The following is a 57,671-nucleotide window of genomic DNA, read 5'->3' as shown; positions in this document are numbered from 1 at the left end:
GCCGTGGTCGTCGCCACCGGCTACAACCACACGCCCCGGGTGCCCGACTGGCCCGGCCGCGCGTCGTACACCGGCGAGTTCCTGCACGCCCACGCGTACCGCAACCCGGTGCCCTTCGCGGGCCGGGACGTGCTCGTCGCGGGCGTCGGCAACACCGGGGCGGAGATCGCCGTCGACCTGGTGGAGGGCGGGGCCGCGCGGGTGCGGCTGTCCGTGCGCACGGTGCCGCACATCGTGCGCCGCTCGACGGCGGGCTGGCCCGCCCAGTACTCGGGCGTGCTGGTGCGGCGGCTGCCGGTCGGCCTGGTCGACCGGCTGAGCCGGGCGCAGGCCCGGGTGGCCCTGCCGGACCTGTCGGCGCACGGGCTGCCCCGGCCGGACACCGGCCTCTACAGCCGGGTGCTGGAGGGCGCCATCCCCGTGCAGGACGTGGGTCTGATCGACGCGGTGCGCAAGGGCCGGGTGGAGATCGTGGCCGCGGTGGAGGGGTTCGCGGACGGCGCGGTGCTGCTCGCCGACGGTTCGCGTGTCGAGCCCGACGCGGTGATCGCGGCCACCGGTTACGTCCGCGCGCTGGAGGGGCTCGTCGGCCACCTGGGCGTGCTCGACGAGCGCGGCAGGCCGGTGGCGCACGGCGGCCGCTCCCCCGCCGACGCGCCCGGCCTGTACTTCACCGGCTTCACCAACCCCATCAGCGGCAACCTCCGCGAGATGGCCCTCGACGCGGAACGGATCGCGCGGGCGGTCGCGCGCCGCGGGGCGCCGGGCGTGTCCCGCCTGCCGGCCTGACGGGCCTCCCGGGGCACCCGCCCTACGGCGTCACCACCGCCCCCGCGGGCGGGGCAGGGCGGCGGCGGATCACCAGGGCCATCAGGGCCGCCGCCGCGCACAGGGCGCCCGAGGCGTACCAGACCACGTCGTAGGAGCCGAACACGTCCCGGGCGACGCCGCCGAGGAAGGCGACGACGGCCGCGCCGACCTGGTGCGAGGCGAGCACCCAGCCGAAGACGATCGCGCTGTCGTCCCCGTAGTGCTCGCGGCACAGGGCGAGCGTGGGCGGGACGGTGGCCACCCAGTCGAGGCCGTAGAAGACGATGAAGAAGACCATCGGGGGCTGCACCGTGGGCGCGAGCAGCATCGGCAGGAACAGCAGGGAGACGCCGCGCAGCGCGTAGTAGACGGCGAGCAGGCGGCGGGCCTCGAAGCGGTCGGTGAACCAGCCGGAGGCCACCGTGCCGACCACGTCGAAGACGCCGATGACGGCGAGCAGGGAGGCGGCGGCCGTGATGGGCATGCCGTGGTCGTGGGAGGCGGGCACGAAGTGGGTCTGGATCAGGCCGTTGGTCGAGGCGCCGCAGATCGCGAAGGAGCCCGCGAGCAGCCAGAAGGGGCCGGTGCGGGCCGCCCGGAGCAGCACCGTGACCGCGCGCCGCGCCGCCCCGGGCACGGGCGCCGGCTTCGGCACGAACTCCTTCGCCCCGTAGGGCTTCAGCCCGACGTCGGCCGGGTGGTCGTGCAGCAGGAGCCAGACGAACGGCACGACCGCGAGGGCGGCGAGTGCCGTGGTGACGGCCGCCGGACGCCAGTCGTGCGTGGCGACGATCCAGGACAGCACCGGCAGGAAGATCAGCTGCCCGGAGGCGGACGCGGCGGTGAGGATGCCGGTGACCAGGCCGCGCCGCTCGGTGAACCAGCGGTTGGTGACGGTCGCGGCGAACGCCAGCGCCATGGAGCCGGAGCCCAGCCCCACCAACAGGCCCCAGCACAGCATCAGTTGCCAGGCGGCCGTCATCCACACCGTCAGGCCCGAGCCGAGGGCGATGACGGTCAGGGCCGCGACCACCACCCGGCGGATGCCGTAGCGGTCCATCAGCGCCGCCGCGAAGGGGGCGGTGAGGCCGTACAGCGCGAGGTTCACCGACACGGCGGCGCCGATGGTGCCGCGGGACCAGCCGAATTCCTCGTGGAGCGGGTCGATGAACAGGCCCGGGACGGACCGGAAGGCCGCCGCGCCGATGATCGTCACGAAGGTCACGGCGGCGACGAACCAGGCCCGGTGCACGCGCCGTCCCGCCGGCCCCCCTGCACGCCGCCCGCCGCCTGGCCCCCCTGTACTCCGTCCGCCGCCCGGCCGTCGGCCGGTGGCTGTGCGCGGTCCCGCTTGCGGTTCCTGTTCCGGCCCGGGCCGCTTGCCGGCGGCGGCCGTCCCCCTGATGTGTGTCACGCCCAAGAGCTTCGGTGACCGACGTCCGCGCACCGAGTGGCCCGGGGGACAGCATTCGCTAGGATCGGGCCATGGATTCGGCCGCGCCCCCTCCGGTACCCGACGGCTTCCGGCCGCACCGGGTCGTCGTCCTCGCGCTCGACGGGCTGCTGCCCTTCGAGACGGGCATCCCGCACCGCATCTTCGGCGGCCCCCGGGACGCCCGGGGACGGCGGCTGTACGAGGTGGTCACCTGCTCCGTCCGGCCGCCGGGGCCGGTGGAGACCGACGCCGACTTCACCCTGCACGTCGCCCACGGACCCGAGGCCCTCGCCACCGCCGACACGGTGGTCGTCCCGGCCTCCTACGAGCTGGGCCCGGTGTACGAGCGCGGCGAGCTGACACCGGAACTCGCGGCGGCGCTCGCCCTGGTCCGGCCCGGCACCCGGATCGCGTCCATCTGCACGGGGGTCTACGTCCTCGCCGCCGCCGGACGCCTCGACGGCCGGCCGGCCACCACCCACTGGGCGGACGCCGAGCGCTTCCAGCGCCTCTTCCCGCGCGTCCGGGTCGACCCGGACGTGCTGTTCATCGACGACGGCGACATCCTGACCTCGGCGGGCGTCGCGGCCGGCATCGACCTCTGCCTGCACATGGTGCGCCGCGACCACGGCGCCGCCGTCGCCAACGACGTGGCCCGCCGCACCGTCGTGCCGCCACACCGCGACGGCGGGCAGGCGCAGTACATCGAGCGGTCGGTCCCGGATCCGCAGCAGGCGTCCACCACGCGGGCCCGCGCGTGGGCGCTGGAGCGGCTGCACGAGCCGATCCAGCTGCGGGACCTGGCGGCACGGGAGTCGATGTCGGTGCGGACCTTCACCCGCCGGTTCCGGGAGGAGGCCGGGGTGAGTCCCGGTCAGTGGCTGACCCGGCAGCGGGTGGAGCGGGCGCGGCATCTGCTGGAGACGACCGACCGATCCGTGGACCAGGTGGCCCACGACTGCGGTTTCGGCACGGCGCAGTCGATGCGGCAGCACCTCCAGGCGGCGCTGGGGGTGACCCCGACCGCCTACCGGCGCACGTTCCGCACCGGCACCGAGCGCGGCGGGGGCCTCGGGGCGGGCCACGAGGCGGGCGACGGGACGAGCCGCGGGGCGGGCCACGGGGCGGGTCACCGGGCGGGCCATGGAGCGGGCCCTGGGGTGAGCCCTGGGGTGGGACGGACGCCCGCGGAACGGGTCACGCCGGTCCCGGCGGCCGAGCCGGCGGCGGTCACCGCGCCCCTGGGGGACACCGGCCCCGAGCCCGTTCCCGGCCCGGACACCGGCCACACCCGCGCCCCCGCCCCCGCCTCGGTGACCGTCGCGGGCTCCTGAGCGGCCCGGGTACCGGCGCCGGGGCCGGGCCGCCCCGCATGAGGGCCGCATCCCGAAAAGTTGTCCACAGCCTGTGGAGGAATCCGGCCGCCCTCGACACCGGTCGCCCCCGAGCCCGCTCGCCCCGACACCGCTCGCGCCACACCCCTCGTGGCAATCCGCCGCGGCCGGCCGTGACGACGTCGGCGGCGGTGCGGTGCGGGCCGCCCCGAACACGGCCTCTCCGCACCGCCGTTCCGACTCGGCGCTCCCGCCCGGGCTCCCCCGGGAAACCGCCCCCGCCCCGAAGTCCGGTGGGCCGTTCCCGCCCGGGACCTCACGGAGGGCCGCTCCCGCCCGGTTCCCTCCGGAGACTCCGACGCCGCGCCACGACCCGCACTCGCCGAGGACCTCCCCCCTTCGAGTCCCTCGCCGTCCCCTCGCGGCGGATCGCTGGGCACCAGAGTGGTGAGCCGGTCACATCACGTCAACACCGATTGCTGCCCATTCGTCCGGTTCGCCCCTGATGTTCCGTTCGCCGGTCGGCGCGCACGGAAGCACGCCCGGCGCACCTCACGCGACCCCGCCGCACGCGGCTCGGCGCCCGTGCGCCCGTGCCCCCGCACCGGCCACCCCCCGACACCGACGCACCGGGAACCGACTCGCCAGGGACCAACACACCCGGGCCCCACACCCTCGACCCACCTCGCCCACTCGACGACAGGCGCCTACACCGCCTCGTAGGCCAGCCCGTCGTAGGTCACCGTGCCGCCACCGCACGCGGGGGTGGCGCCCCCGGGCTCGGCGCAGCGGTCGAGTTCGCACCAGATGCGCTTGCCGGTGCCCTCGGAGCTCCAGCCCCAGCGGTCGGCCAGGCCGTCGACCAGGGCGAGCCCGCGCCCGCCGGTCGCGTCACCGTCCACGCACCGCGGCACCGGCGCCCGGCCGCTGCGGTCGGCCACCTCCAGCCGGACGGTGGCGCCCTTGCCCGTCCCGTCCGTGCCGCCCGTCCCGTCCGGCAGGGACAGACACAGCACGGCCGGACACCCGGTGTGCACCACGGCGTTGGTGACCAGTTCCGAGACGAGCAGGATCAGGGTCTCGGCGATCGGCTCGTCGGGCCCTATGCCGGAGCAGGCCAGTCGCGAGCGGGCCCACCGCCGGGCTCGCCCCACCTCGGCGGGGTCGGGCCGGATATCCAGCTGCACTCGAAGCACCTGCACCGCTCACACCATCCGAACCGGCGGACACTTAGGCTCGCGCCTCACGTAGGCCACGATCGTAGCCATTTTCTGCATGGCCAGAACAACGGCCGGGGAAGGGATCACGGACCGTGAATCCCTTGTGGCACAGCATGGTTGACGTTCCGTCACCCCAACAAGCGCTTCGGGCATATTCCAGCGCGAAGGAGTACCCGTGGGGCATACTGTGCGACGCCCGTCCCGGGGAGTCGAACAGGCGGCGGCAACAGGCCCGGCCGCCCGGCGAGAAGGCGCAGCCACCAGCGGATCCGGCGCGGCCCCGAGGGCAACTCCGGTGCGGTGCGTGCTCATAACCACTCGCATCCCACACAAGGTACCGGAGCGGACGCCCGGCGACAGGCCGTGACGAGTCACCCGCGGGACACAACCCGGCATCAACGCTCCGTGACTCCCCGATGCCACGATCCGTGACATCACCCTCCGGCCGCCCGGCCGCCGGGACGAAAGCGCAGACGGGGCGCGGCCCCGCGACCGTCGGCACGCGCACCCACGGCCAACGCATCGTCACCCTCCGTGACTTGGTCGGCGCCGCCCCGGTCCCGCTCGGGGCGCGCCGTGGCATGCCGGGAGCTTCCGGGTTCCCGGATGCGCCCGTGCCGCCGTTCACCTGGGGAAGTCCGGCATCGGCACAGAGCCTTCGGTCCGCGGGTCGCGGCCTGGGGGTGACGCCGAGGGGCCGGTGGTGAGGCCGGGGTACGTGAGGACGGCGGGGCGCCGGGTGGCGGCGGCCACGACGGGGGCGGCCACCGTGCGGCGGCGCCCGGACAGCGGTGACGGCGGCCGGGCAGGCGGGCCGTTCCGGGGGTCTGCCGAGACGCCGGGGCAACGGGTGGGCCGCCGGGCGGAAGACGTGTGCGGGCCGCCCGAAGTGTTCGCGGGTCCGGGCGTGTTGCACCGGCCGCGCCCGCCGGGCACGCGGCCCCTGGCGAGCGCCTGCCGGACGCCGGTGCGGTGCCCGGGTGCCCCGGGAGCCCCGAAACCCCTTCGCAGCGGCTCGAAGCGGCTCGAAGGGGCCCAGTGGGTACTCGGAACGGCCCTCGGACGGCCCTCGGACGGGACCGGACAGGACCCGGACGAGACCCGGACGGCGCCTGCGGAGCACTGCGAGGGATGACGGATGCGTCGGGCTGCCGGGAGAACGGCGCCCCGCACGGGCGCAGGGCGCCGACGGTGCGGGGCGCCGACGGTGCGGGGCGCCGCGGGAGTTACTCGGGGACGGTGAAGTAGCGGGCGAAGGACCGCACGATCTCGTCCTCGCCGATCCGGTCGTCGCCGTCCGTGTCCAGCGTGGCCGCGGCGGTGCGGGCCAGGTCGTCCTCGACGCCGAGCGCCACGAGGACGCGGGCGGTCTCCTCGACGGTGGCCGCGCCGTCACCGTCGCCGTCCGCCACGGCGAGGGCCGCCTGCAGGAAGGGTCGCGCGATCTCGCCGAACCGGTCCGGGTTGTCGCGCAGTCGCTTCAGCGCACCGTTGACGAACTCGTCACGGGTGATGCGCTGGTCGCCGTCGCGGTCCGCGATCCCGGCCATGCCCTGCCAGAACGCCTCCGCCCCGCCGTACAGGGACTGCCCCCGGTCGGAACGGGCCGCGACGTCGAACTCCGCCAGCAGCGTCTTGGCCGCGTGGAAGAAGTCCTCGCGGTCGATGTAGCCGTTGCCGTTCTGGTCGAACGAGGCGAAGCGGTCCGCGATCCTGCGGTCGTGCTCGCTGGTGACCATGTCTTTTTCAGGCCGCCTTAGGTGTCAGTGGGTTCTTCTCGCTCGGAGCGTACGTCGTGGGGGACGGTCCCGGGGACCGGAATCGGCACCTGTGCCGGGACCGGGCACGTTCCGCGACACCCCTGTTGCTCCCTTCGGGGTGCGCGATGCCCGGGGGCCGCGGGTGGGGGGCGCACGGCCGGACAGGGCGAACCGGACCAATCCGACCAGCCGTACTGACCGAACCGGCCGGCCTTCCGCCCCGGACGTGCCGAACCCCTCTTCGGGCAGGCCCCGGTGGGCGTCCGCGCACGGGGCTCCGACGTGCCCGCGTCCCCGTCGTCGCCGTCGTCCGCGTGCGCGGTCAGGCCGACAGCGGGCGGGCGTCCTCGTCCACGGCGGAGGGCACGTCGGGGTGGATGTCGAAGAGTCGGCGCACGCCGAGTGCGCCCAGCACTTTGTTCACGTGACTGCCGTCGGCGGCGCCCCGGGCCGGGAGGATCAGGCGCAGTTCACCCCCGCAGGAGCGCAGCAGGCGCCGGGCGCCTATGAGCACGCCGACCCCGCTGGAGTCGCAGAACCACACGTCGGACAGGTCGAGGACGAGACTGTGCCGGCCGTCCGCCACGGCGTCGTGCACCCGTTGGCGCAGCACCGGGGACGTCATCAGGTCCAGCTCGCCCGACACCCGGAGCACGGCCCATGCGCCCTGCTCCCCGTCGGTCACTGTGAAGGTCACCACCACGCCCTTCGCTCGCCGAAACGGAAGCAGTCCCTACGCTTCCTTGCAGCGCGGCTGCCCACCGGCCGTTTCCCTGAAACGCGAGATCAGAAACGGTTACCGAACAGAAAAGGCTTGATTCAGTCGACTTCGATCCTATTCGATCGGTTCTGATCGACTGCAGGGGGGTAGGGCGTCCTACCGGAGTCCGGCTGCGCCGTCTACCACGGACGACCGCGCGGGGGGCGCACATTGCCACAAAGGGGCGTGCGTCCCTGGTGACGCCGACTACATTCGGAGGACGAGGCGACAGGGGGGTGAGGGGGCCGCATGGCGAAACGGAACGGACCGCCCCGGTGGGACCGCACGATGCAGCAGAGGCTGGTGCGCGGCGAGGCCGCCGCCCTGGGCGAGCTCTACGACCGCTTCGCCTCGCTGGTGCACGGTCTCGCCCACCGGGTCCTCGGTGACGAGCGCGCCGCCGACGCGGTCACCCGGGACGTCTTCTCGCACGTCTGGGAGCACCCGGACACCTACGACCCCCGGCAGGGCAACCTGCGCGGCTGGCTCGCCGGGCTGGCGCACCGGCTGGCGGTGCAGCGGCTGCGCGTGACGGAGACCGCCGCCCTCGCCCGGGGCGGTCCCGGCACACCGGAGGAACTCGAGCACAAGGTGCGCCACGCCTCGGTGGCCGCCCGCGCCGACTACATCGTCCAGTCCATGCCGGTGCCGCTGCGGGCGGCGCTGGAGCTGGCGTACTTCCAGCGGCGCGACTACCGGCAGACCGCCGCCGACCTCGGCGTCACCGAGGACGAGGCCCGCCGCCGGCTGCGGCTGGGCCTCCAGTTGCTCGCCACGGCCCACGACACCGACGCCTCGGGCGGCCCGCCGGGCATCGGGGGTGCCGCATGAGCGACGACCGCTTCGCCTCCGACCACGGCGACAGCGACGGGGGCGGCGAGGACGGCGGACACGGCGGCGGCCCCCCGGGGCACCCGGACCACCACCCGGGCCCGGGCACGCCCCCGGCATACGGGGCGGACGGTACGCCGGCCGGCGCGTCCGACGCCGCCCCGCGCGTCCCGCTCCCCCGCACGACCGGGGAGGACGGCGCGCCGCCCCGGCCCGCGACCGCCGGGGGCGGGGGCGTCGTCCCCCGGGCCGAACCGGCGGTCCTGGACCACCGGGTGCTGACGTCCCTGCTGGGCGCCTGGGCGCTGGCCGCCTGCGCCCCGGAGGAGGCGGCGGCGGTCGAGGACCACCTGGGCGAGTGCGGGTCCTGCGCCGACGAGGCCCTGCGGCTGCGGGAGGCGGTGGGCCTGCTCCAGCGGCCCGAGAGCCTCGACCTGGACCCCGGTCTGCGTACCCGCGTCCTGGACTCCTGCCTGGAACGCCGCCCGCCCCGCATCCCGGTGCCCGACTGGGCCGCCGCGTACGACGCGGAGACCGCGCGGCTGGACGCACTGCTCCAGGACTTCGGCGACGCCGAATGGCACGCCCCGGTCCGGCTGCGCTGGTACCGGGCCGACGAGGCGACCGCCCGCCGGACCACGGTCGCCGGGGTGATCGCGCACCTGCTGACCGTCGACGGGCTGGTCGCCGTCGCGCTCGGCCTGGACGATCCGCTCGGCGAGGTCACGGCCGAGCGGGACACCCCGGCCGCGCGCACCGAGGCGTACTGGCGGGCCGCCCACGTCCCGCACACCCGCGCGGTCCGGGCGCCCTGGCGGGAGCAGACCCACAACCTGGTGCGCACCGTGTCCTTCACCGGCGGCCGGACCGGTGGCCTGCCGGTGCCCTACGGCGACTTCGAGCTGCCGCTGCACGACGCCATGCTGGACCGGGCCTTCGAGTGCTGGGTGCACGCGGAGGACATCGCGGAGGCCGTCGACTACCCGTACGAGCCGCCCTCGGGACGGCATCTGCACCGCATGGTCGACCTGGCGGCCCGGATGCTGCCCAGCGTGCTGGAGGCGCGCCGGCGGTCCGGACTGGCCGCGCCCGTCGAGCGGCACCTGGTGGCGGCCGGTGAGCCGGGGCGGAGCCTGCGGCTGGAGATCGAGGGCTCCGGCGGGGGCGAGTGGCTGATCCCGCTGGACTCGCCGGCCGCGAAGGGGTCCGCCGAGCACGAGGTGGCCCACGTCGCCCTGGACGGGGCGGAGTTCTGCCGCCTGGCCGCCGGGCACGTCACCCCGCAGGAGGCGGCGGCCGGGCAGGTCGGGGACCGGGAGGCGATCCGCGACGTGCTGTACGCGGCGGCGAGCCTGAGCCGGATGTGACCGGCCCGGTCCGCCGGCAGCGGGCACCAGGTCGGCCTGTGTCGGGCTCCGGGCCGGCCGACAGCGGGCGCCGGGCCGGACGGCGCCGACCGGGGTCGGGCGCCGGGCCGTCAGGTGCCTAGGCGAAGACGACCGTGCGCCGCCCGTTCAGCAGGATCCGGCGCTCGGCGTGCCACTTCACGGCGCGGGCCAGCGCCTGGCACTCGACGTCGCGGCCGATGGCGACGAGCTGCTCGGGGGTGACGTCGTGGCCCACCCGCTCGACCTCCTGCTCGATGATCGGGCCCTCGTCGAGGTCGGCGGTGACGTAGTGCGCGGTGGCGCCGATCAGCTTCACGCCCCGGGCGTGCGCCTGGTGGTAGGGCTTGGCGCCCTTGAAGCTGGGGAGGAAGGAGTGGTGGATGTTGATGATCCGCCCGGAGAGCTGCTTGCACAGGTCGTCGGAGAGCACCTGCATGTAGCGGGCGAGGACGACCAGTTCGACCCGCTCCTCGTGGACGATGTCCAGCAGCTTCGCCTCGGCCTCGGGCTTGGTGTCCTTCGTCACCGGGATGTGGTGGAAGGGGATGTTGTACGAGGCCACGAGTTCGGCGAAGTCGGTGTGGTTGGAGACCACTCCGGCGATCTCCACCGGCAGCGCCCCGGTGCGGGCGCGGAACAGCAGGTCGTTCAGGCAGTGCCCGAAGCGGCTCACCATCAGCAGGATGCGCATCTTCTCGTCGGCCCGGTCGATGTGCCAGTCCATCTGGAAGGCGTCGCCGATCGCCGCGAAGCTGGCCCGCAGCTTGTCCACCGTGACCGGGGCCTCGGCGGAGAAGTGCACCCGCATGAAGAACAGGCCCGTGTCGTGGTCGCCGAACTGCTGGCTGTCCTCGATGTTGCAACCGGTCATGAACAGGTAGCTCGACACGGCGTGCACGATGCCCTGCTTGTCGGGGCAGAACAGGGTGAGGACGTACTGGTCGGCCGGGGCCGCGACTCGGGTGGACTGCTCGCTCATGCGGGCAAGGGTCCCACATCGGGGCCGGCGGCCGACGGGCCGTTCCGCTACGCGGACCGCGTCAGGATCCGCAGCACGTCCAGGGTGCGCGGCGGGGCGTCGGGGTCCTCGCCGTCGCTCGCCGCCATCCGCACGTGCGCGTCCCGCGCCGCCCGGACCGCCTCCGGCCAGCCCTGGTGCTCCAGGTAGGCGGTGACGGGCGCGTCCGGGCCGACCTGGTGCATGATCCGCAGCACCCGCAGCACCGCGGTGTCGACCAGCGCGGCCTCCTGCGAGTCGCGGAAGATCGTGCCCACGTACTTCTCGGCGGACCAGTTGTCCAGCCAGGTGTCCTCGACCAGGCGGTAGACCGCGTCAGTGACGTCCCCGTAGCCGTCCACCCCGGCCAGCCAGACGTCCCGCTGGAACCCGGGGTCGGAGAGCATGTGCAGCGCGGAGCGCACATTGCTGCGCCAGCGCCACCACGGCATGTCGTTGAGTGGCATGCCGCCCATGGTGGACGAGCGACGACCGCGACGGGAAGTGTTCTCCGAACCCTGCACGGTCGTCGATCGTACGTTTCCGCTGTCCGGCTCCGGCACCGGACCCCGTAATTCACCCCGCTGTCACCGGACGTTGACCAAGGGTCACTCCGGGGTTGGCCGTGTGACGGAATCGTGCGGGGCCATGACCGGCAGGCGACCCTTCCGCAGCACCGTCCTCCCCCGTCCGCTCTCCCGCTTCCGCACCCGGCGCCGCAGAGCCGGCGCGCCGACCGCGGTCGCGCTCGCGGCGTGCGTGTCGCTCACCGCGGGCTGCGGGGTCGTCCCCGGTGCCACGGGGGGCTCCGGGGACGACGGCCCGATCACCGTCATGACCTGGGCGCCGGAGAAGACCGCCGCCACCAACAAGCCCGGCATGCCCGCCTTCGCCCGGGCCTACGCCCGCTGGATCAACGAGCGCGGCGGCCTCGACGGCCGCGAGCTGAGGGTCCTGACCTGCAACGAGCGCAACGACAGCGTCACCGCCGCGCGGTGTGCGCGGCGGGCGGTCGAGGAGGGCGTGGTCGCCGTGGTCGGCTCCTACAGCCAGCACGCCGACTCCTTCCTGCGCACCCTGGAGGGGGCGGGCATCGCGTACATCGGCGGCTACGGCATGACCGAGGAGGAGTTCACCAGTCCGCTGTCCTACCCCGTCAACGGCGGTCAGCCCGCGCTGCTGGCCGGGCTCGGCCGCACCCTCGCCGACCGGTGCGGGCCGGTCGCCCTGGTCCGGCCGGACAGCATCGTCGGGGACCAGCTGCCGAAGCTGCTCGACTCGGGACTGGTGGCGGGCGGCCACGCCCCGACCGGCGACCAGCGCGCCCCCGAGGAGGCCACCGCGTACGACGGCGAGGTGCGGCGGGCGCTGGAGCGGGCCACCGCCGACCCGCAGCGGCCCGGCTGCGTGGTGCCGGCGCTCGGGGACCGTACGAGCACCTTCATGGACTCCTTCCGGCGGGCCCGGCAGAAGTTCCCCGACGTGCGCACCGGCACGGTGCTCGGCAGCGTCGACCAGAGCACCGTCGACGCGTCCGGCGGGGCGTCCGGCCCCTACGAGGGGTCGTTCGTCACCGGCTGGTACCCGCACGCCGGTGACGCGCGCTGGAAGCCGATGAAGCAGGTGATCGAGGAGGCGGCGTTCGGCGACAACCGGATCGACCCGGGCGACGCGGGCGTGCAGACCACCTGGATCGCGTACACGGTCCTGCGGCAGGCGGTCGAGTCGCTCGACGGCGGGGAGGTGACCGCCCGGTCCGTGGCGCGCGCCCTGCGCAGCGGGCTGAAGGTCTCCACCGGCGGGCTCACCCCGACGCTGCGCTGGTCGTTCCGGGACAAGCTGGCCGCGGTCGGCTATCCGCGGATGGTGAACGCGCAGGTGACGCTCCAGGTGGTGCGGGACGGTCGGCTGGTGTCGGCCCGGGACGGCTTCACCGACGTGACGGAGACCCTGCTGGACGCCGACCTGTGAGGTGACGCCCGGCGGGCGCGGGCGGGAGGCCGCCACCCCGGGTCACCACGGGGCGGGGCCGGCGGGGGTGTCCTCCCGTCGGCCCCGCCCTCGTCGCGGCTCGGGGTCACAGCTGGGTCGGCTGGCGCTCCGTGAGGCCGTACTGCTTGGCGATGGCGTTCCACAGCCGGGCGGCCTTGCCCTTCTCCGCGGTCGCGGTGCCGCTGGCCCGGTTGCCGGCCTGCGTCTGGCCGGTGGTGCGCGCCTGGCCCTTGCGGCAGCCCCGCTTGCCGGCGGTCTGGTCGGCCCAGGCGGCGTAGTGGTTGTCCGCCGCGGCGGACGCCTTCCACGCCTTGGTGAGGGCGGTGGTGAGCGCCTGGTGGTCGGGCAGCTTGTCCACGGAGAGCGCGGAGAGGTCGGTGACCAGCTGGTTGCGCTGCCCGGCCGCGTCCCGCAGGTCCTTGGCCGCCTTGGCCAGGTCCTTGCACTGCTTCACGTCCGCGACCGCGTTGATCACCGCGGTCCGGCTCTCGCCGCTGTGGGCGAGCAGCTTGTCCAGTTCTACGGCCTGCTGCCGGGCCGGGTCGACGGTGGGGGTGGGCGAGGGCTGCGTGCTGGCCGGGGCGGAGGCGGACACCGGCTGGTTCCGGTCGCCCCCCTCGTCGTCGCCGCCCCCGCCGCCGAGCAGCGCGCCCGCCCCGACGCCGAGGACGGCGATGCCGACGCCCACGGCGGCGAGCAGGGGCACCCGGGAGCCGGTGCGTCCGCCGCCCCGGCCGGCGGGCCCGGAGGCGCGTCGGCTGCCGCCACCGCCCGGACCGGACGGCGGGGCCGCGGCCCGGCCGGGCGCCGGGTCCTCGATGCGCGGCATCTGCTGGGTGGCGCCGGCCGGGCCCTCGTCGCTGCGGAAGAGGTTGTCGAACTCGGCGGGCGGCTGCCGGTGGTCGTCACCGGCGGGGGCGCCGTAGGGCGCGGGGCCCTGGTCGGTGACCGGGGCGATGTACTGGGTGGCCTCGGCGTCCGGGTCGCCGGCGGGCGGGAACGGGCCGTGACCGGCCGGGCCGTGCGGGTGGTGCCCCGCAGGGGAGGCGGGGTGCGGGCCGGCGGACATCTCGGGCGGCAGGGCGCCCGGACCCGCCGCGGGTATCGGGGGTATGTACTGCGTCGGCCCCTCGTCGACGGGGGCGGCGGGCACCGGCGGCAGGAACTGGGTGGCCCCCTCAGCCCCGTCGGGCGCTCCTCCCCCGGGTCCCCCGGGTCCGGCGGGGACGGGCGGCAGGTACTGGGTCGCGCCCTCGGGCGACACCTGCGGCTGCGCGGCGGCGCCGTGACCGGGGTGGGGCGTGTGGGGGCCGTGACCGTGAGGCGCGTGAGGCGCGTGGGAGGCGTACGGGTCGTGCGGGGCCTGCGGGGCGTAGGGGTCCTGGGGGCCGTACGGGTCGTGGGCTCCGTAGGGGTCCCGCGGAGCCGGCGCCCCGCCGTGACCGCCCTGCGGGCCGTGACCGCCCTGCGGTGCTCCGTAGGCGTCGGCCGTGTGGGCGGGTGCTCCGTAGTCGGCGTCCGGCCCCTGCGGGTGGCCGCCGTGGGCGGGCGGGCCGCCGTGCGACGCGGGCAGGGCGCCCTCGGGCGGCAGCGGGCCCGGGCCGCGCATGCGGCCCTGCCCGCCCCAGCCGGACTCGGCGGGCCCGCCCCACTGCTGCGGGCCGGGAGTCGGTGACGCGGGCGCCGAGGGCTGCCAGTCCTGGCCGGTCACCGGGGCGGACGCCTGCTGCCCGGGACCCCACGGCTCGCCCCACGTCGGGCCGCCGGACGGGGCCGAGGGCACCTGCCCGCCGTCGGTGCCCGGGGCGCCCGGCACGGGGCCGGCGGGCGGGGCCGACCTGCCCGGAACCAGGGGCTCACCGCCGTCGGAGGGCAGCACGATGCCTTCGCGCGCGGGGCGCGCCGAGGGCTCCTCGCCCTGTCCACTCTGCGTCACCGGTACTCCTACCCATGGGGGACCTCGTGCGTCGTCGGCTCACGCTACCGGGTCCCCCGAGCGCGGTGCCACGCAGCACGGGGCGGCTGCTTCTGCCCAGCGGGAGCAGTAACAAAACCACGTCACGGCACGCTGTTCATGGCTCCTTTTCCACGTCAACTCCGCGATGCCCGCGGGCAGTACGCCGTACGCCGGGCGGTACCGGTGTGTTTCCCCTCACGCCGCGACGGGCAGCGCGGTGCGGGCGCCGAACTCGCGGACCGCCGGCTCGTCCCGGTACGGCTCCAGGCGCTGCCGCAGGTCCTCCAGGTACTCGGCGCCGCGGTCGGAGCGCAGCCCTTCGAGCAGTTCGACCGCCTGCAGGCCCGTGCTGCAGGCCGCCTCGATCTCCCGCTGCTGCACCTGCGCCGTGGCCAGCAGCACCTGGCCGATGGCCCGCCGCCGCGCCCGTGACTCCGGGTGTCCGGCCAGCGCCGCGCGGGCGCACCGCTCGGCGGCCCGGGCCTGCCCGAGGTCCCGGTGGCAGTGGGCCAACTCGTCGGCGAGGTAGGCCTCGTCGAAGTGCCGGATCCACGGCGGGTCGTCCCCGGTGGCCGGGTCGGCCGCCTCCAGGGCGCCCATCGCACGCCCGGCGGACGCCTCGGCGGCGCGCACGTCGCCCATCAGGGCGTGGCCGCGCGCCTCCGCCGCGTGGAACATGGACTCGGCGCGCGGTGTGACCCGGCCGCGCGCGCCCTCCTGCGCGGCCCGCGCCAACTGCGCGATCTCGCGCGGGTTCCCGAGCTGCGCCGCGAGGTGGCTCATGGAGGCGGCGAGCACGTACCCGCCGTACCCGCGGTCCCCGGCGGCCTGGGCCAGGCGCAGCGCCTGGATGTAGTACCGCTGGGCCAGGCCGGGTTGACCGGTGTCGACGGCCATGTACCCGGCGAGCTCGGTCAACCGGGCGACGGCCGCGAACAGTTCGCGGCCCACGGCCTCCCGGTAGGAGCCGGTCAGCAGTCCGGAGACGACGCTGTTGAGGTAGTGCACGACGACCGGGCGCACGTGCCCGCTGCCGTACTGGTGGTCGAGGTCCACCAGGGCCTGGGTCATGGCGCGTACGGCGCCCACGTCGGACCGGCCCACGCGGGGGCCCGCCGAGCGGGCCACCTGGGCGTCGGGGACGGAGATCAGCCAGTCCCGGCTGGGTTCCACCAGCGCGGAGGCGGCGACGGAGGAGCCGGACAGGAAGTCCCGGCGTCCCACGTCGCTGCGCCACAGCTCACACACCTGCTCGATGGCGCCCAGTACCGTCGGCGAGAACTGGAGGCCCACTCCGGAGGCGAGGTTCTTGCCGTTGGCCATGCCGATCTCGTCGATCGTGACCGTGCGGCCCAGTTTGCGGCCCAGTGCCTCGGCGATGATCGCCGGTGCCCGGCCGCGCGGCTGCTGACCGCGCAGCCAGCGGGCCACCGACGTCTTGTCGTACCGCAGGTCGAGGCCGTGTTCGGCCCCGCACAGGTTGACCCTGCGGGCGAGGCCGGCGTTGGAGCACCCGGCCTCCTGGATGAGCGCCTGCAGCCGTTCGTTCGGCTGTCGCGCGACGAGTGGCCTCGCGGCCATGGCGTACCCCCTGCTGTCTCGGCGGCTCCCGCGGCCGTACCTCCCGCGTTCCCGCGGCGAGTTGCGGCCGTGAAGATCAATGCCCCGCCCCGGTGCCGAAGATGCGAGGTGTATGAGGTTTGCCGGGGTTGTTTCCGGTCCCGGCCCTTCTCCTGGTTACCCACGCGTGGAGGCGGATCCTCCCGCGCGCCCCCACCGGTGCACCCATGCGCCCCGGTCGCGGGGCGGGTGCTCTCCCCCGCGCACGCGCACGGGCGTAACCCCTGGTGACGGCCGTAGTTGTGTTCATCGTGGAAGAGACGATCCCGGGCACCGAAGCCGCACAGATCCCGAAGCAGCGCGGGGAATCGCTGCTGGACACCGCAGTTCGCTACGTCGAGGAGCGGCACTGGGACGTGTTCCCGGGCACCTGGCTCGAACCCGTGGACGGCGTCCAGCGCTGCTCCTGCGGTGACGCCGCGTGTCCCGCCCCCGGCGCACACCCCGCGGGGCCCGAGTGGGCGGACCGGGCGACGGGCAGCGCGACCGTGGCCCGCCGCCTGTGGCAGGAGCGGCCGACGGCGTCCGTCCTGCTGCCCACGGGCCGCACCTTCGACGCGATCTCCGTCCCGGAGACGGCCGGGTTCCTCGCTCTCGCGCGCATGGAGCGGATGGAGCTGACGCTCGGTCCGGTCACGCTGACGCCGTACCGGCGCATGGAGTTCTTCGTCCTGCCCGGCGCGGCGGCGAAGGTGCCCGACCTGGTCCGCACGCTGGGCTGGGCGCCGGCCTCGCTGGACCTGGTGGTGCTCGGCGAGGGCGCCTGGGTGGCCGCGCCGCCCACCCGCTTCGGCTCCCGGGGCGCCGTGCAGTGGGCCTGCCGTCCGACCCCGGCCAACCGCTGGCTGCCGGACGCCGAGGAGTTGATCTCACCGCTGGCCTACGCGTGCGGACGGGAGCGGTAGGCGACGCGCCCGCGCGCCCCTGAGCGACCCCCGGGTCCCGCCGTAGGGTTTCGGGCGACGGAGGGAGACGCGGTGGGTGCTGGTGCCGTACGTGTGGAAGGGCTCTGGAAGCGGTTCGGGCAGCAGGTCGCGGTCGCCGGGATCGACCTGGAGCTGCCCGCGGGCCGCTTCATCGGGCTCGTCGGTCCGAACGGGGCCGGGAAGACCACGACGCTGTCGATGGTGACCGGTCTGCTCCGGCCCGACGCGGGCACGGTCGAGGTCGTCGGCCACGACGTGTGGCGCGACCCGGTCCGGGTCAAGGCGCGCATCGGCGTGCTGCCCGAGGGCCTGCGGTTGTTCGACCGGCTCTCGGGCCGCGAACTCCTCGGCTACGCGGGCCGGCTGCGCGGGCTGCCCGGCGCGGAGGTCGACCAGCGGGCCACCCAGCTGCTGGACGTCCTGGACCTGGCCGGCGCCCAGCACAAGCTGGTGGTCGACTACTCCACCGGCATGCGCAAGAAGATCGGCCTCGCCACCGCCCTGCTGCACAACCCCGACGTCCTCTTCCTGGACGAGCCGTTCGAGGGCGTCGACCCGGTCTCCGCGCAGACCATCCGGGGCGTCCTGGAGCGCTACACCGCCTCCGGCGCCACCGTCGTGTTCTCTTCCCACGTCATGGAGCTGGTCGAGTCGCTGTGCGACTGGGTGGCGGTGATGGCGGCGGGCCGGATCCGCGCGCACGGCCCGCTCGCCGAGGTGCGCGGCGGCACGGCCTCGCTCCAGGAGGCGTTCCTCGCCCTCGTCGGGGCGCACGGCCGGGACGCCGCCACGGACCTGGACTGGCTCGGCGGCGGGGGCGCCCGGTGAGCACGCCCGCCCTCACCCCCGTCCTCGTCCGGCTGAAGCTGTCCCTGCTGCGCAACGGCCTGCGCGGCTCGGGCGGACGGCGCGCCGCCTACCTCGCCTCGGCGGTCTTCGCGCTGCTGTTCGCCGTGCTCCAGGTGGCCGGCCTGGTCGCGCTGCGCGGGGTCGGGCACGTGGAGTCCCTGGTGGTCCTGCTGGTCGCGGTGCTGGCGCTGGGCTGGGCGGTGATGCCGCTGTTCTTCCCCAGCGGCGACGAGACCCTCGACCCGACCCGGCTGGTCATGCTGCCGCTGCGTCCGCGACCGCTGGTGCGGGGGCTGCTGGTGGCGTCGCTGGTGGGCATCGGGCCGCTGTTCACGCTGTGCCTGCTCATGGGTTCGGTGATCGCGGTGGCGGACGGCGCCGCCGCCGTCGCGGCCGGGGCGGTCGCGGTGCCGCTGGCCCTGCTGGTGTGCGTGGCGCTCGCCCGGGCGGTCGCGGCGGCCAACGTGCGCCTGCTGAGCAGCCGCCGGGGCCGGGACCTCGCGGTGCTCAGCGGCCTGCTGATCGCGGTCGGCGCGCAGGTGGTCAATTTCGGCGCGCAGCGGATCGGCTCCTCCGGGCTGGAGCAGCTCGCCCCGGTCGCGGACGTGCTGGCCTGGGTCCCGCCGGCCTCCGCGCTCGCCGCCGTGCACGCGGCGGGCGAGGGCGCCCACGCGGTCGCCGCCGCCCGGCTCGCCCTGTGCGCGGGCGCCCTGGCCGTCCTGCTGGCCCTGTGGACGCGCTCGCTGACCCGGCTGATGACCGCGCCCGACGGCTCGACGCTGCCGTCCTCGCGGGCGGCCGTCCGCACACGCCCCTCCGGCGCCCTCGCCCGGCTGCTGCCCGCCGGCCGCACCGGCACGGTCGCGGACCGCAGCCTGCGCTACGTCTGGCGGGACCCGAAGACGAAGGCCGCCTGGGTGACGTCCCTGGCGATCGGCCTGATCGTGCCGGTCCTCAACGCCTGGCAGGGCACCGGCTCCGTCTACTTCGCCTGCTTCGCCGCCGGGATGCTCGGCATCATGATGTACAACCAGTTCGGCCAGGACACCTCGGCCTTCTGGATCGTCGCGACGACGGTCTCCTCGGCCCGGGACGCCCACGCCGAGCTGCGCGGCCGGGCGCTGGCCCTGGTCCTGATCACCCTGCCGTACGCCACCTTCGTGACCGTGCTGACGGCGGCCGTGCTGGGCGACTGGCGGCGGGTGCCGGAGGCGCTGGGCCTGTCCTTCGCCCTGCTCGGGGCGATGCTGGCGACGGGGGCCTGGACCTCGGCCCGTTTCCCCTACTCCATCCCTCAGGAGGGCTACAAGAACGTCGCCCCCGGCCAGACCGGCCTCGCCTGGATCTCCGTCTTCGGCGGCATGGTCGCCGCCGCGCTGCTCTGCGCCCCGATCATCACGGCGGCGATCTGGCTCAACGTCAGCGCGGACGGCCGCCCGTGGACCTGGCTGCTGCTGCCCGTCGGCACCCTGTACGGCGCCGCCCTCACCGTGGCCGGCCTGCGCCTGGCCGCCCCCCGCATGGCGGCCCGCCTGCCGGAGATCCTCGCGGCGGTCAGCAGGGCGTAGCCGGACGGGAGGCCAGGGGGACGGCGGGGCGCGGGCGGGGCGGGCGCGGCGGGCGGCCGGGCGGGCGCGGCGTCGGGCGGGCGCGGTGGGCGACCGGACGGGGCTACGGGAGGGGTGCCGGGGGCCCGCCGCCCGGCACCCCGCCCGCCCGTCCGTCAGTCCGCCCGCCCGTCCGTGAGTCGGCCCCGCCCGTCCGTAGGTCGGCCCCGCCCGTCCGTTCGTGAGTCGGCCCGCCGTGAGCCGGCCCCGCCCGTCCGTTCGTCACGCCGTCCGGTCCCTCCGTCCGTGGGGACGCCCGGTCCCTTCACCGGCCGGCCCCTCCCCACCGCGCCTCGGGCCGTCCGTCCTGTTCGGCCGTGGGCGGCCTGGTCGAGGACGGTCCGGGGCAGGTCGGAGACGGGTCAGGGGCAGGTCAGGGCCGGGCGAGGGAGTCCAGGAAGGGTTCGACGGCGGCCCGCCAGGCGTCCGGCTGGTCGTAGTGGACCAGGTGGCCCGCGTCGGCGACCTCCGCGTACCGGCCGTGGGGCAGGACGCGGACCATCTCCTGGGCCTCCGCCCGGCCCAGTTCGCCGTCCAGGCCCCGGACCACCAGGGCGGGGCAGCGGACCTGGGCCAGCTCCTCCCAGTGCGCGTCGTAGACCCAGGTCTCGCGGGAGCGGAGCATCTGCTCCGGGTCGAAGACCGGACGCCAGCCGTCGGCGGCCTCGGCCATCACCTCGGCGTAGAACTCGCCCCGGGCCGGGTTCGGCCGCTCCACCCAGGGGTCGTCCTCCCCGAACCACTTGCGGACGTCGGCGAGCGTGGCGAACGGGACCGGCCACGCTTGGAACCACGCGTCCCACTCCCGCTGCGAGGCGGCGCCGAGCGCGGAGGCCCGCATGTCGCTGATGATCAGTCCCCGCACCAGGTCGGGACGCTTGGCGGCGAGCTGCCAGGCGGTCAGCGCGCCCATCGCGTGGCCGATGAGCACGGCCGGGCCGAGGCCGAGCTGGTCGAGGGCGGCCTCGGCGTCGTCCACGTAGGCGTCGCGGCCGAAGGCGGCCAGCGGGGGCTTCTCGCTGCGGCCGTGGCCGCGCTGGTCCAGGGCGACGGCCCGGTACCGCTCGGAGAGCCAGCGGGCGGTGGACGCCCAGTGCGAGGCGCGGCCCATCAGTCCGTGCAGTAACAGCACGCCCCCGGCGCCCCGGGCGCCGTCGCCGGCGTCGTCCCGGTCGGGCGCGGTCTTGAACGGGTCGCCGAACTCCCAGGCGGCCAGACGTATGCCGTCCGCCCCCGTCACGTCGATGCGTCGCGCCATGGTTTGGCACCCCCAAGCTCGCTGCCTGTCGTGCTCGTCCTGACGGGCCCGGTCAGCCGTGGTGTTCCGGCCGCCGGGCCGATGCCGCGTCCGGGCGGTGCCGCGTCCTCTCGTGCGGCCGTCCGGCGGTGCGGCGGGTGTGCGCCCGTGCTGCCGGCCGTCCCGTCCCTCCGCAGGCTATCGAATGCCTATTCGAAAATGGCGTTTCGCCCGGCAACACCCCTCATACGAGTGACACCCCGTCACGATTGACCGCCGCGCCCCGGGGGAGATCTTCATCGGGAGGCGGACCGCTCGGGGAAAAACGGTCCGCAGGGGATGACCCTGGGAGCTCGGGGCTCCGGGTCAGCACAGGGGAGGACAGGCCCCGGCGCCGCAGGGCGCCGGGGCCCCTCACGTGGTCATCGCACATCCTCCCGCCCTCCCCGGCCGCGGGCCGGAGCCGTCCGGCCCGGCCATGAGCCCTTCAGGTACGTGCACCGCGACAGCCTCGCACGGGAACGGGCCGCGCGGAGCCGTTCCGCGCACTGGCTCCCGGATTCGGCGCGGAACCGGCCACGCCTCTCCGGGCCGCCCACCCTCGGACGTCCCAACTCCCGCCCGGAGCACGGTAGTTGACCCGCGGCGGGAACGGGACCCGGAAGCCCGCCCGGCAGCCCGCGCCCCGGGTGCACAGCCGCCCCGGGGGCCGCCCTGACGGCGGCGCCCCGGGCCCGTCCGCGACGGACTCCGCGGCCCGCCCACGACGGCTCCCGGGGTGGCTGCGCGCGTCGGCGCGCGCCCGGCTCAGGGCTTGGCGACGAAGACGTGCGAGGCGACGTCCGAGGCCAGCTCGGCGGCCTCGCCGCCGCTGCCCACCAGCACCCCGCCCGCCGACTCCGTCACACTCACCACGGAACCGGGCTGCACGCCCGCGCGGCGCAGCGTGTACATCAGCTGGGCGTCCGTCTGGATGGGCTCGCCGATCCGGCGCACCACGACGTTCTTGCCCTCGGCGCCCGGGTCGAGGTCGGCCAGCGAGACCATGCCCTCGTCCAGGAACGGATCGGCGCCGTCCTTCTCGCCCAGTTCCTCCAGGCCCGGGATGGGGTTGCCGTACGGCGACTCGGTGGGGTGCCGCAGGAGCTCCAGCACCCGGCGCTCGACGGCCTCGCTCATCACGTGCTCCCAGCGACACGCCTCGGCGTGCACCTGCTCCCACTCCAGGCCGATCACGTCGACGAGCAGGCACTCGGCGAGCCGGTGCTTGCGCATCACGCGGGTGGCCAGGCGGCGGCCCTCGTCGGTGAGCTCCAGGTGCCGGTCGGCCGCGACGGAGACCAGTCCGTCACGCTCCATGCGCGCCACCGTCTGGCTGACCGTCGGGCCGCTCTGGTCGAGCCGCTCGGCGATCCGGGCACGCATGGGGACCACCCCTTCCTCCTCCAGCTCGAGGATGGTGCGGAGATACATCTCCGTGGTGTCGATCAGTCCGGACATACGTGCCCCTCGATTAGCTCTGCGATCGGCTCTGCCGGAGGCTGGACGGCTCACCGGCTCCTGCGCTGGCCCTGGACTCAATTCTTACGCATCCGGCCGACAACCGGACCCTTCGGTGTGCACAAGCGCACGAACCGACGGTGCCCGGCCCTCCCGGCCACCCCTGCGCGCCCCCTCGGGAGCCCTCCCGCCGCCCCTCCGCGCCCCCCTCGACGGCCCTGCGGCAACCCTCCGGCGCCCCTTCCTTCGCCCCGCCCCACCCCCGCCGCGCCTCCTGCGCACCGTCCGACGGGGCCCCGCGCCGTCGTCCGACGGGGCCCCGCGCCGTCGTCCGGCGGGGCCCTTCCGGGGTCCGCCCGCCGCTCCTCCCCAGCCCCGTCCGAGCGGCCGGGGAGGGACGAACCGCACCGCACCCGGCGGTCCGGCGACGCCGTATTGACAGGGCACTGGTCCAGACCGCACGGTGATCCGCGACACAGCCACCCCGAAGGGATGCCGCATGAGCGACCGCACGCCGGCCGACCGGTTCCTCGACGCCGCGACGGACCTGCTGCACCGGGTCCGCGACGAGGAGGCCGGGGCCATCGCGGCGGCGGGCACCCTGATCGCCGACACCGCGGCGGACGGCGGACGGCTGTTCGTCTTCGGCGCCGGCCACTCCTCGCTCGCCGCGCAGGACCTCGTGTACCGCGCGGGTGGCCTCGCCCTGATGAACCTGCTCGCCGTCCCCGGCGTCGTGGGCGTCGACGTCATGCCCGCCACGCTCGGCTCGGCCCTGGAGCGGGTGGACGGCCTCGCGTCCACCGTCCTGGACGCCTCACCGCTGCGCGCCGGGGACGCGCTGGTGATCATCTCGCTGTCCGGGCGCAACGCGCTCCCGGTGGAGATGGCGATGCACGCCCGCGCCCTGGGCGTGCGCGTCGTCGGGGTGACGTCGGTGGCGTACGCCTCGCAGACCGCCTCCCGGCACGCCTCGGGGACGTTCCTGAAGGACCACTGCGACGTCGTGCTGGACTCGAAGATCGCGGTCGGCGACGCGGAGCTGACCCACGACCGGATCCCGGCGCCCTTCGCCCCCGCCTCCACCGTGGTCACCACGGCGCTGCTCCAGGCGGTCATGGCGACCGCCGCCGCCACGCTCGCCGACCGGGGCGTCGAGCCGCCGCTGCTGCGCTCGGGCAACGTCGACGGCGGCCTGGAGTGGAACGACCGCGTCTTCGAGGAGTACGGCGACCGGATCTACTACCGCCGCTGACCCGGAGGGCCCCCCGTCGCCCCGCGCGGGCCCCGCGGTCCGCGCGCCTCCCTGCCCACCGGGCCTCGGCATGGGTACCCGGGCCCCGGCACGCGCGCCGGGCGCCTCCCGCACCCGACGGCGCCACAGGCGCGCGGACCGAGCACCCCGCACGCCCCCGGCCGCGCCCCGCGGTCGGCCGCGTCACCCGCGCGCCCGCCCGGCGGACCGGCCGCCTCCGCCGGGACCCCGGGCCGGGACCGGCCGTCTCCGCCGGGACCACCGCGCGGGCCGGCCGCGCTACTCCTCGCCGAGGATTCCCGCCAGGTCCAGGGCGGTGGCGATGCGCAGGGCCACGTCCTCGGCGTACAGCGTGTCCGCGCGTTCGAAGGCGGACCGGCCCGCCCCGCGCAGAAACGTCACGGCGCCCAGCGTCCGGCCCCGGCTGCGCAGCACCGTGCACAGGGCGTGCGCGGTGTCCGGCGGCCACTGCCGGGCCACCGCCCAGGCGCGCGCCTCGTCGCCGGCGCCGGCGGCCGCCCGCACCGACCCGGCCCGCTGCACGCACTGCAGCGCCGGGTGCTTCTCGCCGTAGCGCACCGGCAGGCCCGCCCGGCCGGCCAGCCGGCTCGGCCCCGGCGCGCCGGACGGGGTGGCCGCGATCCGCACCAGCCGGACGGGGCCGGTGTCCCCCGCGCGGACCGGGCGCCCGGCCACCCGGTCGATCAGCGCGTGGTCGGCGAACCCGGCGAGCGCGAAGTCCAGGTGGACGGTGACCGCCTCGGCCGGGTCCTCGCACTCGGCCGCCGCCCGCGCCGCCCGGTGCAGTTGCTGGGTGCGGAACCGCAGCAGGGACGCCTCCTGCTCGCCCTGCCGGGTCTCGGTCACGTCCTGGAACAGCCAGCCCACCCCGAGCGGCACCGGTTCCTCCGCGAGCGGCGAGGAGAGCCGGACGAACCCGCTGCGCCAGCACCGCCGCCGCTCCCCCTCCGGCGTGCGCACGCTCACCCAGATCTCCGCGGGCGCGGGCGGGGCGCCCTCCGCCAGCACATGGGTCAGGGCGCTCTCCAGCTCCTCCACGCCCTGCGTCAGCAGCTCGCCGAGCGGGCGCCCGAGGACCGCCGTGCGCCCGGCACCCAATGCCTTCGCCGCGTGGGCGTTGACCACCGCGGGCCGCAGGTCCGCGTCGACCAGGACGACCCCCCAGCTCGCCTCCTCCAGCAGGGCCTCACTGAGGGCGATGGAGCGTTCCAGGTCGATCTGGGCGTGCACCTCGCTGAACGCGCAGTACACCCCGGCCGCCCTCCCGTCGGGCCCGCGCACGGCCGCGGACTGGGTGCGCACCAGCACCCGCCCGCCGTCCTTGGTCAGCAGCGCGAACTCGTGCACCTGGCGGCCCGGGGCGTCCATGGCCGACAGCAGCCGCGCCTCGACCTCCTCGGCGTCGGCGCTGCGCACCGCCCACCCGGCGAAGCCGTGCCGCCCGACCGCCTCGGCCGCGGTCCAGCCGAGGATGCGTTCCGCCTCGCGGTTCCAGTGCGTCACGACGCCGTCGGCGTCGAAGGCGCACAGCGCCGCGTCCATGCCGTCGAGCAACGCGGCGAGCAGGTCGGCCCCGTCCGCACTGTCGCGACCCACCCGCCCGGGCTCGTCGGGACCGAGTTCGTCGGTCGCCCCACTACGCCGGGAAGCACTCACCTGGACCCCCTGCCGGCTGCGTCCGCACGTACCGCACGTTCGGTTCGCTCACGTGCAACTATTCAACGTGAACGTGACTCAGCGCACATCGGGTTCCCACAAGATTGTGGGAATCGTTGTGCGGCGCCACGCTCCCACACGGCCGGCGCCCCGCCGTCGTCCGGCCGGCGCCGGGCCGTTCCCCGCGGCGCCGCACGGTGCGTGCCGTCCGGCGGGCGGTCCCGGGCCCGTGGAAAAAAAGTGCTTGCCTCGGGGGCGGGGCACTTTTTAGGGTTCCCGGTACACGAGAAGGGAGGTGGTTCGGCAGATGTATGACAACCGGACGCGTGAGGTGACTGCGGGCTAGCGGCCCGTCACCCACTCAGTGCGGTGCCGGACCAGCGCGTGATCCTCGCGCGCAGCCGGCCCAGTCCCAAGCAGTCACCCGACCCGCGAGTCGCCGGTACGTCCGGCCGGCTCCTCCTCGGAGGAACCCGACTCGCGGGTCGTCTGCGTTCCCGTGGTTCCCGTGGTTCCAGCGGGTTCCCGTGGCACGCCGTGCCCGCCGCGTCGCGCCCGTCCGCCGCGTCCCGCCCGTCCGACGCGGCACGCCGGTCCGACGCGTCGGGCCCGTGCGTCACACGGTCAGCGCACGATGTCGCCGTAGCCCTCGATCTCGCGCGGGTCGCGCGTGCCGGGGCCCACGTAGCGGGCGGACGGGCGCACGAGGCGGCCGGTGCGCTTCTGCTCCAGGATGTGCGCCGACCAGCCCGCGGTGCGGGCGCAGGTGAACATCGAGGTGAACATGTGCGCCGGGACCTCGGCGAAGTCCAGGACGATCGCCGCCCAGAACTCGACGTTGGTGGCCAGCACCCGGTCCGGACGCCGGGCGTGCAGTTCGGCCAGGGCCGCCTTCTCCAGGGCCTCGGCGACCTCGTAGCGCGGGGCGCCCAGTTCGCGGGCGGTGCGGCGCAGCACGCGGGCGCGGGGGTCCTCGGCGCGGTAGACGCGGTGTCCGAAGCCCATCAGGCGCTCGCCCTTGTCGAGGGTGCTGCGGACGTACGCCTCGGCGTCCCCGGTGCGCTCGATCTCCTCGATCATGTGCAGCACGCGGGAGGGGGCGCCGCCGTGCAGCGGGCCCGACATCGCGCCGACGGCACCGGACAGCGCCGCCGCGACGTCCGCGCCGGTGGACGCGATGACCCGGGCGGTGAAGGTGGACGCATTCATGCCGTGCTCGGCCGCGGACGTCCAGTAGGCGTCCACCGCCGCCACGTGCCGGGGGTCGGGCTCGCCCCGCCAGCGGATCATGAAGCGCTCGACGATGGACTCGGCCTTGTCGATCTCGCGCTGCGGCACCATGGGCCGCCCCTGGCCGCGCGCGGACTGCGCCACGTAGGACAGGGCCATGACGGCGGCGCGGGCGAGGTCGTCGCGGGCCTGCGCGGCATCGATGTCGAGGAGCGGTTTCAGGCCCCAGACGGGTGCCAGCATGGCGAGCGCGGACTGCACGTCGACGCGTATGTCACCGGAGTGCACGGGGATCGGGAACGGCTCGGCGGGCGGCAGGCCGGGGTTGAAGGCGCCGTCGACGAGCAGGCCCCAGACGTTGCCGAAGGAGACCTGACCGACCAGGTCCTCGATGTCGACGCCCCGGTACCGGAGGGCACCGCCCTCCTTGTCCGGTTCGGCGATCTCCGTCTCGAACGCGACGACTCCTTCGAGCCCGGGTACGAAGTCGGACATCAGGCGGCTCCTCGTGATGTGGGTGACGGATGACGTGCTGCGTCTGTGGGGGGAGACGGACCGTGACCGGCCGTGCGGGTCCCGCGACGGCCGGAGGGGTCCGGGGTGTGGTGACCAGGGTGTGAGGGGTGGGTGGGGTGGATGAGGTTTCGGGGACCGGGCTGGTCGGCGGCGGCTGCGGGGGGCGTCCGGTGGATCCGCGGTCCTGACGGGAGGGCTCGCGGTCCGGGACGTCACCCCTGTGATGCCCGGCCGGCGGTCACCCAACCGGGTCAGTGCCTGCACGATATCCCTGAGTGCCAGTTTTGGGGAGCCTTGGCGGCACTGAGTGCCACCCGGGATGCGCTCCGTGACCGGGACCACATCTGTCCACGGCGTCCGGGCATGCGGCAGGATGACGCTGTGACCGACCCAGACGCCGCGCCCCTCGATCTCGCCGCGATGCGCAAGCAGTACCGGGCCGACGGGCTCACCGAGGCCGAGCTGGCCGCCTCCCCCGTCGAGCAGTTCGCCCGCTGGTTCAAGCAGGCGGCCACGGACGGCGGGCTGTTCGAGCCGAACGCCATGATCGTGTCCACGGCGGACGCCGAGGGCCGGCCCAGCGCCCGCACGGTGCTGCTGAAACAGTTCGACGACGACGGGTTCGTCTTCTACACCAACCACGACTCCCGCAAGGGCCGCGAGCTGACCGCGAACCCGCACGTCTGCCTGCTCTTCCCGTGGCATCCGATGGCCCGCCAGGTCGTCGTCACCGGCACCGCCCGGCGCACCGGCCGCGACGAGACGGCCCGCTACTTCCGCACCCGCCCGCACGGCTCCCAGCTCGGCGCCTGGGCCAGCGACCAGTCCTCGGTGATCCCCGGCCGCGCGCAGCTGGACGCCGCCTACGCCGAACTCGCCGACCGCTACCCGGAGGGCGAGCAGGTGCCGGTGCCGCCGCACTGGGGCGGCTTCCGGGTGGCCCCGCACACCGTGGAGTTCTGGCAGGGCCGGGAGAACCGCCTGCACGACCGCCTGCGGTACGTGGCGGAGCCCGGCGGGGGCTGGCGCGTGGAGCGGCTGGCGCCCTGACGGGACGGGCGCACCGGCAACAGGTCCCCCTACAGCTTGCCCCACACGTAGGCGGTGCGGTGCCCGTCCAGCACCGCGCCGGTCCGGGCGCGGAAGGGGGCCCCGAGGCCGGGCCAGTTCCGGAACTCCAGAGCGAGGGTGCCCAGCGCGAGGGGGGCCTCGTCCCAGGTCCACTCCTGGACGGGGACGGTCACGGCGCACCCGGGGCAGGCGACGGCCGCGGCGCCCGTCTCCTTCCAGGCCCGCAGGGCCTCGCAGAACCGCTCCCAGAACCCGTCGTCCAGGTCGGTGGCGGCCCCGCAGGCGGGGCACAGGGCCGCGCCGGGGAGGTCGGCGCCGCTGGTGAAGCCGGCGCGCCCGGTGTGCACGGTCAGGCCGTCGGTCGGGGACCGGTCCGGCTCACCGGCCACCGCCCGGTGCCAGTGCGGGCCGGGCGGGTGCTCCGCGGGCCCGCCGGGCACGCGGGGCCCGGGCGGGGGCAGGACGATGCCTTCGGCCACGAGCCACGCGACGGCGCGGCGCGCGAGGCGCTCCGCCTCCTCCCCGGTCGCGTCGAGGTCGACGATCACCTGGTAGTGGTCGCCCACGGATCAGCCCAGCGCCTCGTCCAGCAGCGCCGCCCACTGCGCGACCACCCGGTCGCGGCGTGCCGTGTCGTCGGTGAGGAGGTTGGCGAGGCCCAGGCCGCGCGCCATGTCGAGCAGGCCCTGCACGCTCTCGCGGACGCCGGGGCGGCTCTCGTCGGCGCCGAGGAGTTCCACGGCGATGCGGTGGGTCTCCCGGCCCACCCGGGACTCCAGCTCGGTCACCCGCGCGCCGAGCTGCTCCTCGTTGGAGGCGGCGACCCACAGGTGCAGCGCGGCCCGGAACAGCGGCCCGGTGAACAGGTCCACGAGGGCGGCCACCACCGCGCGGCGCTCCCCGGCGCCGGCGCCCTCGGGGAAGAGGGCGCGCAGGGCGGTGGAGCGTTCCTCGGCGACGTACTCGACGGCGGCCGTGAACAGGTCCTCGCGGGTGGGGAAGTGGTGCTGGGCGGCGCCGCGCGACACCCCGGCCCGTTCGGCCACCACGGAGACCGTCGACCCGGCCCAGCCGTGTTCGGCGAGGCAGGCCACCGCGGCCTCCAGCAGGCGCTGCCGGGTGGCCCGGCTGCGGTCCTGCTTGGGGACGCGTCCGGCCCGTTCGGCCGTGTTCACACCACCCATGTCGGATCCCGTCGTTCGAGGAAGGCCGTCATTCCCTCGCGCGCGTGGTCGGAGGCGAACAGCCGGGCCGAGAGCGCGGTCAGGTGGGCCGCGTCCCGGTCGAATGTCTCCAGCACCCTAGCCGTGAGCAGTCGTTTCGTCTCGGCCAGGGCCTCGGGGGACGAGCGGCGCAGGCCGTCGAGGATCGGCGCGAGCACGGCGTCGACGTCCGGGCCGGAGGCGGTGAGCAGGCCGATGCGGGTGGCCTCGGCGGCGTCGAAGCGCTCCCCGGTGAGGTAGAGGCGGGCCAGGGCGCGCGGGTCGGTGCGGGGCAGCAGCGGCAGCGAGATGACAGCCGGGGCGACGCCGATGCGGACCTCGGTGAAGGCGAACGTGGCGTCCTCGGAGGCGGCCGTGATGTCGCAGGCGGCCAGCAGGCCGAGGCCGCCGGCCCGGACGTGCCCGGTGACCCGCGCGACGACGGGCTTCGGCAGTTCGACGAGCTGCCGCAGCAGCGCCACGAGGGCGTCGGGGTCGGGCGGGTCGCGCAGGTCGGCGCCGGCGCTGAAGGTGGTGCCGGTGTGGGTGAGGACGACCGCGCGCACCCCGGGGTCCCGCCCGGCCGCGGCCAGCGCGTCGGCGAGGTCGCCGACGAGGGCCGCGGACAGGGCGTTGCGGCGTTCCGGGGCGTCGAGGGCGAGCGTCTCGACGCCCCGGGCGCGGGTGCGGGCGATCAGGGTCACGAGGGCTCCTCGGGCGCCGCCCGCAGTTCGCGGCGCAGGATCTTGCCGGACGCGGCGCGGGGCACGGCGTCCAGGAAGGTGACCCGGCGGACCCGCTTGTAGGGGGCGACGCGTTCGGCGACGTGCATCATGACCTCCCCCTCGGTCAGGTCGGGGGCGGACGGCTGGCGCACCACGTGGGCGTGCGGGACCTCGTTGCCGTTCTCGTCGCGCTCGCCGATGACGGCGGCGTCGGCGATGCCGGGGTGGGTGAGCAGCAGCGCCTCCAGTTCGGCGGGGGCCACCTGGAAGCCCTTGTACTTGATCAGCTCCTTGACCCGGTCGACGACGAACAGCCAGTTGTCCGCGTCCACGTGCCCCACGTCCCCGGTGTGCAGCCAGCCGTCCTCGTCGATCATCGCGGCGGTGGCGTCGGGACGGCCGAGGTAGCCCTTCATCACCTGCGGGCCGCGGATCAGGATCTCGCCGGACTCGCCGACGCCGAGGTCCTTGCCGGGGTCGTCCAGGGACACGATGCGCATCTCGGTGCCCGCGATCAGCTTGCCGACGGTGCCGGGCGGCGCCTGGTCCATGAGGTCCAGGGGGACGACGTGGGTGCCCGGGGACAGCTCCGTCATGCCGTACGCCTGGCCGACCGGCGGCAGCCCGAGCCGCCGGGAGCAGGCGGCGGCGAGGTTCGCGTCGAGGGGTGCGGCGGCGCTGATGACGTGCTGCAGGGAGGACAGGTCGTACGCGGCGACCATGGGGTGCTTGGCGAGGGCGAGGACGATGGGCGGGGCCACGTACAGGGCGGTGATGCGGTGGTTCTGGATGGCGGCGAGGAACTGTTCGAGGTCGAAGCGGGGCAGCACGACGACGGTGGCGCCCTGCCGCAGCGGGGCGTTCATGAGGGCGGTCAGGCCGTAGATGTGGAAGAACGGCAGCACGGCGAGGATGCGGTCGCCGGGGCCCGCGGTGATGGCCGGTTCGAGCTGGGCGAGGTTGGTGGCGATCTGCCGGTGGGTGAGCATCACGCCCTTGGGCAGGCCGGTGGTGCCGGAGGAGTACGGCAGCGCGGCCACGTCCTCGGCGGGGTCGATGTCGACCTCCGGTTCGGGCGCGGTGCAGGCCAGCATGTCGATCAGCGAGCGGTGTCCGGGCGCGCTGTCGCAGACGAGGATCTCCTCGACCCCGCCGGCGATCTCCGCGGCCCGGCGCGCGGACTCCAGCAGCGGGGAGACGGTGACGATCCAGCGGGCGCCGGAGTCCGTGAGCTGCTTGGCGAACTCCTCGGCGGTGGCGAGCGGGTGGACGGTGGTGACGGAGGCGCCGGCGCGGGTGGCGGCGTAGAAGGCGGTGGGGAAGGCCACGGTGTTGGGGCTGTGCAGGGCGAGCACGTCGCCCTTGCGCACCCCGGCCTCGGCGAGACCGGCGGCCACCCGGCGGTGGAAGCGGTCGAGTTGTTCGTAGGTGAGGGTGGTGCCGTCGGTGCCGTCGATGAGGGCCGGGTGGGAGCCGAACTCGGCGGCGCGTGCCAGGACCGCGTCGTGGATGGGCAGATCGACCGGCTCGACGTCTGCGTACGTGCTGCGGAACATGGTTCCTCCTCCCGCGCCGGACGGCGGTCCGGCGGGTGTCGTCAGTACGACTTGGGCAGACCCAGGGTCTGGTGGGAGACGTAGTTGAGAATCATCTCCCTGCTCACCGGCGCGATACGAGACACGCGCGCCGCCGTGATCAGCGAGGCGAGCCCGAACTCGCGCGTCAGACCGTTGCCGCCGAGGGTGTGCACGGCCTGGTCGACGGCCCGCACGCACGCCTCGCCCGCCGCGTACTTGGCCATGTTGGCGGCCTCACCGGCGCCGATGTCGTCGCCCGCGTCGCACAGGTGGGCGGCCTTCTGCATCATCAGCCGGGCCAGCTCCAGCTCGATGTGCGCCTGGGCGAGGGGGTGGGCGATGGCCTGGTGGGCGCCGATCGGGACCTTCCACACGGTGCGTTCGCGGGCGTACTCGACGGCCCGGGCGAGGGCGTACCGGCCCATGCCGATCGCGAAGGCGGCGCCCATGATGCGCTCGGGGTTGAGGCCCGCGAACAGCTGGAGCAGCCCCGCGTCCTCGTCGCCCACCAGGGCCCCGGCGGGCAGCCGCACGTCGTCGAGGGTCAGCTCGAACTGCTTCTCGGAGGCGTTGAGTTCCATGTCGATGGCCTGCCGCTGGAAGCCCTCGGTGTCGCGCGGGACGATGAACAGGCAGGGCTTGAGGTTCCCGGTGCGGGCGTCCGCGGTGCGGCCCACGATCAGGGTGGCCTCGGCGGTGTCGACGCCGGAGACGAACACCTTGCGGCCGGTGAGGAGCCAGTCCCCGGTGTCCGGGTCGCGCCGGGCGGTGGTGGTGATGCGGTGGGAGTTGGAGCCGGCGTCGGGTTCGGTGATCCCGAAGGCCATGGTGCGGGTGCCGTCCGCGAGGGCGGGCAGCCACTCCCGCTTCTGCTCCTCGGTGCCGAAGCGGGCGATGACCGTGCCGCAGATCGCGGGCGACACCACCATCATCAGCAGCGGGCACCCGGCGGCGCCCAACTCCTCCAGCACGATGGACAGTTCGGCGATGCCGCCGCCACCGCCGCCGTACTCCTCGGGCAGGTTGACGCCCAGGTAGCCCAACTTCGCGGCCTCCGACCAGAGTTCGGCCGGGTGGCGGCCGGAGGAGACGGCGTTGGTGAGGTAGTCGCGGCCGTACTTGACGCCCAGGGCGGCGACGGCGGCGCGCAGGGCCTGGTGCTCTTCGGACTCGATCACGCTCATGAACGCTCCTCGGCGGAGTCGGAGGTATCGGCGGAGTCGGAGGTGTCGGCGGAGTCGGAGGTGTCGGCGGCACCGGGGCGACCGGCGGAACCGGAGGAACCCGGGGGGACGGAAGGGCCGGCCGGAGCCGGAGAACCGGCCGCCTCCGGGGCCGGCCCGGGGTGCGGCCGCACCACGGCCAGCAGCGTGCCGGGCTCCACCTGGCGGTCCACCACGGCGTGCAGGGCGGCGAGCACGCCGTCGGCCGGGGCGGTGATCCGGTGCTGCATCTTCATGGCCTCCAGCCACAGCAGCGGCTGCCCGGCCTCCACGGCCGCCCCCTCCGCCAGGCCCTCCGCGACCCGCACCACGGTGCCCGGCATGGGCGCCACCAGGGAACCGGGGGCGAGCTGGGCCTCGGCGTCGGGGAAGCGGGGCAGGGCGGTGAGGACGGTGTCATTGACGTACACCCGGTCACCGTACCGGGCGACGGTGAAGCGGCGCCGTACGCCGTCCACCTCCAGCACCACCAGCTCCGGCCCGGCACGCACCACCCGCACCCCGTCGGCCGCCGGGCCCTCCCGGGTGTGCCGGTAGCGCACCTCGTGCTCCTCGCCCGCCAGGGCGTACCGCTTCACCTGCGGCAGGGCGGGCAGGTTGCGCCAGCCGCCGAAGCGGGAGCGGCCGTGGGCGTCGGCGAGGGCGGCGGCCAGCGCGGCCAGCGGAGGGCGCGCGGCGGCTCCGTCGGGGGCGGCGGTGGGCGAGGGGTGGGCGTCCGGGCCGGTGGCCGGGGCGGTCAGAGCGGACAGGTGCCGGTCGTAGAAGCCGGTGTCCATGCGGCCCCGCGCGAACTCCTCGTGCCGCAGGGACCGCACCAGCAGGTCCCGGTTGGTGACCGGGCCGTGGATCTCGGCGCGTTCCAGCGCGGCGGCGAGTTTCCGCACGGCCTCGGCGCGGGTGGGGGCGTGCGCGACGACCTTGGCGAGCATCGGGTCGTAGTGCACGCCGACGGTGTCGCCGTCGGTGTACCCGGTGTCCAGGCGCACATGGCCGGGGACGACGAGGCGGTGCAGGCGGCCGGTCTGCGGGGCCCACCCGCGGGCGGGGTCCTCGGCGTAGAGGCGGGCCTCGACGGCGTGCCCGTGCGGGCGGGGCGGCTCCCCGTCCAGGGCGTGACCCTCGGCGACGCGGATCTGCTCGGCGACGAGGTCGAGGCCGAACACGGCCTCGGTGACCGGGTGTTCCACCTGGAGCCGGGTGTTCATCTCCAGGAAGTGCGCCCGGTCACCGGCCACCAGGAACTCCACCGTGCCGGCGCCCACGTAGGAGACGGCCCGCGCGGCGCGCACCGCGAGGGCGTGCAGGTCCTCGGTGAGCCGCGGGGACAGGCCGGGCGCCGGGGCCTCCTCGATCACCTTCTGGTGGCGGCGCTGGAGGGAGCAGTCGCGGGTGCCGAGCGCCCACACGGTGCCGTGGGTGTCGGCGAGCACCTGCACCTCGACGTGCCGGCCGCCCTCCACGTACGGCTCGGTGAACACCTCCCCGTCGCCGAAGGCGCTCGCCGCCTCCGCGCGGGCGGCGGCCCGCTCGGCGTCCAGGTCGGCGAGGCGCCGCACGATCCGCATCCCGCGTCCGCCGCCGCCGGCCGCCGCCTTCACCAGCACCGGCAGGTCGGCCTCGGTCACGTCGGTCAGCGGCTCGATGCCCATGAGCCGCTTGGCCCGCGTCTTGGACGCCATCGCCTCGATGGCCTCGGGCGGCGGCCCGATCCACACCAGTCCGGCGTCCCGCACGGCGCGCGCGAAGTCCGCGTTCTCGGAGAGGAATCCGTAGCCGGGGTGCACGGCGTCGGCGCCGGCCGCGAGGGCGGCCTTCACGATCAGGTCGGCGCGCAGGTAGGTGTCGGCGGGCGCCGCCCCCGGGAGCCGCACCGCGAGGTCGGCCGTCCGGGTGTGCAGGGCGTCCTCGTCGGCGTCGGAGTGCACGGCGACGGTCGTGATGCCCAGCTCGCGGCAGGTGCGGGCGACGCGGCAGGCGATCTCGCCCCGGTTGGCGATGAGAACAGAGGTGATCACGGTGGTCATGGCCCTCACATCCGGAAGACGCCGAAGCCGCCGCGCGCGCCCTCGTAGGGGGCGGTGTGGACGGCCGACAGGCACAGGCCGAGCACGGTCCGGGTGTCGCGCGGGTCGATGACCCCGTCGTCGTACAGCCGCCCGGACAGGAACATCGGCAGGGACTCCGACTCGATCTGCTGCTCCACCATCGCGCGCAGCGCCGCGTCCGCCTCGTCGTCGTAGGGCCGCCCCTTCGCCGCCGCCGACTGCCGGGCGACGATGGACAGCACGCCGGCGAGCTGCTGCGGACCCATCACGGCGGACTTGGCGCTCGGCCAGGCGAACAGGAAGCGCGGGTCGTAGGCCCGCCCGCACATGCCGTAGTGCCCGGCGCCGTAGGAGGCGCCCATGAGGACGGACAGGTGCGGGACGCGGGAGTTGCTGACCGCGTTGATCATCATGGCGCCGTGCTTGATGATGCCGCCCTGCTCGTACTCCCTGCCGACCATGTAGCCGGTGGTGTTGTGCAGGAAGAGGAGCGGGATGTCGCGCTGGTTGGCGAGCTGGATGAACTGGGCCGCCTTCTGCGACTCCTCGCTGAACAGCACGCCCTGCGCGTTGGCGAGGATGCCGACCGGGTAGCCGTGCAGGGCCGCCCAGCCGGTGGTGAGGCTGGTCCCGTACAGCGGCTTGAACTCGTCGAAGTCGGAGCCGTCGACGATCCGGGCGACGACCTCGCGCGGGTCGAAGGGGATCTTCAGGTCGCCGGGGACGATGCCCAGCAGTTCCTCCGGGTCGTGCTTCGGCGGCTCGGCGGGCCCCGGATCCGGGTACGCCTTGCGGTGGTTGAGGCGGGCCACGACCCGGCGGGCCCGGCGCAGCGCGTCGGGTTCGTCGACGGCGAAGTGGTCGGCGAGCCCGGAGACCCGCGCGTGCATCTCGGCGCCGCCGAGGGACTCGTCGTCGCTCTCCTCACCGGTGGCCATCTTGACCAGCGGCGGCCCGCCGAGAAACACCTTCGCCCGCTCCTTGACCATGATGACGTGGTCGGACATGCCGGGCACGTACGCGCCCCCGGCGGTGGAGTTGCCGAAGACGACGGCGACGGTGGGGATGCCGGCGGCGGACAGCCGGGTCAGGTCGCGGAAGATCGCGCCGCCCGGGATGAAGATCTCCTTCTGCGAGGGCAGGTCGGCGCCGCCGGACTCCACCAGGCTGATCACCGGCAGCCGGTTGGCGAACGCGATCTCGTGGGCGCGCAGCGCCTTCTTCAGCGACCACGGGTTGCTGGCCCCGCCGCGCACGGTCGGGTCGTTGGCGGTGATCAGGCACTCCACGCCCTCGACCACCCCGATCCCGGTGACCAGGGAGGCGCCGACGGTGTAGTCGCTCCCCCAGGCCGCCAGCGGGGACAGTTCCAGGAAGGGCGTGTCGGGGTCGAGGAGCAGCTCGATGCGTTCGCGGGCGAGGAGTTTGCCGCGCACGCGGTGCCGTTCGACGTACTTCTCGCCGCCGCCCGCGAGGGCCTTGGCGTGCTCGGTGTCGAGCTCGGCCAGCTTGGCGAGCATGGCCGCGCGGTGGGCCCGGTACTCCGGGCCGGCGGTGTCCAGGGCGGAGCCGAGGACCGTCACAGCAGCACCTCCGGTAGGTCGACGTGGCGGGAACGCAGCCATTCGCCGAGCGCCTTGGCCTGGGGGTCGAAGCGGGCCTGGGACGCGACGCCCTCGCCGAGGATCCCGGTGACGACGAAGTTCAGGGCGCGCAGGCGGGGCAGCGGGTGCCGGGTGACGGTCAGGCCGGCCGCCTCGGGGATCAGCTCGCGGAACCGTGCGACGGTCAGCTCGTGGGCGAGCCACCGCCAGGCGTCGTCGGAGCGCACCCACACCCCGACGTTGGCGTCCCCGCCCTTGTCCCCGCTGCGGGCCCCGGCGACGCGGCCCAGCGGCGCCCGCACCGTCGGTCCCGCCGGCAGCGGCTCGGGGAGCGCGGGCTCTGGCACGTCGTCGAGGGCGGCCGTCGCGCGGGGCGGCTCGACCGGGACGCGGCGCCCGTCGGGCAGGACGGCCACGTGCGGGACGTCCTCCTGCGGCACGTACACCCCCTCGAACACCCCGTAGGGGGCGCCCTTCCCGGGGGGTGCCAGGACGTGGAAGCCCGGGTAGCTCGCCAGGGCCAGCTCGACGGCGGCCCCGCTGAACGCCCTCCCGACCGCCTCCGGGGAGGGGTCCCGGACGACCAGCCGCAGCAGCGCGCTCGCCGCCTCCTGCGTCGGGGCGTCGGGCCGGTCGGTGCGGACCAGTTCCCACCGCACCTCGGCGGGCGGGGACTGGGCGAGCGCCCGGCCCATCTGCTCCTTCACCAGGTCCGCCTTGGCCTCGATGTCGAGCCCGGTGAGCACGAACACGACCTCGTTGCGGAACCCGCCGAGCCGGTTGAGCCCGACCTTGAGGGCGGGGGGCGGCGGTTCACCGCGCACGCCGTCGATCCGCACCCGGTCCGGGCCCTCGGCGGTGAGCCGCACGGTGTCCAGACGGGCGGTGGTGTCGGGGCCCGCGTACCGGGCGCCGCCCGTCTCGTACAGCAGCTGCGCGGTCACCGTGCCCACGTCGACGAAGCCGCCGGTGCCGGGGTGCTTGGTGACGACGCTGCTGCCGTCGGCGTGGATCTCGGCGACCGGGAACCCGGGGCGCGGCCCGGGGTCCTTCTCCCGGAAGAAGGCGTAGTTGCCGCCGGTGGCCTGCGTCCCGCACTCCAGCACGTGCCCGGCGACGACGGCGCCCGCCAGCCGGTCGTGGTCCGCCGGCCCCCAGCCGAAGTGGGCGGCGGCCGGGCCGGTGACCAGGGCCGCGTCGGTGACCCGCCCGGTGACGACGAGGTCGGCGCCCGCGCGGAGGCACTCGGCGATGCCGAACCCCCCGAGGTAGGCGTGCGCGGCGAGGCTGCCGGGGTGCCGGGCGGTGAGGTCGTCACCCTCGACGTGGGCGACCCGCACGGGGATGCCCAGCCGCCCGGCCAGGGCCCGCACGGCGTCCGCGAGCCCGGCCGGGTTGAGCCCGCCCGCGTTGGTGACGATCCGCACGCCCCGCTCGTGGGCGAGCCCGAGGGTGTCTTCCAGCTGCCGCAGGAACGTGCGGGCGTAGCCGGCCCCGGGGTCCTTCATCCGGTCGCGGGCGAGGATGAGCATGGTCAGCTCGGCGAGGTAGTCGCCGGTGAGCACGTCCAGCTCCCCGCCGGTCAGCATCTCGCGCAGGGCGTCGGCCCGGTCGCCGTAGAAGCCGGAGAAGTTGCCGATGCGCAGGGGCGCGGCCGTCACGAGGCGTCCCCCTTCGGCGCCCGCCCGCCGCCGGGCGGCCCGGCGAACGCCTGGGCGATGTCCAGCCAGCGGTCGGCGTCCGGCCCGTCGGCCCGCAGGGCGAGGTCGGCGCGGTGGGCGCGCTGGGTCACCAGCAGGCAGAAGTCGAGCGCGGGCCCGGTGACCCGCTGGGGCGCGTCCTCGGGACCGTAGGTCCACAACCCGCCGTCCAGAGCCGTGAGTTCGACGCGGAACGGGTCGGCGGGCGGCGTCAGCCCGTGCACCCCGTGGGCGAAGTCCCGGGTGCGCACGCCGAGTCGGGCGATGTGCCGCAGCCGTCCGGTGGCCGCGCGCTCCACGCCCAGCGCGTCCGCCACGTCCAGGCCGTGCGCCCAGGTCTCCATCAGGCGGGCGGTGGCCATCGAGGCGGCGGACATCGGCGGCCCGTACCAGGGCAGCCGGACCCCGGCCGGCACGGCCCGCAGCGCCTCGTCCAGCGCCTCCCGCCCCGCCCGCCACCGCTCCAGCAGCACGTCCGGCGGCACCCGGGCGCCCTCCTCGGCGCCCTGGTCCACGAAGGTGTGCGGGGCGGCCAGGGCGGCCTCGACCAGCTTCCGGAACCCGTCGGCGTCGGTGGCGGCGACCAGCGCCGAGTGGTCGGTCCAGGCGAGGTGCGCGATCTGGTGGGCGACGGTCCACCCGGGGGCGGGCGTCGCCAGCGCCCACTGCTCGGGGCCGAGGCCGGCCACGAGCCGGTCCAGCTCCTCGCTCTCCTCCCGCAGGTCGTCGATCACTGGCGTCGGATCGGACACGAGGCGCTCCCCTCGGGGCACGGACACGGCGGTGCGGACATCGCGGTGCGCGGTGCGGCGGTGATGCGGTGCGGGGTCCGCGGTGCTTGGTGCGGGTACGCGGTGCGCGGTGCGCGGTGCGGACGCGGTGAGCATGGCAGGGGGGCGAGAAACAAGCAAGCATGCTTGCATGCTTATTTTCGGCGCCTCGGCGCGCAGCACTACCGGCGTGTGCGCCCCCGATGTGCGCCCCGGGTGGGCGCTCCGGGTGGGCGCTCCGGGTGGGCGCTCCGGGCGGGGGATCAGCGGTCCGTCAGCCGTTCCGCCAGACCGTCATGTCCACCGTGACGAAGCCCGCTTCCGGCAGGGCGGTCGACTTCACCTGGACGACGAGGAGTCCCACGGTGCCGTCGCCGTCCCGGATGCAGATCTCGGTGCCCGCCGCCGCGGCGGCCAGCGGGTGGTCGCCGGGCTTCTGCCCCTTGGTCAGCAGGTCGCAGGTGTCGTAGGTGCCGTCGCCCGGAGCACCGAACACCTGCGTGAACACCACGGTGTCGCTGTCCAGTTCGCAGCCGTCCCCGGAACAGCTGAGCGTGATGTCCCCCGTGCGGTCGTCGTGCACCGTGCCGTCGCTGGTGCGCAGGGAGTTGTCGGGCGTCAGCATCAGCCCGCTGTAGCCGTGCGCCCGCGGCTTCCCGCCCGTGTCCGCGGCTCCGCCGGCCCCGGTGTCCCGCCCGGCCGACGCGCCCGCGTCCGCCCCGGCCCCGGGCTTGTCCGCCTCCGCGTCCGTGCCCTCCGCCGGGTCCTTCCCCGTGTCCTTCCCCGCGCCACCGGATTCCGCCGGCCGGTCCGCGTCCGGTCCGGGCGTGCCGGACGCCGAGGCGGCCGTGTCGCGGCCGCGCCCGCCGTCACGCCCCGCGATGTCGCCCACCGCGTCCAGGACCGTCCAGGCCGCCGCGACCACCAGCCCGACGGCGGCGACCCCGGCCGCCGAGTACAGCGCCAGGCGCCGCCGTCGGCTCCGCCGGTCCTCCGGGGTGGACGGCGGCCGGGGCGCGGCGAAGGGCCCGTACGGGTTCCCGTAGGGACCGGGCGGGGACCCGTAAGGGCCGGGCGGGTGCCCGTAGGGGCTGGGCGGGTGCCCGTAGGGGTCGGACGGGTCGGGAGCCGCACCGGCCACGGCGCCCGGGGGCACCGGCACCGTGTGCACGGCGGTCGGCGCCACGGCCGGTTCCGGGTGCGTGACCGGCGGCGGCACCGTCACGTCCGGTCCGGCGATCTCCCGCCAGACGTCCGGCCCGGCCCCGGCCTCGGCGTCCCGCCCCAGTTCCTCGCGGCAGAACGCGACGACCTCCGCCGGGGTGGGTCTCTCCTCCGGGGCCTCGACCAGGCAGCGGGCGAGCAACCCCCGCAGCCGGTCCGGCAGTTCGGACAGGTCGGGGGCGGAGTGCACGATCCGGTACAGCACGCCGACCGCGCTGCCCTCCCCGTACAGCGGTCGGCCGAGCGCCGCGAAGGCGGCCGTCTGGGCGAGCGCGAACACGTCCGTCGCCGCCGACACCTCGCCGCCGGAGGCCTGTTCGGGGGCCATGAAGTGCGGTGTGCCGATGCTTGCCCCGGTGGCGGTGTGCGCGGTGGCGTCGGCGGCACGGGCGATGCCGAAGTCGATGACCCGCGGCCCGTCGGAGGCCAGCAACACATTGGACGGCTTGAGGTCCCGGTGCACGATCCCGGCCCCGTGGATGGCCTGCAAGGCCTCGGCGATGCCCGCCGTCAGCCACAGCACCGCCGTCTCGGGCAGCGGCCCGCGCCGGGCGACCGCCTCCGTGAGGGAGGGGCCCGGCACGTACAGCGTGGCCAGCCAGGGCGGCACGGCCTCCGGGTCGGCGTCGATCAGTTCGGCGGTGTACGCGCCCTTCACCGTCCGCGCCGCCCCGACCTCCCGCGCGAAGCGCCGCCGGAAGGTGGGGTCGTCGGCCAGCTCCGCCCGCACGACCTTGACCGCCACCGGCCGGCCCCCGTGGGTGTGCGCGAGGTACACCCGCCCCATCCCACCCGCGCCCAGCCGGGCGGCGAGCCGGTACTCCCCCACGGTGCACGGATCGTCGTCCTGCAACGGCTGGAACGCCTCGGCCGTGTCCGTCATCGGTTCCCTCCCCCGTTGTCCCGATGAGTGGATCAGCCTACGAGGAAGCCCCACGGGGCGAGCGGGCGGCAGCGGGCGGGAGTCGGGACAACGCGCCGTCCCGGGTGCGGTGTTGGGCCCGGCGGGGTGGTGGACGGGCGGAGCCGCCCACCACGGTTCACGGCATCCGACGCCCCTTCTGCGCCGCCTTCCGCTCGTATCCCTTGGTCTCCCACCATTCCTCCAACAGGCTGTGGACCAAGGACACGAGCATGGTGAGCCGGTCGGGTTCGGGCGCGGGAGAAGTGAGCACCCAGTCAGGTGTGCTCGCAGTGCGGCGTCAAGGACGGCCCCAAGCCGCTGAACGTCCGCGTGTGGACGTGTCAGGCGTGCGGGTCGGTCCTGGACCGGGACATCAACGCGGCGGTCAACGTCGCCAAGGCCGCCGGACTGGCGGTATCAGCCTGTGGAGCGCAGGTAGGACCGGGACTCCTCCCGGCACCGCGCAGCGAAGCAGGAAGCCACCCGACACCGCAGCCTTCAACGGCGCGGTAGGCGGGAATCGCCGTCCTTCAGGGCGGCGAGGATGTCAAGGCATGCGCTCGGCGCGGTCCCTCCTCCGGCGCCGCGGGCCCACCTGGGTGCGGACCGCGCCCATGCTCGCCGCGATGACCAGGGCGATGGCGGCGGCCTCGGTCATGCTGAGGGCCTGGCTGAGGACGAGGAAGCCCGCCAGGGCCGCGATCGCGGGTTCCAGGCTCATCAGGATGGCGAACGTGGAGGCGGGCAGCCTGCGCAGGGCGAGGAGTTCCAGGGTGTAGGGCAGCACGGAGGACAGCACGGCGACCGCCGCGCCCAGCGCGAACGTCGTCGGCTCGATCAGTCTGGTCCCGGCCTCCATGATGCCCAGCGGCAGGAACAGCACCGCCGCCACGCCCATCGCGAGCGCCAGCCCGTCCGCCTGCGGGAAGCGGCGGCCGGTCCGCGCGCTGAACACGATGTAGGCGGCCCACATGACGCCCGCCGCCAGGGCGAAGGCCACGCCGAGCGGATCGAGGCGGTCGAACCCCCCGCCGCCCAGCAGGAAGACGCCGGCGAGGGCCAGCCCGGCCCAGAGGAAGTTGATCGCGCGCCGGGACGCCAGGACGGACAGGGCCAGCGGGCCGAGCACCTCCAGGGTGACGGCCGGGCCGAGCGGGATGCGCGCCACCGACTGGTAGAAGAGGCCGTTCATCGCGGCCATGGCGATGCCGAAGACGACCACCGTGGTCCAGTCGGCCCGGGAGTGCCCGCGCAGCCGCGGCCGGCACACCGCGAGCAGCACCACGGCGGCCACCAGCAGCCGCAGTGACACCACCCCGAGGGCGCCCGCCCTCGGCATCAGCGTCACCGCGAGGGCACCGCCGAACTGGACGGAGATCCCGCCGGCGAGGACCAGCCCCACCGGCCCCAGCGAGCCCCGCCCGCCCGAACCGCCCTCCGGAGCGGCCGGGACGCCGCCCGTCGCGGGGACGGCGGCCTGGGTGGAGGGGGTGACGGGGCTGGGCGTGGACACAGGACCTTCCTGGGGAGGCGGGGCGCGGGGCGGGGTGTTCAGGGCGGGGGGCGTGCACCGGAATGCACCACCCGCTCCAGGGTAATGTCCCCCGTACAGGACCGTAAGGCATGTACGTACCTGACAATGCGGCTCGCGGACCGCCCCGGTCAACCCTCTCCGGCCCGCGGTCCACACGCCGCACCCGGCCCGTCGCCCCGTCGGCGCGAGGGGACCGGTACGGTTCCCAGCGGCGATGCCCCGCCCCCGCTCCGTCACCACTGACTCCGAGGTCCCGTGCGACGACTTGTCACCCGCGTCTGGCGACTCCTGCGCCCCTTCCAGAGCCGCATCATGTGGCTCCTGCACGCCAAGTTCGTCGTCGGCGTGACCGGTGTGGTGCGCGACGACGAGGGGCGGGTGCTGCTGCTCCGGCACCGGATGTGGCCGCCGGGCCGGCAGTGGGGTCTGCCCAGCGGGTTCGCCCGCAAGGGCGAGGACTTCCGGCAGACCGTGGTCCGGGAGGTCAAGGAGGAGACCGGCCTGGACGTCGAGGTGGGTCCCCTGGTCATGCTGAACAGCGGCCTGCGCACCCGTATGGAGGTGGCCTACGAGGCCCGGCTGCTCGGCGGTGAGCTGCGCCTGGACCCGTTCGAGATCCTGGAGGCCCGCTGGTGTCTCCCGGACGAGCTCCCCCACGAGGTCCAGCCGGTGTGCCACCCGCTGGTCCGGGGCGAGACGACGCCGTAGGGCGGGAGCGGTTCCGCGGCGCCGTCCGTCAGGCGCGGGAGGCGGGTCCGTCGGCCGCGGGCGGTTCCTTCCGCTCGGTGACGAAGGAGCCGAGGCCGGGCTCCGTGTATGTCAGCCCCTCTTCCCTCAGTGCGCGCAGCACCTTGTGCGCCGTCGCGTTGGCGATCCCGAACTCCGCGGTGAGCTGCACGACGGAGGGGACGCGCGTGCGCGGCGGGTAGGTGCCGTCGGCGATACGGCCGCGCACCACCTCGGCGACCTGGCGCCAGCGGGGGATGTCGGGAACGAACTCGATCACCGATTCAGGATGAGCATACTTAGCGCGGTACGCGATACAGGGGATGCCTAGCATGCCTAGAATGCCTTGTGTCGCGTGCCGATCCTCATGCTCGCCGGCGCGGACGTCCACCGACCCCGTTCCCCCACCGGAGCCGAGACATGAACGACCTTCCCGTCGCCGCCCCCTTCCCCGCCGGGACGGCCCGATGAACACGCCCGAGCCCCGCCTGCTCCCCTGGTCCGGTGTCGACGGCAGGCCGTGCTACCTGATCGCGGACGACGGCGGCGAGGGGCCGGTCTCCCGGCTCGCCGACACCACGGAGACGGTCCAGCTCGGCATGGGGGCCGAGGTCCTCGCCCACGCACGGGCGCTGATCCCCGACGCGCTGCCCGGCGAACTGCGGCACCTCGCCGAGTGCCTGACCGTGGCCCTCGCGGACGCGCTGCGGGTGGCGGAGAGCAGGGGGCGGCGGCTACGGCGGCTCACCTGAGCGCTGTCCGGACACCTGCACCGCCGGTGCTCACGTATCGCCGCCCAACGCCTCCGCCAGGACCTCCGCGAGGTGCCGGCCCCGCACGCCCGCGAGCTGCTCCAGCTGGGTGCGGCAGGAGAAGCCGTCGGCCAGGACCACCGTGCCGTCCGGGGCGTCCCGGACGGCGGGCAGCAGGTGTTCCTCCGCGCAGGCCGTGGAGACCTCGTAGTGGCCCTTCTCGAAGCCGAAGTTGCCCGCCAGGCCGCAGCAGCCGCCGGACAGGTCGCCGGTGAGACCGGCGGCGTGCCGGAGGCGGCGGTCGGGGGCGTCTCCGAGGACCGCGTGCTGGTGGCAGTGGGTCTGGCCGGTGACGGGGCGGTCCAGGGCGGGCGGGGTCCAGCCCGGGGCGTACTGCTCCAGCGTCTCCGCGAAGGTCCGGACCCGGGAGGCCAGCCGGGCGGCCCGGGGGTCGTCGTGGAGCAGTTCGGGGGCGTCCGTGCGCAGGGCCGCCGCGCAGCTGGGTTCCAGGACGACGAGCGGGGCGTCGGTGTCGAGCACGGGTTCCAGCAGGTCCAGCGTGCGGCGCAGCACGGCGCGGGCCCGGTCGAGCTGCCCGGTGGACACGTAGGTCAGGCCGCAGCAGACCCGTCCGCGGCGGGCGGTGAGCAGGGACAGGGCCGACCGCGAGCGGGCGTCCCCGACCGGGCGGCGGCCCCGGCGCAGGGTCGGGGGCAGGGCCACCCGCAGGCCCGCCGCCTCCAGCACCCGGACGGCGGCCCGGCCCACCGAGGGCGACAGGTGCTCCGTGAACGTGTCCGGCCAGAGGACCACCAGCGTCCCCGCGCCCGCCCCCTCGGCGCCCACCGCGGAACCGCCGGCCACCGCGGAACCACCGGTCACCGCAGCACCGCCGGTCACCGCGGAACCGCCGGCCACCGCAGCACCGCCGGTCACCGCGGCACCGTCCGCCGCTGAACCACCGGTCACCGAAGCGCCGTCGGCGACCGCAACACCGTCCGTCGCCGAAGCGCCGGCCGCCGCCGCGCCTGCCGTCCCCGCCGTGCCGCCGGGCGTCCCTCGCGTCCGCCACCACCGCGTGAACGGGCGGTCCGCCACCCGGGGGATCTCCCGCTCCCCCGCGATCCCGCCGAGCCGTTTCGCCACGCGCGCGAGCGGGCCCACCGAGGCGAGGGCGTTGACGAGCGCCGCCGACCGCGTCCGCGCCACCCAGCCGAGCCACACCGGCAGCCGGCCCATCGCGTAGTGCGCGGCGGGACGGCGCCGGCCGGCGTAGTGGTGGTGCAGGAACTCCGCCTTGTAGGTGGCCATGTCGACGCCCACCGGGCAGTCGGAGCGGCAGCCCTTGCAGGACAGGCACAGGTCGAGGGCGTCCCGCACCTCCGTCGAGCGCCAGCCGTCCGTCACCAGCTCACCGGCGAGCATCTCGTGCAGCAGCCGGGCGCGCCCGCGCGTGGAGTGCTCCTCCTCACCGGTCGCCCGGAACGACGGGCACATCACCGACGGCCCCGACGCCGCCGTCGTACGGCACTTGGCGACGCCCACGCAGCGGCGGACCGCGGCCGAGAAGTCGCCGCCGTCGGCCGGGTAGCCGAACGCCACGTCCACCGGCTCCCGGGGCAGGACGGCGAACCGGAGGTCCGCGTCCAGGGGCGCCGGGTCCACCAGCATGCCCGGGTTGAGCAGTCCGTCCGGGTCCCAGACGCCCTTGACCCGCTCGAACAGGGCGACCGTCTCCGCCCCGTACATGCGCGGCAGCAGCTCGGCCCGCGCCTGCCCGTCGCCGTGCTCCCCGGACAGCGAACCGCCGTGGGCGACGACCAGGTCGGCCAGTTCCTCGGAGAAGCGGCGGAAGCGGGCGACACCCGGCCCGGTCAGCAGGTCGAAGTCGATCCGGACGTGGATGCAGCCGTCCCCGAAGTGCCCGTAGGGGGCACCCCGCAGACCGTGGGCGGCGAGCAGGCCCCGGAAGTCGCGCAGGTACGCGCCCAGCCGGGCGGGCGGCACCGCGCAGTCCTCCCAGCCGGGCCACGCCTCCGTGCCGTCCGGCATCCGGGTCGCGGTGCCGCTCGCGTCCTCGCGGATCCGCCACAGGGTGCGCTGCCGCGCCGGGTCGGTCACGACTACGGCGTCCAGGGCGTCGGCCGCCCGGACCACCGCCTCCGCCCGCGCGCGGGCCTGGGCATCCGTGTCGCCGCCGGTCTCCACGAACAGCCAAGCACCGCCGCGCGGCAGGTCCACGGCCGCCGGCACCAGGTCGGCCGCCATGCCCTCCACGGTCAGCGGCCCGTACGGCAGCAGACCCGCCGCCGCCTCGGCGGCGCCGCTCTCGTCGGCGTACCCGAGCACGGCGAGCGCCCGGGCGCGCGGGGCGGGGACCAGGTCCACCACCGCCTCCGTCAGGAGGGCCAGCGTGCCCTCCGACCCGCAGAGGGAGCGGGCGACGTCACCGCCGTTCTCGGGCAGCAGCGCGTCCAGCGCGTAACCGGAGATGCGGCGGGGCAGGTCGGGGAACCCGGTGCGCAGCCGGGCCAGTTCGCCGTCGACGAGCCGTCGCAGGCCCGCCGGGGCACCCGCCCAGTCCCGGCCGGCGTCCAGCCGCTCGCCGCGCGCGGTCACCACCGACAGCTCGCGGACGTTGTCGGCGGTGGTGCCCCAGGCCACCGAATGGGAGCCGCAGGAGTTGTTGCCGATCATGCCGCCGAGCGTGCAGCGGCCGTGCGTGGACGGGTCCGGCCCGAACCGCAGCCCGTGCGGGGCGGCGGCCTCCTGGAGCCGGTCCAGCACCAGTCCGGGCTGGACGACGGCGGTACGGGCGCGCGGGTCGAGGGAGAGCAGCCGGTTCATGTGCCGGGTGAAGTCCAGCACCACCCCGGTACCGGTCGCCTGCCCCGCGATCGACGTGCCGCCGCCGCGCGCCACCACCGGGACGCCGCGCTCCCGGCAGACCTCCAGGACGGCCGCCACGTCGTCGGCGTCCCGGGGCGCGACCACGCCCAACGGCACCCGGCGGTAGTTGGAGGCGTCCATGGTGGTCAGGGCCCGTGCGGTCGTCCCGAAGTCCACCTCACCGGCCACCGCCGAGCGCAGCGCGGCCCGCAACTCCCGGGAGTCCGCGGAGCCACGGGGAGCGCCCGCCGCCCCGGCGCCGCCCCGGCCGCGCTGCCCGCCCGGGCCGCCGGTCCGGGGCGGGGCACCGGTGCCGCCTTGTCCGCCCTGGTCGCCGGCCCCGCCCGGGCCACCGACGTCACCCCGCCCACGGCCGCCGGTCCCGCCCGGCCCCTGGGCCCCACCTTGTCCGCCGGTACCGCCCGGCCTGCCGGTGCCGCCCCGGCCGCCGGTCCCGCGCGGCCTGCCGGTGCCGCCCCGGCCGCCCCGGCCGCCGGTCCGGTCCGGCCCACCGGTCCCACCGTTTCCGACCGGCCCCTGGGGCCCGCCTTGTCCGCCGGTACCGCCGGTCCCGCCCGGCCTGCCGGTGCCGCCCCGGCCGCCCCGGCCGCCGGTCCGGTCCGGCCCACCGGTCCCACCGTTCCCGACCGGCCCCTGGGGCCCGCCTTGTCCGCCGGTACCGCCGGTCCCGCCCGGCCTGCCGGTGCCGCCCCGGCCGCCGGTCCCGCGCGGCTCGTTCGTCCCGTCCGTCCCGTCCGTGGTGCCCGTCATGGTCTCAGCATGCCCCGGCCCGGCGGATCGGCCCCAGACCCTCGGGTGCGGGGTCCGGCCGGGGCGCCCGGTCCTCCCCCGGCGCGCCCCCTCCCGCCGTCACGGGAGGGTCAGCCTCCGGCCGGCGTACGGGGGTCCGGCTCCCGCTGCGTCACAGGGCCCTCCCCCGGCTCGTCCGCCGGCCCCGGGGCGCCCACCGCTCACCTGCCCTCCCACAGGAATGCCCCGCGCACCCACCCCGCCGCCGCCACCAGCACCAGCACCAGCACCAGCACCAGCACCAGCACCAGCCTGGGACGGCCCCCGCAGCCAGTCACCCCCGGGGCGACCCGCGCTGCCGGCCGGGGGCCGGGGGCAGCCCCGCCGAGCCGCGCCACCGCACCCGGCTCACCCGCGCCGCCGCCCGGCTCACCCGCGCCGCCGAGGTGCGGCTTCCGCTCCCGGTGGGCCGTCCGCCCGGCCGCCGGTCCGGAGCCCACCGCCTCCCCGCGCCTTCCGGCCACGGCCCCGAGCACGGTGGCCGAATTCCGCCGCCATCCGTTTCCGCCCGGGGATCCACCCCGGGAACTGGAAGGGATACTTCCCAAAGCGATCACGAACTCCCATATAGTGACCGCGAGTTGTGCGCACCCTCGTCACTCTCGCCCCAGACGCGACCCCAAAACGACATGGGCGGAACGACACCGGTGCCCGCGCGGGCCACGGCCGAGCGCGGTGACCCCCGGCACGCACACCCGCGGACCAGCCCGAGGACCCGACCGAGGACCTGATTGATGACCTCTCCCCTGCTCCCCGGCGACCGCCCCACCCCACGTGCCCTGCTGCCGATCCCCCTGCTGACCGCGGCCCTCGCCGCACTCGGGACCGTCGCCGCCGTCCTGCCGGCACCGGCGCCGGCCCGGGTCGCCGTCGGGTGGACCGCGGCGATCGCCGGCCTGCTGCTGTGCGCGGCCGCGACGGTCGCCGCGCACGCCGTGCTGACGGCACGCGCGGCCCGCGGACGGCTGGAGACCGTCAGCCAGGACGTCGGACGGCTGCTGCAGGAACGCGCCCGGGTGGCGGAGGACGCCCGCCGCCAGCACGAGCGGCTCACCGGCGAACTCAACCGCGAGCGGGCCCGGTTGTCCGCCGAGCTGGACCAGGAGCGCGCCCACCTGGCGGAGACCCTGACCGCGGAACGCGACCGGCTGAGCGAACACCACGCCGCCCAGACCGCCCAGTTGACGCTCCAGCACGCCGAGGAGAAGGCCGGCCTCACCGAGGCCCACACCGCCGAGATCGAGCGGCTCACCACCGAGCACACTGAGAAACTGCGCCTCATCACCGAGGAACACGCCGCCCACACGGCCCGGTTGACCCGCGACCGGGACGAGGAGCGGGCCGGCTGGGCCGACGAGCGGAACCGCCTCACCGAGGAGAGCGAGCGGCTCCGCGAGGAGAACACCCGGCTGGCGCGGGACCTGCGCGAGGCCAACAGCGCCCGCGCCGCCGCCGTCTCGGCCACCGCGAACACCGCCGGCCGGATGCAGGCGCTGGCCACCGGCATGCTCGCGGACCTGCGCGCCATGGAGGAGAAGCACCAGGACGAGGAGGTGCTGGCCGACCTGCTCCACCTCGACCACCGCACCGCCCAGGCGGGCCGCCTCGCCGACTCCGTCGCCGTCCTGACCGGCGCCCGCTCCGGACGCCGCTGGGCCCGGCCCATCGGCATGGAGTCGATCCTGCGCGGCGCCATGGGGCGCATCAGCGGCTACCAGCGGGTCCGCGTCCACTCCACCAGCGACACCGCCGTCGCCGGGCACGCCGCCGAGGGCGTCATGCACGCCCTCGCCGAACTCCTCGACAACGCCGCGAACTTCTCGCCGCCGACCGCCGAGGTGCACGTCTACGTGGAGGAGGTCCCGGCGGGCGTCATCGTCTCCGTCGAGGACAGCGGGCTCGTCATGGGCGAGTCCCAGCTCCGCCGCGCCGAACGCGCGGTCTCCGGCGAGTCCGCCGAACTCGGCGGCCTGACCGGCACCCGGCTGGGCCTCGCCGTGGTGGGCCGGCTGGCCCGGCGGTACGGCCTGCGGGTCTCCTACCGTCCCTCGGCCCGCGGCGGCACCGGCGTGCTGATGCTCGTCCCCCAGGACATCCTCGTACCGCCGGAGTCGGCCTCGGCCGCCGGCACCCCGCAGACCGCGGCCGGAGCGCCGTCCGCCGCCCCGTCCGCCGTCTCGCCCTCGACCGCGTCCTCGACCGCGTCCTCCGCACCCTTCTCCGCCGCCATCGCGCGGACGGCGCCGGCCGCCGCGGAGCCGTCCCTCCCCTCCCGGACGGCCCCCGGCGGGGAGCCGGAGCCCCGTCACGGCACCGCCGCCCGGTCCGACGCCGACCACCGTGCCCGCGAGGGGACGGCACCCGACCGGACGGCGCGCAACGGCACGGCCCTTCCCGCGCCCCGCACCCCGTCCGGCGCCACGGCGCCCCCGGCGCCGTCCTCCTCCACGGCGGGCCGCGCCGGGGCCTTCGAGTCGGCCTCCGAGCCGCTGCAGTCCCACGGCTCCCCGGCCGACGCCACCCCGGCCACCGGCGCCCCCGCTGCCGACCCGGGCGCCGACGCGCCCGCACCGCTCACGCTGCCGCGCCGCCGTCGGGGCCGCACCCTCGCGGCGGCCGAGCGCACCCGGCAGGACACCGCCCCCGCCCCGCGTCCCGCGCCCACCGCCGAGGAGACCCGGGCCCGCACCGCCCGCTTCCACTCCTTCCGCCAGGCCGTCCGCACCGTCGCGGAGGAGACGGCCCCGGGCCAGGACGCGACCCTCCCGAACCCGGACGACACCCTCCCGGGCCCGGACGACACCCTCCCGGGCCCGGACGCGAACCCTCCGAGCCCGGACGCGACACCCCGGCCCGACGCGACACCCCAGGCGGACGGGACGTCCCGAGCAGGGGAGGACACCACCACCGGCACGGCCGCCTCCACGGCCACCGCCCCCTCCGCCGGCACGTCCACAGCCGAAACCGGCACCGACGCCCCGCCCCCGGCCCCCGGCACCGACACCGACACCCGCGAGGCCACCGAAACCTCCGAAGCCACCACGGCCATAGGAGCCCCCGGAACCCCCGGGCCCCCCGGAACAACCCCCGAGGCCACCCGGACCCCCCGGACGACCGACCACCCCGCAGCAACCCCCCGCATCCCGGAAGGCGACACGACCACATGACCGGCACGACGACCGCCGACGACAAGCTCACCTGGCTGATCGAGGGCCTGCTGGAGCGCACGCCGGGCGCGCGGCACGCGCTCGTGCTGTCCCGGGACGGCCTGAAACTGTGCCGCACCCCGGAGCTCTCCGCCGACCAGGCCGACCAGCTCGCCGCCATCGCCGCGGGCATCCAGTCCCTGTCCCACGGTGCCTCCGTCGAGTTCGGCGACGGCAGCGGCGGCGTGCGCTCGGCGATGACCGAGTTCTACGGCGGGGTGCTGTTCATCGTCGAGGCGGGCGAGGGCGCGCACCTGGCCGTCGTCACCGCCGAGGACGCGGACGCCGGGCTCGTCGGCCACAACATGAGCGAGCTCGTGGAACAGCTCGGCGAGCACCTGACCGCCCAGCCCCGGACCTCATGAGCAGGCCGGGCAGGGACGACGCGCCGGACCGGCTCTACACGCTCACCCAGGGGCGCAGCCGGTCCGGCCCCGACAACCCCTTCGACCTGGTGACCCTCGTCGTCGCCGAGTGCGACCCGACGCCCGGCATGCAGTCCGAGCACGCGGAGATCCTGCGGCTGACCGAACGCCCCACGGCGGTGGTGGAGATCGCCGCCGTGCTGAAGCTGCCGGTGAGCATCACGCGCATCCTGCTGTCCGACCTGCTCGCCGCAGGCCGGGTCAGCGCCCGGCACCCGCGCAGAACCGCCGTTCCCGACCCCGACATCCTGGAGCAGGTGCTCGTTGGACTCCGCAACCTCTGACCCGCGCCCCACGGACGGGGCCCGCACACCGCTCGGCTCGTCGGCCGACAACGGCCTCAAGATCGTCGTCGTGGGCGGCTTCGGCGCCGGGAAGACCACCATGGTCCGCTCGGTCAGCGAGATCCGTCCCCTCAACACCGAGGAGACGATGACCCAGGCGGGCGAGGCCGTCGACGACGTCAGCGGGGTGCGCGGCAAGACCGCGACCACCGTCGCCTTCGACTTCGGCCGCATCACGCTCGACGCGCGCAACGTGCTGTACCTGTTCGGCGCGCCCGGCCAGGAACGCTTCTGGTTCCTGTGGGACCGGCTGTTCTCCGGCACGCTGGGCGCGGTCGTCCTCGTCGACACCCGGCGCATCGACGACTCCTGGTACGCCATCGACCGGCTGGAGAAGCACGGCACGCCGTTCATCGTGGCCTGCAACGACTTCGGCGGCCCCACCTTCACCCCGCAGCAGATCCGCGAGGCGCTGGACCTCGACCCGCACGTGCCGCTGGTCAACTGCGACGCGCGGTCCCGGGAGTCCAGCAAGATCGTGCTGATCACGCTGGTGGAGCACATCCAGGCCCGGTACGCCTCCCCCTCCCGCGACTCCCGTCAGGAGCTGGTGTGAGCCCCGCCCCCCATTCCGCCCCGCACCCCGATCCCGTCCGCCTGAGCGGCCCCCTGCTCCAGGACGACCCGGCCAGGGTGTACCGGGAGATGCGGCGCGCCCACGGCAGCGTCGTCCCCGTCCTGCTCGACGGCGACATACCGGCCTGGCTGGTGCTCGGCTACCGCGAACTGCACCAGATCACCGGCGACCCGGTGCTGTTCAGCCGCGACTCCGACCTGTGGAGCCAGTGGGTCAACATCCCCGACGACTGGCCGCTGCTGCCGATGATCGGCCGCAAGCAGCCGTCGATCCTCTACACGGTCGGCGAACGGCACCGGCAGCGCGCCGGGATGATGACCGCCGCGCTGGAGGCCGTTGACCCGTTCGAACTGCGGCGCTCCGCCGAGAAGTTCGCCGACGAACTGATCGACGGCATCTGCCCCGAGGGCCGCGCGGACATCATCGCCGAGTACGCGATGCTGCTCCCGGTGCGGGTCCTGACCCGCCTCTACGGCTTCACCGACGACCAGGGCCCGGCCCTGGTCACCGCCCTCAACGACATGATCGACGGGCGGGAGCGGGCCATCGCCGGGCAGACCCACCTGTTCACGTCGATGACGGAGCTGGTGGCGCTGCGCCGGGAGCGGCCCGCCGACGACGTGGTGACCCGGATGCTCGCCGACACCTCCGGGTTCACCGACGAGGAGATCGTCCAGGACCTGATGGTGATGATGGCGGCCGGGCACCAGCCCACCGCCGACTGGATCGGCAACTCGCTGCACCTCATGCTCACCGACAGCCGGTTCGCGGCCTCCCTGTTCGGCGGCCGCAACAGCATCGCCGAGGCGATGAACGAGGTGCTGTGGGAGGACACCCCCACCCAGAACGTGGCCGGGCGCTGGGCGTCCCGCGACACCCAGCTGGGCGGGCGCCGCATCCGGGCCGGCGACATGCTGCTGCTGGGCCTGCAGGGCGCCAACGCCGACCCGCAGGTGCGCACCGACGGCTCCGCGCTGACCGGCGGCAACGGCGCCCACTTCTCCTTCGGCCACGGCGAACACCGCTGCCCCTTCCCGGCGCAGGAGATCGCCGAGGTGATCGCGCGCACCGGCATCGAGGTCGTCCTCGACCGGCTGCCGGACATCGACCTCGCGGTGCCGGCCGCCTCGCTCTCCCGCCGCCCGTCGCCCTGGCTGCGCGGGCTGTCGGAACTTCCGGTCACCTTCACTCCCACCCCCGCCCTTGGAGGAACGCCCGCATGACGGCCGCCACGGACCCGACCGCACCGCGCGCCACCGCCCCGCACCCGGCGGCGGGCACGGACCGCATCCACCTCGACCCCTTCGTCTCCGACCTGGACGGGGAGAGCGCCGCGCTGCGGGCGGCCGGGCCGCTGGCCGCGGTGACGCTGCCGGGCGGCGTGGACGTGTGGGCGGTCACCCACCACGCCGAGGCGAAGAAGCTGCTGACCGACCCGCGGCTGGTGAAGGACATCAACGTCTGGGGTGCCTGGCAGCGCGGCGAGATAGCCCCCGACTGGCCGCTGATCGGCCTGGCCAACCCGCCCCGCTCCATGCTGACCGTCGACGGCGCCGACCACCGCCGACTGCGCACCCTGGTCGCGCAGGCGCTCACGCCCCGCCGGGTCGAGCACATGCGGGAACGCATCACCGAGCTGACGGACTCGCTGCTCGACCGGGTGGCCGCCGAGCCGGGCGACACCGTGGACCTGAAGGCGCTGTTCGCGTACCCGCTGCCGATGTACGTCATCGCCGACCTGATGGGCCTGCCGGAGGAACGGCTGCCGCGGCTCAAGGTGTTGTTCGAGAAGTTCTTCTCCACGCAGACCCCGCCGGAGGAGGTCGTCGCCACGCTCACCGAGCTGGCCGCGATCATGGCCGAGACGGTCGCGCACAAGCGGGAGAACCCGGGCAACGACCTGACGTCCGCACTGGTGCAGGCGTCGGAGGGCGGCGACCGGCTCACCGACGAGGAGATCGTCTCCACGCTCCAGCTGATGGTGGCCGCCGGACACGAGACGACGATCTCCCTGATCGTCAACGCGGTGGTCAACCTCTCCACCCACCCCGAGCAGCGGGAGCTGGTGCTGTCCGGGAAGGCCGAGTGGCCGGCGGTGATCGAGGAGACGCTGCGCTGGTCCACGCCCACCTCGCACGTCCTGATCCGGTTCGCCACCGAGGACGTGCCCGTCGGCGACAAGGTGCTGCCCGCCGGGGACGCGCTGATCGTGTCGTACGCGGCGATCGGCCGCGACGAGCAGGCGCACGGTCCGACGGCCGGTGAGTTCGACATCACCCGGGAGACCGCCGGCCGGCACATCTCCTTCGGCCACGGCCCGCACGTCTGCCCCGGCGCCGCCCTGTCCCGGCTGGAGGCCGGCGTGGCGCTCCCGGCGCTCTACGCCCGCTTCCCCGGCCTCGACCTGGCCGTTCCGGCCGGCGAGCTGCGCAACAAGCCGGTCGTCACGCAGAACGACCTGTACGAGCTGCCGGTGCGCCTCGGCACCTGACGCCCGGGACGGCCGGTGGACCGCACGGTCCGCCGGCCGTCTCAGCGGACGGACGAAACGCGCCGCGCCCCTCCGTCAGCCGCTAGGCTCCCCTTTCGTGGCTGAGATCCAGATTCCCGCTGACATCAAGCCCGCCGACGGACGTTTCGGCGCGGGTCCCTCCAAGGTGCGGACGGAGGCGCTGGACGCCCTGGCCGCGACCGGCACGTCCCTGCTCGGCACCTCCCACCGCCAGGCCCCGGTGAAGAACCTGGTCGGCAGCGTGCGCGAGGGCATCCGCGAGCTGTTCCAGCTCCCCGAGGGCTACGAGGTCGTCCTCGGCAACGGCGGCTCCACCGCCTTCTGGGACATCGCGACCCACGGCCTGATCGAGAACAGGTCGCAGCACCTCACCTTCGGCGAGTTCAGCTCCAAGTTCGCCAAGGCGGCCAAGCAGGCCCCCTGGCTCGCCGACCCGGACGTCATCGCCGCCGACCCCGGCACCCACCCCGAGGCGGCCGCCGCCGCCGGTGTCGACGTCTACGCCTTCACCCACAACGAGACCTCCACCGGCGTGGCCATGCCGATCAAGCGGCCGGCCGGTGCCGACGAGGGCGCGCTCGTCCTGGTCGACGCCACGTCCGGCGCGGGCGGCCTGCCCGTCGACATCGCCGAGACCGACGTCTACTACTTCGCCCCGCAGAAGTCCTTCGCCTCCGACGGCGGCCTGTGGATCGGCGTGTTCTCCCCGGCCGCCGTCGAGCGCGCCGAGCGGATCCACGCGAGCGGCCGCCACATCCCGGAGTTCTTCTCCCTGCCCACGGCGATCGACAACTCCCGCAAGAACCAGACGTACAACACCCCGGCCCTGGCCACCCTGTTCCTGCTGAACCAGCAGCTGGAGTGGCTCAACGGCCAGGGCGGCCTGGACTGGGCGGTCCGCCGCACCGCCACCTCCGCCCGCACCCTGTACGGCTGGGCCGAGGACATCAAGTACGCCAACCCGTTCGTCACCGACCCGGCCAAGCGCTCCCAGGTCATCGGCACGATCGACTTCACCGACGAGGTCGACGCCGCCGCCGTCGCCAAGGTGCTGCGCGCCAACGGCGTCGTCGACACCGAGCCCTACCGCAAGCTGGGCCGCAACCAGCTCCGGGTGGCGATGTTCCCGGCGATCGACCCGGCCGACGTCGAGGCGCTCACCAAGTGCGTCGACCACGTCATCGAGAAGCTGTAGCCGCACCGCCGTCATGAGGGGCGCCCGGCCGGACGGCCGGGCGCCCCTCGTTTCACCGGCCGAGCCGCTGGAACCTCCGCACCGCGAGCGGCAGGAAGACCAGCGTCAGCACCAGCGGCCACACACCCGCCATGAGCAGCGCGTGCTGCTCGATCCAGGAGTCACCGACGGCGGCCGGTGTGCCGAACAGGTCACGGGCGGCGACGGCCGTCGCCGAGATCGGGTTCCAGGCGGCCACCACCCCCAGCCAGTCGGGCATCAGCTGCGGGGCGACGAAGACACTGGAGATCATCGTGACGGGGAAAGCCACCGCGAACAGGCCACCCGCCGCTTCCGGGTTGGGCACGAGCAGCCCCAGCCAGACCCCGGCCCAGATCAGCGCGAACCGGAGCCACAGCAGCAGGCCGAACGCCGCCACGAAGCCCCAGCCGGTCTCCGGACGCCAGCCCATGGCCAGCGCGGTCAGCATCATGATGCCCAACTCGGCGCAGGCGACGGCAAGATCGGTCACGCCCCGCCCGGCAACCACGGCGGACGGGGCCATCGGCATCGAACGGAACCGGTCGATGACGCCCTTGGTGGAGTCGTACACCACGATGGTCGCCGTGTTGACGAACCCGAACGCCATCGTCATCACGAACATCCCCGGCATCAGGAAGTCGGTGTAGTTCCCGCCGCCGGGCACCTTCATGGCGCTGCCGAAGACGTAGCCGTACAGCAGCACCGACATGATCGGGAAGCCCAGCTGCCAGGCGATGTTGGCGGGCTGACGCGTGTAGTGGGTGAGCCCGCGGCGGACGATGTTCCAGCAGTCGGCGACGGCCCAGTACGCGCGGCCGTGCCCGGCCTGCGCGGTCGGCTGCAGGGTGCTCATGCCGCCGCCTCCTCGTCCTGGCCGCCCGTCCCGTGCCCCGTGAGGCGCAGGAACACGTCGTCGAGGCTGGGCCTGCGCAGCCCGATGTCCTCGACCGGCACGCCCTCGTCCTGGAGGGTGCGGACCACCTCGGTCAGGGCCCCGACCCGGTCGGTGACGGCGGCGTGGACGCGCGCCTGTGCCGTGTCCGTCTCCGGTTCCCCCTCGGCGACCCGCGCAACGATCTTCATCACCCGGGGGAGGTCGGCGCGTTCGGCGACCACGACCTCGACACGGTCGCCGCCGACGAGGTTCTTCAGACCCTCCGGACTGTCGTCGGCGATGGCCCTGCCCCGGTCGATGACCGTGACGCGGGAGGCCAGCCGGTCGGCCTCCTCCAGGTACTGCGTGGTCAGCAGCACCGTCGTGCCGCCCGCCACCAGGCTTCTGACGGGCTCCCAGACCTCGCCCCGGCTGCGCGGGTCGAGCCCGGTGGTGGGCTCGTCCAGGAACAGCACCGCCGGGGCCAGGATCATCGAGGCGGCCAGGTCGAGACGGCGCCGCATGCCGCCGCTGTACTCGCCGGCCCCCTTGTCGGCCGCGTCGGTCAGATCGAACTGCTCCAGCAGCTCGGCCGCCCGTGCACGGGCCCGGGCGCCGCCCAGGTGGAACAGCCGGCCGAACATCTCCAGGTTCTGCCGTCCCGTGAGCACCTCGTCCACCGCCGCGTACTGCCCGGCTAGCCCCAAGGCCGTGAAGTTTGCGGCTGGGGCGTGTCGTCAAGGGCCTGCGGGCGCGAGGATTTCGATGCCGGTGGTGGCTTTGTAGCTGGTCCGGTCGATGCGGGGGCCTCGGGCCTGGTACTTGGAGATGGCGCGTTTGACGATGCGGGGGCTGACGCG

Annotated in this window: 46 protein-coding genes and 3 pseudogenes (1 of these 49 running past the window's edge); 20 read left to right on the top strand and 29 right to left on the bottom strand. The window is 75.2% G+C overall.

The features are described 5' to 3' along the window. Positions 1 to 789, top strand: the 3' portion of a protein-coding gene (locus AC02VZ_RS06375) for a flavin-containing monooxygenase (protein ID WP_476474773.1). It extends 420 nt beyond the left edge of the window; 789 of the gene's 1,209 nt are visible here — the last part of the coding sequence; its start codon lies beyond the left edge, outside the window; it ends in the stop codon at positions 787 to 789. Between the two features lie 22 nt (positions 790 to 811). Here AC02VZ_RS06375 and AC02VZ_RS06370 read toward each other — a convergent pair whose 3' ends face one another. After that, positions 812 to 2,062: an MFS transporter gene (locus AC02VZ_RS06370; RefSeq protein ID WP_476474772.1), complete on the bottom strand. Its 1,251-nt coding sequence runs from the start codon at positions 2,060 to 2,062 to the stop codon at positions 812 to 814. A 233-nt stretch (positions 2,063 to 2,295) separates the two neighbouring features. Between AC02VZ_RS06370 and AC02VZ_RS06365 the strand changes: the two are divergent. After that, positions 2,296 to 3,330 (top strand): annotated as a pseudogene (locus AC02VZ_RS06365) (GlxA family transcriptional regulator); the annotation flags it as partial. 956 nt (positions 3,331 to 4,286) lie between these two features. Here the strand turns inward: AC02VZ_RS06365 and AC02VZ_RS06360 are convergent. From AC02VZ_RS06360 to AC02VZ_RS06350, 3 genes are all read right to left on the bottom strand, one after another. Then, entirely contained in the window at positions 4,287 to 4,766 is a 480-nt protein-coding gene (locus AC02VZ_RS06360; RefSeq protein ID WP_476474771.1) for an ATP-binding protein, read from the bottom strand. Positions 4,767 to 6,025: 1,259 nt separating this feature from the next. Then, positions 6,026 to 6,538: an EF-hand domain-containing protein gene (locus AC02VZ_RS06355; protein WP_432057273.1), complete on the bottom strand. Its 513-nt coding sequence runs from the start codon at positions 6,536 to 6,538 to the stop codon at positions 6,026 to 6,028. Between the two features lie 343 nt (positions 6,539 to 6,881). Beyond that, a complete protein-coding gene (locus AC02VZ_RS06350) occupies positions 6,882 to 7,262 on the bottom strand; it encodes an STAS domain-containing protein (RefSeq protein ID WP_362099610.1) in 381 nt (126 codons plus the stop codon). A 306-nt stretch (positions 7,263 to 7,568) separates the two neighbouring features. On the opposite strand from AC02VZ_RS06350, the gene AC02VZ_RS06345 reads away from it, so the two are divergent. Together AC02VZ_RS06345 and AC02VZ_RS06340 are read left to right on the top strand one after the other, a co-directional pair. Further along, entirely contained in the window at positions 7,569 to 8,150 is a 582-nt protein-coding gene (locus AC02VZ_RS06345) for an RNA polymerase sigma factor (protein WP_432057274.1), read from the top strand. Then, entirely contained in the window at positions 8,147 to 9,517 is a 1,371-nt protein-coding gene (locus AC02VZ_RS06340) for a zf-HC2 domain-containing protein (protein ID WP_476474770.1), read from the top strand. The genes AC02VZ_RS06345 and AC02VZ_RS06340 overlap by 4 nt, the downstream gene beginning before the upstream one ends. Before the next feature lie 118 nt (positions 9,518 to 9,635). Here the strand turns inward: AC02VZ_RS06340 and purU are convergent, their stop codons facing one another. Together purU and AC02VZ_RS06330 are read right to left on the bottom strand one after the other, a co-directional pair. Beyond that, positions 9,636 to 10,517, bottom strand: a complete 882-nt coding sequence (purU, locus tag AC02VZ_RS06335) for a formyltetrahydrofolate deformylase (RefSeq protein ID WP_432057276.1) — start codon at positions 10,515 to 10,517, stop codon at positions 9,636 to 9,638. A 47-nt stretch (positions 10,518 to 10,564) separates the two neighbouring features. Then, positions 10,565 to 11,011, bottom strand: coding sequence for an SCO4402 family protein (locus AC02VZ_RS06330; protein ID WP_432057277.1), 447 nt, complete (start codon positions 11,009 to 11,011; stop codon positions 10,565 to 10,567). 172 nt (positions 11,012 to 11,183) lie between these two features. On the opposite strand from AC02VZ_RS06330, the gene AC02VZ_RS06325 reads away from it, so the two are divergent. Then, the gene (locus AC02VZ_RS06325) at positions 11,184 to 12,506 is read left to right on the top strand and encodes an ABC transporter substrate-binding protein (protein WP_476474769.1); all 1,323 of its coding nucleotides are present in this window, start codon (positions 11,184 to 11,186) and stop codon (positions 12,504 to 12,506) included. Between the two features lie 106 nt (positions 12,507 to 12,612). Here AC02VZ_RS06325 and AC02VZ_RS06320 read toward each other — a convergent pair whose 3' ends face one another. Both AC02VZ_RS06320 and AC02VZ_RS06315 read right to left on the bottom strand, forming a co-directional pair. Beyond that, complete coding sequence (locus AC02VZ_RS06320; protein WP_432057279.1) at positions 12,613 to 14,463, bottom strand: hypothetical protein; 1,851 nt, start codon at positions 14,461 to 14,463, stop codon at positions 12,613 to 12,615. A 216-nt stretch (positions 14,464 to 14,679) separates the two neighbouring features. Further along, positions 14,680 to 16,065 (bottom strand): NsdA family TPR-like regulatory protein, encoded by a 1,386-nt coding sequence (locus AC02VZ_RS06315; RefSeq protein ID WP_432057280.1) that lies wholly within the window; start codon positions 16,063 to 16,065, stop codon positions 14,680 to 14,682. 281 nt (positions 16,066 to 16,346) lie between these two features. Between AC02VZ_RS06315 and AC02VZ_RS06310 the strand changes: the two genes are divergently transcribed. The 3 genes from AC02VZ_RS06310 to AC02VZ_RS06300 all read left to right on the top strand — a co-directional run bounded on the left by AC02VZ_RS06310 (position 16,347) and on the right by AC02VZ_RS06300 (position 19,447). After that, positions 16,347 to 17,009 (top strand): bifunctional DNA primase/polymerase, encoded by a 663-nt coding sequence (locus tag AC02VZ_RS06310; protein ID WP_432057317.1) that lies wholly within the window; start codon positions 16,347 to 16,349, stop codon positions 17,007 to 17,009. 72 nt (positions 17,010 to 17,081) lie between these two features. Next, a complete protein-coding gene (locus tag AC02VZ_RS06305; protein ID WP_476474768.1) occupies positions 17,082 to 17,858 on the top strand; it encodes an ABC transporter ATP-binding protein in 777 nt (258 codons plus the stop codon). Beyond that, a complete protein-coding gene (locus tag AC02VZ_RS06300) occupies positions 17,855 to 19,447 on the top strand; it encodes a transporter (RefSeq protein ID WP_476474767.1) in 1,593 nt (530 codons plus the stop codon). Before AC02VZ_RS06305 ends, AC02VZ_RS06300 begins: the two co-directional genes overlap by 4 nt. Positions 19,448 to 19,859: 412 nt before the next feature. On the opposite strand, the gene AC02VZ_RS06295 is transcribed toward AC02VZ_RS06300, so the two are convergent. Further along, the gene (locus AC02VZ_RS06295; protein WP_432057283.1) at positions 19,860 to 20,744 is read right to left on the bottom strand and encodes an alpha/beta fold hydrolase; all 885 of its coding nucleotides are present in this window, start codon (positions 20,742 to 20,744) and stop codon (positions 19,860 to 19,862) included. Between the two features lie 786 nt (positions 20,745 to 21,530). After that, complete coding sequence (locus AC02VZ_RS06290) at positions 21,531 to 22,223, bottom strand: iron-dependent transcriptional repressor DtxR (protein WP_362099646.1); 693 nt, start codon at positions 22,221 to 22,223, stop codon at positions 21,531 to 21,533. A 499-nt stretch (positions 22,224 to 22,722) separates the two neighbouring features. On the opposite strand from AC02VZ_RS06290, the gene AC02VZ_RS06285 reads away from it, so the two are divergent. Beyond that, a complete protein-coding gene (locus AC02VZ_RS06285) occupies positions 22,723 to 23,478 on the top strand; it encodes an SIS domain-containing protein (RefSeq protein WP_432057284.1) in 756 nt (251 codons plus the stop codon). Positions 23,479 to 23,757: 279 nt separating this feature from the next. Here AC02VZ_RS06285 and AC02VZ_RS06280 read toward each other — a convergent pair whose 3' ends face one another. Next, complete coding sequence (locus tag AC02VZ_RS06280) at positions 23,758 to 25,155, bottom strand: PAS domain-containing protein (RefSeq protein ID WP_432057285.1); 1,398 nt, start codon at positions 25,153 to 25,155, stop codon at positions 23,758 to 23,760. A gap of 624 nt (positions 25,156 to 25,779) precedes the next feature. Continuing rightward, entirely contained in the window at positions 25,780 to 26,880 is a 1,101-nt protein-coding gene (locus AC02VZ_RS06275) for a citrate synthase 2 (protein WP_432057286.1), read from the bottom strand. Positions 26,881 to 27,264: 384 nt separating this feature from the next. Between AC02VZ_RS06275 and pdxH the strand changes: the two genes are divergently transcribed. After that, positions 27,265 to 27,951: a pyridoxamine 5'-phosphate oxidase gene (pdxH, locus tag AC02VZ_RS06270; protein ID WP_432057287.1), complete on the top strand. Its 687-nt coding sequence runs from the start codon at positions 27,265 to 27,267 to the stop codon at positions 27,949 to 27,951. Positions 27,952 to 27,980: 29 nt separating this feature from the next. On the opposite strand, the gene AC02VZ_RS06265 is transcribed toward pdxH, so the two are convergent. The 11 genes from AC02VZ_RS06265 to AC02VZ_RS06215 form a co-directional block, all read right to left on the bottom strand. Then, a complete protein-coding gene (locus AC02VZ_RS06265) occupies positions 27,981 to 28,538 on the bottom strand; it encodes a hypothetical protein (RefSeq protein WP_432057288.1) in 558 nt (185 codons plus the stop codon). Between the two features lie 3 nt (positions 28,539 to 28,541). Continuing rightward, the gene (locus tag AC02VZ_RS06260) at positions 28,542 to 29,156 is read right to left on the bottom strand and encodes a TetR/AcrR family transcriptional regulator (protein WP_362099663.1); all 615 of its coding nucleotides are present in this window, start codon (positions 29,154 to 29,156) and stop codon (positions 28,542 to 28,544) included. Next, a complete protein-coding gene (locus tag AC02VZ_RS06255) occupies positions 29,144 to 29,878 on the bottom strand; it encodes an enoyl-CoA hydratase family protein (RefSeq protein ID WP_432057289.1) in 735 nt (244 codons plus the stop codon). Before AC02VZ_RS06255 ends, AC02VZ_RS06260 begins: the two co-directional genes overlap by 13 nt. After that, complete coding sequence (locus AC02VZ_RS06250) at positions 29,875 to 31,455, bottom strand: 4-coumarate--CoA ligase family protein (RefSeq protein WP_476474766.1); 1,581 nt, start codon at positions 31,453 to 31,455, stop codon at positions 29,875 to 29,877. Before AC02VZ_RS06250 ends, AC02VZ_RS06255 begins: the two co-directional genes overlap by 4 nt. A 41-nt stretch (positions 31,456 to 31,496) precedes the next feature. Further along, complete coding sequence (locus AC02VZ_RS06245; RefSeq protein ID WP_476474765.1) at positions 31,497 to 32,660, bottom strand: acyl-CoA dehydrogenase family protein; 1,164 nt, start codon at positions 32,658 to 32,660, stop codon at positions 31,497 to 31,499. Beyond that, the gene (locus AC02VZ_RS06240) at positions 32,657 to 34,714 is read right to left on the bottom strand and encodes an acetyl/propionyl/methylcrotonyl-CoA carboxylase subunit alpha (RefSeq protein WP_476474902.1); all 2,058 of its coding nucleotides are present in this window, start codon (positions 34,712 to 34,714) and stop codon (positions 32,657 to 32,659) included. The genes AC02VZ_RS06245 and AC02VZ_RS06240 overlap by 4 nt, the downstream gene beginning before the upstream one ends. Before the next feature lie 14 nt (positions 34,715 to 34,728). Next, on the bottom strand, positions 34,729 to 36,327 hold the full coding sequence (locus AC02VZ_RS06235; RefSeq protein WP_476474764.1) for an acyl-CoA carboxylase subunit beta: 1,599 nt from the start codon (positions 36,325 to 36,327) through the stop codon (positions 34,729 to 34,731). Further along, on the bottom strand, positions 36,324 to 38,009 hold the full coding sequence (locus AC02VZ_RS06230) for an acyclic terpene utilization AtuA family protein (protein WP_476474763.1): 1,686 nt from the start codon (positions 38,007 to 38,009) through the stop codon (positions 36,324 to 36,326). The genes AC02VZ_RS06235 and AC02VZ_RS06230 overlap by 4 nt, the downstream gene beginning before the upstream one ends. Continuing rightward, entirely contained in the window at positions 38,006 to 38,800 is a 795-nt protein-coding gene (locus AC02VZ_RS06225; protein WP_476474762.1) for a TIGR03084 family metal-binding protein, read from the bottom strand. The genes AC02VZ_RS06230 and AC02VZ_RS06225 overlap by 4 nt, the downstream gene beginning before the upstream one ends. Before the next feature lie 292 nt (positions 38,801 to 39,092). Continuing rightward, complete coding sequence (locus AC02VZ_RS06220; protein ID WP_476474761.1) at positions 39,093 to 40,925, bottom strand: serine/threonine-protein kinase; 1,833 nt, start codon at positions 40,923 to 40,925, stop codon at positions 39,093 to 39,095. 157 nt (positions 40,926 to 41,082) lie between these two features. Continuing rightward, positions 41,083 to 41,217 (bottom strand): hypothetical protein, encoded by a 135-nt coding sequence (locus AC02VZ_RS06215; protein ID WP_476474760.1) that lies wholly within the window; start codon positions 41,215 to 41,217, stop codon positions 41,083 to 41,085. A gap of 2 nt (positions 41,218 to 41,219) precedes the next feature. Here AC02VZ_RS06215 and AC02VZ_RS06210 point away from each other — a divergent pair. Beyond that, a pseudogene (locus AC02VZ_RS06210) lies at positions 41,220 to 41,459 on the top strand (zinc ribbon domain-containing protein); the annotation flags it as partial. Positions 41,460 to 41,493: 34 nt separating this feature from the next. On the opposite strand, the gene AC02VZ_RS06205 reads toward AC02VZ_RS06210, so the two are convergent. Further along, positions 41,494 to 42,459 (bottom strand): EamA family transporter, encoded by a 966-nt coding sequence (locus AC02VZ_RS06205; RefSeq protein WP_476474759.1) that lies wholly within the window; start codon positions 42,457 to 42,459, stop codon positions 41,494 to 41,496. A 276-nt stretch (positions 42,460 to 42,735) separates the two neighbouring features. Between AC02VZ_RS06205 and AC02VZ_RS06200 the strand changes: the two genes are divergently transcribed. After that, the gene (locus AC02VZ_RS06200; RefSeq protein WP_432057300.1) at positions 42,736 to 43,188 is read left to right on the top strand and encodes an NUDIX hydrolase; all 453 of its coding nucleotides are present in this window, start codon (positions 42,736 to 42,738) and stop codon (positions 43,186 to 43,188) included. 28 nt (positions 43,189 to 43,216) lie between these two features. Here the strand turns inward: AC02VZ_RS06200 and AC02VZ_RS06195 are convergent, their stop codons facing one another. Continuing rightward, on the bottom strand, positions 43,217 to 43,486 hold the full coding sequence (locus AC02VZ_RS06195) for a GntR family transcriptional regulator (protein WP_432057301.1): 270 nt from the start codon (positions 43,484 to 43,486) through the stop codon (positions 43,217 to 43,219). A 187-nt stretch (positions 43,487 to 43,673) separates the two neighbouring features. Between AC02VZ_RS06195 and AC02VZ_RS06190 the strand changes: the two genes are divergently transcribed. Continuing rightward, on the top strand, positions 43,674 to 43,958 hold the full coding sequence (locus AC02VZ_RS06190; protein WP_476474758.1) for a hypothetical protein: 285 nt from the start codon (positions 43,674 to 43,676) through the stop codon (positions 43,956 to 43,958). Between the two features lie 30 nt (positions 43,959 to 43,988). Here AC02VZ_RS06190 and AC02VZ_RS06185 read toward each other — a convergent pair whose 3' ends face one another. Both AC02VZ_RS06185 and AC02VZ_RS06180 read right to left on the bottom strand, forming a co-directional pair. Then, positions 43,989 to 46,988, bottom strand: coding sequence for an FAD-binding and (Fe-S)-binding domain-containing protein (locus AC02VZ_RS06185; RefSeq protein ID WP_476474901.1), 3,000 nt, complete (start codon positions 46,986 to 46,988; stop codon positions 43,989 to 43,991). Positions 46,989 to 47,818: 830 nt separating this feature from the next. Continuing rightward, complete coding sequence (locus tag AC02VZ_RS06180; protein WP_476474757.1) at positions 47,819 to 48,121, bottom strand: hypothetical protein; 303 nt, start codon at positions 48,119 to 48,121, stop codon at positions 47,819 to 47,821. A gap of 270 nt (positions 48,122 to 48,391) precedes the next feature. Between AC02VZ_RS06180 and AC02VZ_RS06175 the strand changes: the two genes are divergently transcribed. From AC02VZ_RS06175 to serC, 7 genes are all read left to right on the top strand, one after another. Further along, positions 48,392 to 50,824: a sensor histidine kinase gene (locus AC02VZ_RS06175; RefSeq protein WP_476474756.1), complete on the top strand. Its 2,433-nt coding sequence runs from the start codon at positions 48,392 to 48,394 to the stop codon at positions 50,822 to 50,824. After that, on the top strand, positions 50,821 to 51,228 hold the full coding sequence (locus AC02VZ_RS06170; RefSeq protein WP_362099717.1) for a roadblock/LC7 domain-containing protein: 408 nt from the start codon (positions 50,821 to 50,823) through the stop codon (positions 51,226 to 51,228). Before AC02VZ_RS06175 ends, AC02VZ_RS06170 begins: the two co-directional genes overlap by 4 nt. Next, positions 51,225 to 51,572 (top strand): DUF742 domain-containing protein, encoded by a 348-nt coding sequence (locus tag AC02VZ_RS06165; protein WP_432057304.1) that lies wholly within the window; start codon positions 51,225 to 51,227, stop codon positions 51,570 to 51,572. The genes AC02VZ_RS06170 and AC02VZ_RS06165 overlap by 4 nt, the downstream gene beginning before the upstream one ends. Continuing rightward, positions 51,553 to 52,188: a GTP-binding protein gene (locus AC02VZ_RS06160; protein WP_476474755.1), complete on the top strand. Its 636-nt coding sequence runs from the start codon at positions 51,553 to 51,555 to the stop codon at positions 52,186 to 52,188. The genes AC02VZ_RS06165 and AC02VZ_RS06160 overlap by 20 nt, the downstream gene beginning before the upstream one ends. Further along, positions 52,185 to 53,432, top strand: coding sequence for a cytochrome P450 (locus AC02VZ_RS06155; protein ID WP_476474754.1), 1,248 nt, complete (start codon positions 52,185 to 52,187; stop codon positions 53,430 to 53,432). Before AC02VZ_RS06160 ends, AC02VZ_RS06155 begins: the two co-directional genes overlap by 4 nt. Then, positions 53,429 to 54,700, top strand: coding sequence for a cytochrome P450 family protein (locus AC02VZ_RS06150; protein WP_476474753.1), 1,272 nt, complete (start codon positions 53,429 to 53,431; stop codon positions 54,698 to 54,700). The genes AC02VZ_RS06155 and AC02VZ_RS06150 overlap by 4 nt, the downstream gene beginning before the upstream one ends. Before the next feature lie 97 nt (positions 54,701 to 54,797). Next, positions 54,798 to 55,916: a phosphoserine transaminase gene (gene serC, locus AC02VZ_RS06145; protein ID WP_476474752.1), complete on the top strand. Its 1,119-nt coding sequence runs from the start codon at positions 54,798 to 54,800 to the stop codon at positions 55,914 to 55,916. Positions 55,917 to 55,968: 52 nt separating this feature from the next. Here the strand turns inward: serC and AC02VZ_RS06140 are convergent, their stop codons facing one another. Both AC02VZ_RS06140 and AC02VZ_RS06135 read right to left on the bottom strand, forming a co-directional pair. Further along, positions 55,969 to 56,790, bottom strand: a complete 822-nt coding sequence (locus AC02VZ_RS06140) for an ABC transporter permease (RefSeq protein ID WP_432057309.1) — start codon at positions 56,788 to 56,790, stop codon at positions 55,969 to 55,971. Then, positions 56,787 to 57,518 (bottom strand): annotated as a pseudogene (locus AC02VZ_RS06135) (ATP-binding cassette domain-containing protein); the annotation flags it as partial. The gene AC02VZ_RS06140 and the pseudogene AC02VZ_RS06135, both read right to left, overlap by 4 nt. Between the last annotated feature and the right edge of the window lie 153 nt (positions 57,519 to 57,671).

Source organism: Streptomyces sp. 3-6 (genome assembly GCF_056323165.1).
Note: the sequence above shows the minus strand (reverse complement) of the source record. Positions and strands in the feature narration are given on the sequence as shown.

Bases quoted from the DNA above. Each gene is read 5' to 3' on its own strand.
- AC02VZ_RS06345 (WP_432057274.1), top strand. From the start codon at position 7,569: ATGGCGAAACGGAACGGACCGCCCCGGTGGGACCGCACGATGCAGCAG.
- AC02VZ_RS06285 (WP_432057284.1), top strand. From the start codon at position 22,723: ATGAGCGACCGCACGCCGGCCGACCGGTTCCTCGACGCCGCGACGGAC.
- AC02VZ_RS06275 (WP_432057286.1), bottom strand. From the start codon at position 26,880: ATGTCCGACTTCGTACCCGGGCTCGAAGGAGTCGTCGCGTTCGAGACG.
- AC02VZ_RS06220 (WP_476474761.1), bottom strand. From the start codon at position 40,925: ATGACGGACACGGCCGAGGCGTTCCAGCCGTTGCAGGACGACGATCCG.
- AC02VZ_RS06295 (WP_432057283.1), bottom strand. From the start codon at position 20,744: ATGGCGCGACGCATCGACGTGACGGGGGCGGACGGCATACGTCTGGCC.
- AC02VZ_RS06190 (WP_476474758.1), top strand. From the start codon at position 43,674: ATGAACACGCCCGAGCCCCGCCTGCTCCCCTGGTCCGGTGTCGACGGC.
- AC02VZ_RS06340 (WP_476474770.1), top strand. From the start codon at position 8,147: ATGAGCGACGACCGCTTCGCCTCCGACCACGGCGACAGCGACGGGGGC.
- AC02VZ_RS06330 (WP_432057277.1), bottom strand. From the start codon at position 11,011: ATGGGCGGCATGCCACTCAACGACATGCCGTGGTGGCGCTGGCGCAGC.
- AC02VZ_RS06245 (WP_476474765.1), bottom strand. From the start codon at position 32,660: ATGAGCGTGATCGAGTCCGAAGAGCACCAGGCCCTGCGCGCCGCCGTC.
- AC02VZ_RS06355 (WP_432057273.1), bottom strand. From the start codon at position 6,538: ATGGTCACCAGCGAGCACGACCGCAGGATCGCGGACCGCTTCGCCTCG.
- AC02VZ_RS06185 (WP_476474901.1), bottom strand. From the start codon at position 46,988: ATGGACGCCTCCAACTACCGCCGGGTGCCGTTGGGCGTGGTCGCGCCC.
- AC02VZ_RS06165 (WP_432057304.1), top strand. From the start codon at position 51,225: ATGAGCAGGCCGGGCAGGGACGACGCGCCGGACCGGCTCTACACGCTC.
- AC02VZ_RS06260 (WP_362099663.1), bottom strand. From the start codon at position 29,156: ATGGGTGGTGTGAACACGGCCGAACGGGCCGGACGCGTCCCCAAGCAG.
- AC02VZ_RS06250 (WP_476474766.1), bottom strand. From the start codon at position 31,455: ATGTTCCGCAGCACGTACGCAGACGTCGAGCCGGTCGATCTGCCCATC.
- purU (WP_432057276.1), bottom strand. From the start codon at position 10,517: ATGAGCGAGCAGTCCACCCGAGTCGCGGCCCCGGCCGACCAGTACGTC.
- AC02VZ_RS06170 (WP_362099717.1), top strand. From the start codon at position 50,821: ATGACCGGCACGACGACCGCCGACGACAAGCTCACCTGGCTGATCGAG.
- AC02VZ_RS06315 (WP_432057280.1), bottom strand. From the start codon at position 16,065: ATGGCCGCGAGGCCACTCGTCGCGCGACAGCCGAACGAACGGCTGCAG.
- AC02VZ_RS06150 (WP_476474753.1), top strand. From the start codon at position 53,429: ATGACGGCCGCCACGGACCCGACCGCACCGCGCGCCACCGCCCCGCAC.
- AC02VZ_RS06325 (WP_476474769.1), top strand. From the start codon at position 11,184: ATGACCGGCAGGCGACCCTTCCGCAGCACCGTCCTCCCCCGTCCGCTC.
- pdxH (WP_432057287.1), top strand. From the start codon at position 27,265: ATGCGGCAGGATGACGCTGTGACCGACCCAGACGCCGCGCCCCTCGAT.
- AC02VZ_RS06140 (WP_432057309.1), bottom strand. From the start codon at position 56,790: ATGAGCACCCTGCAGCCGACCGCGCAGGCCGGGCACGGCCGCGCGTAC.
- AC02VZ_RS06290 (WP_362099646.1), bottom strand. From the start codon at position 22,223: ATGTCCGGACTGATCGACACCACGGAGATGTATCTCCGCACCATCCTC.
- AC02VZ_RS06175 (WP_476474756.1), top strand. From the start codon at position 48,392: ATGACCTCTCCCCTGCTCCCCGGCGACCGCCCCACCCCACGTGCCCTG.